Below are 44,027 nucleotides of genomic sequence, written 5' to 3' on the forward strand. Positions count from 1 at the left end.
ATCAACCGGCTCGCGGTCTCCGCGTCGATGCTCGCGGGGGTGCGTCCGGCCTCCTGCTCGGCGCGCAGCACCTGCGCGGTGCGGGTGACGAACTGCTCCAACCCCGCCGCCCAGTACTCCCGGACCACCTCGTCGTACGCGGCGACCTCGCTGACGGCTGCCAGCACCGGGGCGTATGTCCGGTATATCCGGATCACGTCGGCGAAGATCTCGGTCAGCAGCGCGAGCGGATCGCCCGGACCGCCGGGGTTCCACTCGCCGGTGCGGCCGAAGGAACTCTCCCGCATGGTGCCGGCGAGGCGCATGAGCAACTCGCTCTTGTCCCGGAAGTGGGTGTAGAAGGTCGACCGCGCCACCCCGGCCTCGGCGGCGATCCGCTGGACGCCGAGGTCGGTGAAACGAGCCCCCTGCTGGAGCAGCCGCTCGGTGGCCGTCAGCACCCGCGCTTCGACTGCGGCTCGCCCGTCGGGGTTGCTCGGGCGGCGGCGGGTGATCGAGGGCATAGCCGGATCTTAAGGCCTGGTGGCCGGGGGTCGGATCGGCGACGTACGCTCGTTGCCGGACACACTGTCCGACACTGTGACCAGGGAGTGCCCGAGGCCTCCGAACCCCGCACCACGAGGAGCGACACGTGAAGTACCGACTGCTGGGCACCACCGGGGTGTACGTCTCGGAGATCTCGCTCGGTGCGATGACCTTCGGCGGCAGCGGGCACCCGCTCTGGGGCACCCTCGGTGGGCTGGCGCTGCCCGAGGTGCAGCGGCTTGTCGACACCGCGCTCGACGCGGGCGTCAACTTCGTCGACACCGCCGACGGCTACAGCGACGGCGAGAGCGAGGAACTGCTCGGTCGGGCGCTCGGCAAGCGGCGTCGGGACGTGGTGCTGGCCACCAAGGTGCACTCGCGCACCGGCCCCGGCCCGAACGACGTCGGCACCTCCCGGCTGCACATCATGCAGAACCTGGAGGACAGCCTGCGCCGGCTGGGCACCGATCACATCGACCTGTACCAGATCCACAACTTCGACCAGGTCACCCCCATGGAGGAGATGCTGCGCGCGCTCGACGACGCGGTCCGGCAGGGCAAGGTCCGCTACATCGGCGCCGCCAACTACGCCGCCTGGCAGCTGTCCAAGGCACTTGGCATCTCCGCCCGGGAGAAGCTTGCCGGCTTCGTCTCGGTGCAGGAGTACTACTCCCTGCTCGGTCGGGACGTGGAACGCGACGTGGTGCCGATGGTGCTCGACGCGGGCATCGGGCTGACCGTGTGGAGCCCACTCGCCGGTGGTTTCCTCTCCGGCAAGGTCAGCCGGGACGGTGCCGTCGCCGACAGCGGCGCCCGCAGCGCCCAGCCCGGCTACGCCAGCTTCACGCCGTTCGACCCCGACACCGCCTTCGGCGTGGTCGACGTGCTCAAGGGCGTCGCCGAGCGGCACGAGGTCAGCCCGGCCCGGGTGGCGGTCGCCTGGCTGCTGTCCCGGCCGGCCGTGACGAGCGTGATCGTCGGGGCCCGCAAGCACGAGCAGTTGGTGGACAACATCGCCGCCTCGGATCTCACGCTCACCGAGCAGGACCTCGCCGAGCTGGACGAGGCCACCAAGCTGCCTGTCGCGTACCCGAACTGGATCCAGGAGGGGTTCTTCGCGGGGCTCCGCCACCCGCAGTGAGGCACGGCCCCGGGATCGGTTGCCCTACTTGAGGATGAGCCGGTTGGTCTGCTCGAAGACGTCCAGGTCGGCAAGGGTCTCGGTGACCGAGGTGGAGAGCGGGGCGGGGAACCGGTCGCGGGGAAAGAAGCCCGCGTCGGTGGTCTCGTCGGTGACCCGGGCGAGCTGCCCGTCCCACTCCTCCACCCGGAACGCCGTGGTGAAGACCTGGTACGTGTGCCCGTACATGTTGGTGCTCGTCCGGTCCGGGCCGGTGTAGAGGGCGAACGCGCAGACCCGCAGCGCACGCAGCCCGGTCTCCTCGCGGACCTCGCGTACCGCGCAGTCGGCGATCGACTCACCCAACTCCATCGCCCCGGCCGGCATGGCCCACTGGCCATTGTCGGAGCGTTGGATCAGCAGGATGCGTCCGGCGTTGTCGCTGACCACGGCGCGGGCACCGACGAACATCAGCGTCCGGTCCCCGGCGAGGGCGCGCAGTTGCCCCACGTACGAGTCGGCCCAGGAAATGCTCACCTGCGACAATTTACGGGGGTTCCCAACGTGTGACCGCCGACACTAGCTTGTTACCCATGCGTAGCACGATGATGGACGCCCCTCTGCAGGTCTCCCGGATCCTCGATCACGGCGCAGGAGTGCACGGCTCTGCCGAGGTGGTCACCTGGACGGGCGCCGAGCCCCGCCGGATGACGTACGCCGAGGTGGGCCGCACCGCCGCCCGGCTGGCACACGGGCTGCGCGACGAGTGCGGGGTGACCGGCGACGAGCGGGTCGCCACCTTCATGTGGAACAACAACGAGCACCTGGTCGCCTACTTCGCGGTGCCGAGCATGGGCGCGGTGCTGCACACGCTCAACATCCGGCTCTTTCCCGACCAGGTCGCCTACATCGCCAACCACGCCGAGGACCGGGTGGTGCTTGTCGACAGCACGCTCATCCCGTTGCTGGCCCGGGTGATCGGTGAGCTGACCACCGTGCGGCACGTGGTGGTGGTCGGTGGCGGCGACCCGGCGCCTCTGGTGGCGGCGGCCGGTGACCGGATCACCGTGCACCACTGGGACGCGCTGCTCGCCGACCGGCCCGAGGTGTACGACTGGCCCGAGGTGGACGAGCACGACGCCGCGGCGCTCTGCTACACCTCGGGCACCACGGGCAACCCGAAGGGCGTGGCCTACTCGCACCGGTCGATCTACCTGCACTCGTTGCAGGTCTGCATGCCGGAGGGGTTCGGTCTCGCGCCGACCGACCGGGAGCTGGCCATCGTGCCGATGTTCCACGCCATGTCGTGGGGTCTGCCGTACGCGGCCTTCCTGTCCGGCGCGTCACTGATCATGCCGGACCGGTTCCTCCAGGCCGCGCCGATCGCCGAGATGGTCGCCGCCGAGAAGCCCACCCTGGCCGGTGCGGTCCCCACCATCTGGACCGATCTGCTGGCCTACCTGGACACCCACGACGTGGACACGTCCTCGCTCACCGAGGTGATCGTCGGTGGCTCGGCCTGCCCGCCGGCGCTCATGCACGCGTTCGACGAGCGGCACGGGATCGACGTCATCCACGCCTGGGGAATGACCGAGATGTCCCCGCTGGGGTCGGTCTCGCGTCCGCCCGCCGGGACGACCGGCGAGCAGGCCTGGCGGTACCGCTACACGCAGGGGCGGGTGCCGGCGGGGGTGCAGGCGCGGATCGTCGGCCCGTCCGGCGAGCCGCTGCCCGCCGACGGCAGGGCCGTGGGCGAGCTGGAGGTCCGGGGGCCGTGGGTGACCGCCCGGTACGTCGGTGACGACGCCCCCGACGAGGAGAAGTTCCGCGACGGCTGGTTGCGTACCGGCGACGTGGGCACCCTCTCGCCGGACGGCTTCATCACCCTGACCGACCGGGCCAAGGATGTGATCAAGTCCGGCGGTGAGTGGATTTCCTCCGTCGAGCTGGAAAACGCGCTGATGGGCCACCCGGCGGTGCTGGAGGCGTGCGTGGTGGGTGTGCCGGACGAGCGGTGGGACGAGCGACCGCTGGCCACAGTGGTGGTCCGGGAGGGCGCCTCGGTGACCGCCGAGGAGCTGCGGGACTTCCTGGCCGGCTCGGTGGCGCGCTGGCAGTTGCCGGAGCGCTGGGCGTTCATCGACTCGGTGCCGAAGACAAGCGTGGGCAAGTTCGACAAGAAGGTCGTCCGTTCGCGGTACGCCGATGGTGAGCTGACTGTCCGGGAGCTGACAGCGCCGTAACGTTTGCCCCGGCACTGTCGCCGGCGGGGTGGAGTGCCGCTGGACATTCCTCGCAGGGGCGGCCCCGGCGTTCGCACCGCGCCGGGGCCGCCCGTTCCACGCGGGGTGACCCGCAGCATCATTGTTGCGAAAATTGTTCGGCTCTGTCCTGATGACGGGGAAATCAGGTGATCAGCGACCCGATCAGGCGTCGCTCGTGGCGATGAGCACCTTGCCCACCGTCGAGTCCTCCACCGCCTGGTGCGCCGCAGCCGTCTCGGCCAGGGCGTAGCGGTGCAGCGGCAGGCCAGCATCGGTGCCGACCCGGAGACCGCCCTGGCTGGCAGCCGCCGCGACGTCCTTGACGCCCTGCGCCTTGGCCGCCTTCGGCTCGGTGTAGACGAGCACGAACTGCCAGCGCGCGTTCGGCACCATCATCGCCCGGATCGGGATGCTCACCTCGTCGCCGCCGTCGTCGGCGTACATGCAGACCGCGCCACCGTGCCGCAGCACCTGTACGTCGATCGCCGCGTTCGTCGCCGGAGCGACCTCCACGATCGTGTGCACCCCGTCGGGAGCGATCTTGCGGACCTCCTCGACCACGTCCTGCTCCCGGTAGTTGATGACGTAGGAAGCGCCGGCCGCCGCCGCGAGCTGTGCCTTCTCGGCGCTGCTCACCGTGGCGACCACCGTGGCGTCGGCCCAGCGGGCGAGCTGGATCGCGGCGTTGCCGACCGCGCCCGCCCCGCCCTGCACCAGCACCGTGTGATCAGCAAGCGCACCCGCGCGCAGGGTGTCCGGCATGAACTCCCCGGCGGTCAGGCAGCGGTGCGCGGTGAGGAACGGGATGCCCAGGGCGGCCCCCAGCTCGAACGGGGCGTCACCGAGGCGCACCGCCTGCCGGACCGGCACCAGCGTGTATTCCGCTGCCGTGCCCCACGGCCGCTGCCAGGCCGCTTCCCAGATCCAGACGCGCTCACCGATCAGGTCGGGGTCGACCCCCTCGCCGACCCCCTCCACCACTCCCGCGCCGTCCTGCCCGGGAATCTGCCAGCCCTTCGGCGCAAAGGAGCGCCGGGACTTCCAGTCGGTCGGGTTGACCCCCGACACCGCCATCCGGACCAGGACCTCGCCAGCCCCCGGCTCGGGCACCGGCCGCTCGACCAGCTCCAGCACCGAAGGGTCGCCGGTCCGCTCGTACACGATCGCTCTCATTCGTGCTCTCTTCCCCGCTCGACTGTCGTCAACCCAGGCTCTCCACCAGCTCCGGCGTCAGCTCCCCGATCGCACCCAGCGACACCACGGCGAGCCCGGCGGCGTCCGGGTCGAGCGGGTACGAACCGTGCGGCACGGCCACCACGCGCATCCCCGCCGCGGCGGCCGAACGCACCCCGTTCGACGAGTCCTCCACCGCCACGCAGCGGGCCGGGTCGACGCCGAGGCGCTCGGCGACGCTCAGGTAGACGTCGGGGGCCGGCTTGCCCCGCTCGGTCTGCTCGGTGGAGAGGGTCGCGCCGAACGCGTCGGTCAGACCGGTGGCGGCCAGCGCCGCCTCGATCAGCCGGGTCGGCGACGAGCTGGCCAACCCCAGCGGCCACCGTGCGGCCAGCCGGCGGACGACCTGGTCGGCGCCGGAGATGAGGGGTACGTGGTCCCGGTAGCGGCGGGTCATCTCCTCGACCACCTCGACGGCGACCTGCTCGGCGGAGCGGCCGACACCCAGCTCGCCGCTGAGATAGTGGGCCCACTCGCCGGTGCTCATCCCCATCAGCCGACGCTGCGTGTCCGGTTGCCACGTCCCGCCGTGCGCCGCCACGTACGCCCGCCGGACCTCCTCCCACACCGGCTCGGAATCCACGATCACGCCGTCCAGGTCGAAGACCACCGCATCTGCCACGGGCCCATCCTGCCCGATCGGCGGGTGTCCGGTCAGCCGGGCAACGCGGGCAGGCCGAGCGGGCTGCCCGCCGGAACCAAGGTGTGGCCGGACCGGGCGATCGGCTCCAGCAGCTCCCGGAGCCGATCCGTGCCGTCGGGGCCGAGCGCCTGCCACGGGTGGGCAGCCGCACGGTCGGTGGCGTCCTCGATGGCCTGGAACTCGGCCCGGGAGTGGCCGGTGGTCGTGCCGTCTGCGGTCAGCCAGCCCCGCCGGGTGAGCCGCTCGCGGGCGGCGTGCCACTGCTCCTCGGACCAGCCCCGGCCCAGCAGGTACTGCGGCGACGAACCGTCCCGCGCGACCCGCCAGGTGAGCGTCTCCACCGGGTCCAGCCCGGCGGCCACCAACGCCGCCACGTGCCCGTCCCCCCGGAGCTCGCGCAGCGTGGTGGCGGCCTGCCAGAGCCGGGCCAGCGGGTACTCCCCGAGCGGCAGCGCCGCGTTTGCCGCGCCGAGCACCCGGCCGGCGGTCTGCGCCGCCGAGGCGGCCCGCTCCAGCAGGTCGGCGGCCTCCGCCAGGTGCGACTCCGGCAGCTCGTAGGTCAGCTCGGCGAGCGCCTGCACGGCACCGGTCAGTCGGGCGCGCAGCGCCTCCGGCGGGGTGGCCAACCGCCACACCGCCGGCAGTGCGCGGGCCACCATCGGCGGCGCGAAATTGAAGAAGGCGGCGATCACCGGGGCCGCCCCGGTGGCACCCAGCGGCGCGGCCCGGCCGGCGAAGTAACCGCGCCAGTAACCGCGCAGCCCGACCGCCTCGTACGCGGCGCGGGCCCGGGGGTGCAGGTAGGTGACCGCGTGCACCGGCTCGAAGTAGGCCCACATCGACCGGGCCGTCCGCCCAGGCTCGTCCAGCGCCGTCATCTGCACCTCCGCGTCGGAGTCCCGGACTTCACCCCGGACGGCGAACCGCCCGGGGTGACGCCGAACCTACTGCCGCTGGGTGACGGGCCGGAAGCCCCATGTGAACAACTCCATCGCGCCCCGGCGACAACCGGGGCGATCCGGACAGGTCACTGGGCGGCGAGCACGTCCACCACGAAGCGCAGGGGGCCGGTCGGGCGGCCACCGGCGGCTGCCGCGTCGTTGCCGTACCCCAGCTCACCCGGAATGTCGAGCTGCACCCTGCTGCCCACGGTCACGCCCACCAGGCCCTGGTCCCAACCGGGGATGACCTGCCCCACGCCGATCGGGAAGGTGGCCGGCTGCCCGCCCTGCCAGGAGGAGTCGAACTCCTTGCCGTCCTTGAAGAACACCCCCACGTAGTTGGTGGTGATCGTCTGGCCCTTCTTCACGGCCGGGCCGGTCCCCTTGATCAGCGGGGTGACCGTGAGCTTCTTGAGCTCGCCCGTGCCCGGCTTCACCGTCGGCTTGCTGCCCAGCGCCGGGTCGGCGCCGGCCGGCAACTGCGGAGCGGGGGGCGCGGCGGGCTCGTCGGGGGCCGGGGCGGACGCCGACGGGGTCGCGTCGGCCTGGTTCTTGGGCTTGTCGTCGCCCCCGCCGATCGCCACAAAGACGCCGATCAGCACCGCGGCCACGGCGACGGCGGCGAGGCTGCTGATCACCGCGTTGCGCTTACGCTTCCGGTCGGCGGCCTTCTTCGCCGCCAACTGGGCGGCCAGCCGGCGCCCCGACTTGGTTGCCGGGCTCTGGTCCGGGCCCGTCTGCTGCGTCCGCTCGCTCACGTCGTCGACTCCCTGCTGCGAAGTGTGGCCGGCACCCGGTGCCGGGGGGAAAGCCGACGCACACGGTACCCGCACCACGGCCCACCGTGCCGGCCACGGACGCCTCGGATCTCCCAGTGCGGCAGTTCCGGGGCGTTCCCGGGCGGTTATCCCGGGATGACCATGAAGTCGGTCACGAACGACGTGACCCGGCCGTCGGCGGCACGCCCGATCCAGGTGCCGTAGCAGCCGTCGCCCCAACCGGTGGCCACTGTGACGACGTTGGCGCCGCTGGCCTCGTCCAGGACGGCGGTGATCAGCCCTCGCACCGGCGACGCGGGTAGCTCGGCGGGGATGAAGACCTCCTCGACCCGGTCCTCGTCCCAGCCTTCCAGGGCGGCGAGCGCGGTCGGGTCGGCGAGGGTGCCGGCACCGGAGTCGACGCCGTATCCGAAGTAGTCGTCCGCGCCGAGCGTGGCGATGTCCTGGTCGCCCGCGACGGCCGGCTCCCAGCGGATGCTCGGCTCGGCGGAGACGACCAGCTCCAGCGCGGCCACCCGCCGGTCCACCTCGGCGTCCTCTCGGAGCACCACCGCCACCCAGGCGCGGACGGGATAGCGCCCCGGCGGCACTGTGACAGTGAACGGCTCGGCCTCCGGGCACACCAGCGGGTCGCACCCGACCACCTGGCCGGTGGGCAGCACGACGTCGTCCACCGGGTGGACCTCGATCAGATACGCGCCGTGCTGGTCGGTGAAGCGCGCGCCGGGCGTCAACAACCGGTCCAGGTCAGGGGTGTACGGCATGAGGGCTCCTCCGGTGGCCAGCGGCCGGCGGAGCGTACCCGGCCCGGCGGACAGCGCCGTCGCTGCCGTACCGGTCAGGCGCTCTTGCGGGGTGCGGTCTTACGGGCGGCCGTCTTCTTCGCCGGCTCCGCCTTCTTCGCGGCGGTCTTCTTCGCCGGCTCCGCCTTCTTCGCGGCGGTCTTCTTCTCGGCTGTCTTCTTCGCCGTGGTCTTCTTCGCGGGGGCCTTGGCTGCCTTCTTCTCCGCTGCCTTCTGCGCCGACCGGGCCGACGAGATGGGCGTCGGCTCACCCCCACCGCCACCGCCGCCACGGGCGGGTTGCTCGCCGCGGGCCGCCTTGGCCCGCTCCACCGACGCCTTCAGTGCGGCCATCAGGTCCACCGCCGCGGCCGGGGCCTCTTCGACCTCCTCCGGCTGGACGACCTCCCGACCCTCCACCTTCGCGTCGATGACCTCCTGCAACGCGGCCCGGTAGTCGTCGGTGAAGACGTCCGGCTCGAACTCCCCGGTCATCGAGTCGATCAGGGAACTGGCCATCGCCAACTCCGGCGGGCGCACCTTGAGGTCCTCGTCGAGGAAACCGAAATCCGGGGTACGGATCTCGTCCGGCCAGAGCATGGTGTTGAGCAGCAGCACACCCTCGCGGACCCGCAGGGTGGCGAGCTGCTCCCGCTGGCGCAGCGCCACCTTGACGATGGCCACCCGCTCCGAGTCGATGAGCGCGTCGCGCAGCAGCACGTACGGCTTGGTGGCAGTGCCCTCCGGCTCGAGAAAATACGCCTTGTTGTAGAGGATCGGGTCGACCTGCTCGGCCGGCACGAACTCCAACACGTCAATCGCGCGGGAGCTGGTCAACGGCAGGTCGGCGAAGTCCTCGTCGGTGAGGATCACCATCTCGCCGCCGCCGATGTCGTAGCCCTTGGCGATGTCGTCGTAGGTGACCTCCTCGCCGCAGACCGAGCAGGTGCGCTTGTAGCGGATCCGGCCACCGTCCTCCCGGTGCACCTGGTGGAACCGGATGTCCTTCTCCTCGGTCGCGGAGTAGAGCTTCACCCCGATCGAGACGAGCCCGAACGACACGGCTCCCTTCCAGATGGCACGCATCCTGCGCTCCCTTCCCCGGTATCGACCATGCTCGCATCCCGAAGAACCGGACGCGAGGTGTTCGGCCTGCTACTACAGTCGGGTCGTGCCCGGCGCGCCGCTCAAGCCGATGCTCGCGATGACCGGGCCGCTCCCGGCGGGTGACGGCTGGGCGTACGAGTTCAAGTGGGACGGGGTCCGCGCGCTCGCCGACATCTCCGGCGGCGACCAGCACCTGTACGCCCGCTCGGGCGTGGAGATCACCGCCGCGTACCCCGAGCTGGCCACGCTGCACGAGCAGGTCGGCGACGCCCTGCTCGACGGCGAGGTGGTGCTGCTCGGCGCGGGCGGGCAGCCGTCGTTCACCGCCCTGGCCGAGCGGATGCACGTGCGCGACCGCGCCCGGGCGGCCCGGTTGGCGGCGGCCATGCCGGTGACGTACATGATCTTCGACCTGCTGCGGCTGAACGGGGACGACCTGACCGGCTGGCCGTACGAGCGCCGCCGGGAGGCCCTGGACGCGCTCGCCCTCGGCGGCCTCCGCTGGGCGGTGCCCCCGACGTTCGCCGACGGTCCGGCCACCTACGAGGCGGCCGGTGAACACGGCCTGGAGGGCGTCATGGCCAAACGGGTCGGTGCCGTCTACCGCCCCGGGGTGCGCTCGCCGGACTGGGTGAAGGTCAAGCTGGAGGTGACCGGCGACTTCGTCATCGGCGGCTGGCGGCCGGGCGCGCGTCGGATCGGCGGGCTGCTGGTCGGGGTGCCGGGCCCGGACGGCCGGCTGATCTACCGGGGCCGGGTCGGCGGTGGAATCGGGGCGGCCATCGAACGGCAGCTCCTCGCCGAGCTGGAGCCGCTGCGCTCCGGCGTGTCACCGTTCGCACCGGGGATGCCCCGCGAGGATGCCCGGGGCGCCAACTGGGTAGAACCGCGGGTGGTGGTGGAGGTGAAGTACGGCCAGCGCACCCCGGACGGCCGGCTGCGCTTCCCCCGGGTGCTGCGGTTGCGCCCGGACAAGCCGCCGGAGGAGGTGGACGATGCCGGCTGAGCGGCTACGGGTGGACGTCGAGGGCCGCCCGCTTGAGCTTTCCAACCTGGACAAGGTGCTCTATCCGGCGGCCGGGTTCACCAAGGGTGAGGTGATCGACTACTACACCCGGATCTCGCCGGTGCTGCTGCCACACCTGCGGGACCGGCCGCTGACCCGGATCCGCTTTCCCAACGGGGTCGACGACAAGTCGTTTTTCGAGAAGAACACGCCGGCCGCCACCCCGGACTGGGTGCGGGTGGAGAACCTGCCCGCGCCCGGGTCGACGAAGGGCCGGGAGACCATCGACTACGTGGTCGCCGACGACCTGCCCACCCTGGTGTGGCTGGCGAACCTGGCCGCGTTGGAGCTGCACACGCCGCAGTGGAAGGTCGGCGAGCACCCGGACATGATGGTCGTCGACCTGGACCCGGGGCCGCCGGCCGGGTTGGCCGAGTGTTGCCCGGTGGCGGTGCTGATGCGCGACCGGCTCGCCGACGACGGCATCGAGTCGTACCCGAAGACGTCAGGTAAGAAGGGCATGCAGCTCTGCTGCCCGATCGCGGGCACCCAACCCGCCGATGACGTCTCCGCGTACGCCCGGCGGATCGCCCAGGAGCTGGAGAAGGCCCACCCGAAGCTGATCGTGTCGAAGATGGCGAAGAACCTGCGCCCGGGGAAGGTCTTCATCGACTGGAGTCAGAACAACGCGGCGAAGACCACAGTCGCGCCGTACTCGCTGCGGGCCCAGTCGGTGCCGTCGGTGTCGACGCCGCTGACCTGGGACGAGGTCGAGGCCGGGGCTCGCGGCCGGAAGCCGGCCGTCCGCCAGTTCACCGCCGCCGAGGTGCTGACCCGGGTCGAGGAGTGCGACGACCTGCTGGCCCCGCTGCTCGACGGCGGCCCCGAACTGCCCGACTGAGACCAGCGGGCGGTTTTGCCGCTACAGTTCATCGATGCATCAGAGCGAGCTTGTCGACGCGCTGAGTGAGCTTTCGGCGCTGCGGGTCGAGCCCGACGGCCCCGCTCTGGTCGTCACGGTGCCGGCCATCGGTGAGAGCCTGCGACTCTACGCCGAGGCCGTGGTCTGGCTGAAGCGCGGAGCGCTGCCCCAGGGGGACCCGCTCCTGCAGATCGTGGTGCAACACCACGGCCAGGAGCTGCGGATGATTCTGCTCAACGACGACATCGTGTGGCAGCCGGCCGACACCGACTCGGTGCTGGACGCGCGGATCCCCGTGCGGATCACGGACGCGCCGGACCTCGTGGCGTACACCGAGCTGGAACGGGAGTCCGCCGCGGCGCTGCGTGCCGTCGGCGGGCCGGAGGCGAACCTGGACGCTCTCGCCGCGACGCTGCTGCTGCACCGGTGCATGATCGTCGCCGCCATGCGGCTCGGCCTCCGGCCGCTGCGCGCCGTGCGGCGGTGGCATGAGCTCTGGCGCGAGGTGGGCGAGTTCCTTCCCGGCTCGTTCTGGCCCGACCCGGACTGGGACCGGCTCCTGGTGCAGGCCGGAGTGCCGCTGACCCCGTACGAGGAGGCCCGAGCCCGGGACCGGCCCGCCGAGATCGAGGCGCTGACGGTGGCCGACCTGCGGGCGACGGAACCGAAGCTGACGATCGACAGGGCTGACGAGACGACCCTCGCCGCCTGGCGGCAGTGGATGAAGCTGACGCCGCGCCAGTTCTGCGAGGTGCTGACGGCGGAGCTGCCCGAGGCGCGAGTCGAGGTCTCGCTCTACGCCGACGGCGGAGGAGCGGTCTCCCTGCGCATCGCGGCGGCCGGAGTGCTGCGGGCACTGCTGGAGCTGCGTCTCTCCTTTCCGCGCAGGATGACGTATCTCGACGAGATTCGCATCGCCGACGAGGCGACCAACACGGGGCTCTTCCAACGCCTGCTGTCAAACGTGGAGAATCTCAGTCACTCGCTGAGCATGAAGGGGATCAAGGTCTATGCCACCGGCGCGGGCAGCGTCGCGTTCGCCCGTGCCGGCTTCGACTGGGATCGCGACGCACCCGAGTGAGCTGACTCAGCGCTGTTGTGCCCGGTCGGCCAGTGTCCGCCGCAACTGGGCCGTGGCGTCCGGGCCGATGGCCTCCTGAGTCGCCCCGAGCAGTCGGGCGCACAGCTCCCGGGCGGTGACCAGCCCGGCGCGGGCCTGCCCCACCTCGCCCCGCAGAGTCGCGCGCTCGTCGTCCGCGACGGCACGGATGTCGGCCACCTCCCGCCGCCGCGCGCCGCGAACCTCGTCCGCCACCACCAGCACGAAGTCCGTCCGTTCGAGGTCGAGTGCGGTGCTCGAACCGGCCGGGGTGGCCGCCACCGCGCGGGTGACGGCCTCGGCCGGCAGGAAGAACAGCGTTGTGGTGGAGAACCGGCTCACTGCGGCCTGCTGCTGCCAGCGGGTCAGCAGCCCCGACTTGGCGTCGAGGAAGGGCGCCATCGCGAACGCGAAGTCCACGTCGACGGTGGCGAGCAGGGCACGGGAGGCGTCGAGGCCGCTCCGCAGTTGGTTGATCAGCGCGGACTGCCGACGCAGCAGCGCCGCGAACTCCGTCTGGTCGTCGGCCCGCGGCTCGGTGCCGGAGATCATGGTGTCGGCCAGGCTCAGGAGACGGTCACCGTTGAGGCACAGCTCCTGCAGCGTGAGGACCACATCCAGCAGGTGGGCGCCGACCTTCGCGTCCTTCGCGACCGCCCGCCGGTCCAGCAGTCTGGTGACGTACGAGCTGATGATCTGAACCACTGTCGACAGCAGCTCACCCACTGCGCCGCCCCCTCCGAAGTGGTGTGAGCGCGAGTGTAATCGCCAGGTCGAAGCAGTTGGCCGCTGACGTCTCCGCCTACGCGTGGTCGGCTGGCACGAGCGATTCGGCGAGCCGGGCGTAGCTGTCGCCGCCGTGGCCCGCCGCAATGGCCCGGTCGATGATCGATTGCACGGCCTGCAGCGGCGCGGTCTCGATGCCGCGCGCGGCGGCGGCGTCGACGACGTGGCTGACCGCCGAGCCCGCCGACGCGATGCTGGAAACGTCGGCGGCGAAGGTTCCGGACGTGAGGTGCTCGGCGAACCGGTCGGCCATGTCGGGCAGCAGGCCACCGATTCCTCTGGCGAAACGGGCGAACGCGGCCGGCGGGATGCCCTCGGTGCGGGCCAGGGCGAAGGCGTGCGCGAGTCCGCCGACGGACATGGTGAACAGGTCGAGCAACGCCATCTCGTACGCCGCCGCCGTGCCGGCGTCCGCACCGAGGTAGACGCTGGAGCCGCCGAAGCTCTCCAACGAGGGAAGGCTGTCGTCGAAGAGGGCCCGCGGACCGCTGTAGAGAATCGTCGCGGCCGGTGTCCCGATGGTCGGCGCGGGCGTCAGGATGGCGCCGTCCAGGTAGTTGATGCCCCGCTGCGCGGCCCAGGTCGCCATGTCCCGCGCCTCGGCGGCGTGCCCGCTGCTGAGGTTGACGAATGGTCCTCTCGGCGGGCTTTCGAGGCCCGACAGGACGGCGCGCGCTGCCCCGTAGTTGATGACGCAGGCGACGACGACCGATGCCCGACGTACGGCATCAGCCACCGTCGGAGCGAGCACCGCCCCCGCGGCCACGAGCGCGGTCGCCCGGCCGGGTGAGCGGTTCCAGACCACTGTGGGATGACCGGCGGCGAGCGACGCGGTGGCCAGCGCCCGGCCCATCGGGCCGAGCCCCAGGACGGCGACGGTGGCGGACTGGTTGTCCTCATGATTGCGGTGAGTCACAGCGACGACGCTAAACCTTGCCGTTGACGTGAAGGTCAAGCGCTGATCTGCTCTCGGTGTGCGGATCAGTGAACTGGCGCGGCAGGCCGGCACCACCCCACGCGCCCTGCGCTACTACGAGGAGCAGGGCCTGTTGCGGCCGGCCCGTCTCGCGAGCGGCTACCGCCACTACGAGCCGCAGGCGGTGGGCACGGTGCGGCACATCCAACTGTTGCTGTCCGCCGGCCTGAACACCACGGCGATCGCCGAGATCCTTCCCTGCATCCCCGACGACGTGACCGTGCTGGCCCCCACCTGCCCCGAACTCCTCGACGCTCTCGCGGTGGAGCGCAACCGGATCACCACGTCCATCGACCGGCTCGCCGCCGCTCGTGCTGTCCTGGACCGGCTCATTCAGGCCGGCTCCGGGGCCCGCGACCAGCCCTGAACACCGTCCGGCCCGCGGAGGGTGGTCGTACCCCAGACTCAACCCCGGCCGGCGGCGAAAGCCTCACAGCGCTTTACGAACGGGCGACGGCTGCTTCGGCGATCCTCGGACACGGGGGTGAAGGAACCACAGCATTGATTTTCTCGCACCGAATACTCATCGGCGCGGTCGCAGCGATCACCGCCGGAGCGAGCGGCCCTCAGGACGTGTTCCAAGCCGCGCGCCGCTTCACGCTCGCACCGGCAGGGATCTGGTCCGCCTTAGCTGAACTCCGATAGCAAGGCATCGGCGTTCGCGAGGATGAACTCCTTCAGGATCAGGCTTCAGATCCACCTCGGGAAGGCGGTCGACAGCCACTCGGTCGAGGATGTAGCCGCCCCGGCCCGGATCAGTGAACTCCGGGCCCGTACGGGCACTCTCGTCAACCCGGGTGAGCCGGCAGGAGACGAAGTGCTGTACGGATACTCCCTCGCCCGACGGTGCGCTGAACAAGAACACCTGGCTGAGCCGCTCTGCCTCCGCGCCCAACTCCTCCCGCAGCTCACGTCGCAGGGCTGCATCGAGGGATGCGTCAGTCGTTCAAGGCCGCCACCGGGCGCAGTTCAGTAAGGGGCTTGGCCGGGCTTCGTTCTCTTGATCAACACGAGCTGATCGCGTTCATCCCAGAGAATCGCCCGCACAGACCGACGCACGACTTCACGCATCTAGACCCCAATCAGCAGTTGCCCGAGGTCCGGGCGAGTCGAAGCTACCGCGACATTTTACGAGCACGACGTGTTCATTGCGGGGCTCAGGTGTGGTCGGCGGTTTGGCCTGCATCTTGTGTTCACTCCGAAGCTCGAGTACGGAAGGTTTCGGCCGTACGTCGTCGTCGAGCGGGTAGGCCGCCCGACTGCACCAGGTACGCAGGCTACAAACAACCCTCCGCAGCGGATCACCTTCGCAGCGTCGTGAGGTACTAGGCTGTACCGCGCGTTCCCCGGTCGTCGCGAGAGGTTGGGTATGTCCGACGAGTTCATGGATGTCACGCCGCACGGCAGAGTGCTGAGCGTCTTCGGGGAACTGAAGGTCCCTGCGGTGTACTGCCTCGCGGAGTTGATTGACAACGCGTTCGATGACTTCTGGAAGCGTCCGCCATCCGATCTCCGGCCAGCCGTCACGATCACTTTGCCCGGATCCACCAGCACTCTGTCCGACGCCGAGGTATGGGTGGTCGACAACGGCCTCGGGATGGACCGTCAAGCACTGAACAACGCCGTTAGGGCCGGCTGGACGTCGAACTCCCGGTACGAGGCATTGGGGCTGTTCGGCATGGGGCTTAACATCGCCACAGCGGGATTGGGCTGGTGGAGCGAGATCTGGACGACCCGCGCCGGCGACCCGTCCTGGACCGTCGTTACGTTGGACCTTTCCACCATCAGCGCGAAGGAGAACGAGAACTACCAGGTCCCGCTGCGTCACGCCCCGAAGGACGACCCGTCAGAGCACGGCACGAAGGTCATCATCAAGAAGCTGCGCCCGGACCAGTTCGAGGTGCTCAAGCGCCAAGCGCGCACCCTTAGGGACAAGCTCGGGCACATCTACAGCCACCTGTTGACCGAGCGGGCTTACCTGATCACGGTGAACCGCACACAAGTGAATCCCCGCCGCGCGTGTGTCTGGGGCGAGAACAGGTCAGTCTCCCGCGGCGGCGCGGAGATCCGCGCCGTGATCCGGATCGACGAGACGCTGCCGCCTCGGCGCACCTGCGTCAATTGCGGGCGGGCGTGCGAGGACTCCCTGTGCCCGACCTGCGGCAGCGAACGCACCGAGTACGTCGAGCGCCGTATCTGGGGGTGGTTGGGCATTCAGCGATACCTGCACAAGAGTGAGTACGGCGTCGACTTCCTGCGCAGCGGCCGGAAGATCATGATGTTCGACAAGAACGTGTTCGACTGGGTAGACCCGGACGGACTCGGTGCCCCCGAGCGCGAGTATCCGATCGACAGCCCTCGCAACGAGGGCCGGATTATCGGCGAGATCCACTGCGACCATGTACCGGTCAACTACACCAAAACGTCCTTCGAGCTCGACAGCGCCGAGTGGAAAACTGTCCTGCGGGTGCTGCGGGGCGAGAGCCCGTTGCGGCCAAACCGCGCCAGGCAGCTGGGCCTGGCGACGAACGACAGTCCACTGGGCCGGCTGTTCACCGGCTACCGCCGCGAGGACCCGGGGCTGAGGTACCTCGTGCCCGGCGACGGGAAGAACGCGCTGCGTGACAAGGCGATCGAGTGGACGAAGCTGTTCCGCGATGGCCATCCCGAGTACCAGTCGGACGAAAAGTGGTACGAGGCCGCTCGGTTGCATGACAGCGGGCCCACCCCTCCCCCCGACCCGAAGCCGGCGCCGGGTCCCGGCTCGGGAACCACGTCCCGGATGGGCCTCGATGATGATGGTCCAGACGGCGGTGATGACGGTCCAGACCGGGATGCGCCCAAGCCGGAGACGCGTGACCAGCACCTGGAGCGGTATCGGGCGAGCGCGACCGAGGTGGTCGACATGGCCGGCCGCTACGAGGCAGACGGACAAGGCGCGGTCGAGCTGAAAGTGTGGGTGGTTCCCGGCACCGCAGTCGAGGACCACGGGAACCGGCCGGTCCCGGTGTTCGTGGAGAGGACCCGGCCGCCGCGCGCGGAGGCCTTCGTGGCCGCCGATAACGCGCTGTTCACCGAGTACGGCGTTGACTTCCGGGAGTTGGTGCTCGTTGAGCTCGCCGAGTACATGCGGCAACGGGCAGCGGGTTCGTCCGGGCCTCCGCCCTTGTCGGCGGTCCTCCAGACGCTGCGGGTCCGGTCGGGCATGCCGAAGATCACCCCGGATGTGCTCGCCGTCCAAGCCCGGCGGCTGCTGGACCGCGTGAGGGAAGCCATGCAGCCGGAGGTCGCGGGTAACCCGTCGGGTTACTGGGAGCTGTTGCCCGAGGGTGAGCGCGCGCTCACTGAGCGCCGGTTTGCGCTCGAAGGCGGAGCCGACGTGTGGGACGAGGTGATCGAGAAGGGTGACTTCGTGCTGTACATCCCCGCGAGTGCGGTCGTCCGCCTGATCGAGCGGCGGCCCGGGGCGTTCCTCGACAACAGGGTATTCCGCCGCTCCTATGCCACTCTGACCGACGAGGGTACCCGGGGCCTGATCGTGTCCCGGCTCGCCGGCTACATCAGCGATCTGGCGTTGCTGGTGGACGACCACCCGCGCCTCAACGCCGAGGAGCTGGCCCGCAGCAGGATCAGCTGCCGACTGGTCGAGCGCGAGCTGGCCGACACGGACTGAGGGTGGACGGCTTCCTCGATCCGCTGCTGCTGCGCGATGGCGGTCCGCACCAGTTCGTTCGGCAGATCGAGCGGCTGCTGTGGCACCAGGGGTTCACCGACGTGACCAACGTCGATGGCTCCGGCGATGGCGGCGGCGACATCCTGGCCGGCTACCGCGGTCGCGACTGGGTGGTGCAGTGCAAGTGGAAGGCGCGCGGGGCGGTTCCGGCCCAAGCGGTGGACGAGACCGCAGCTGCCTGCGATCTCTACCGGGCCCCGCGGGCGGCGGTCGTCACCAACACCCGCTTCAGCGCCGACGCGATGCGTCGCGCGGAACGTCTTAATGCGCTCGGCTACCGGATTCACCTTTGGTCCGGTGGGGACATAGCGGCGCTGTTCAAGGAGGTCCCGTCGACCCTGGGAACTCTGACACTCCGCGAATACCAGCGCGAGGCGGTCCAAAAGGTTCTCGCCGACCTCGACGAGACCGGACGCGCCCTGTTGATCCTCGCCACCGGCCTCGGTAAAACCGTGGTCGGCGGCGAGGTGATCGCCGATCACCTCCGACATCACCCGTCGGACAAGGTCCTCGTCGTCGCACACACCAAAGACCTCGTGCAGCAACTAGAGCGGGCGATGTGGCGGCACCTACCCAAGTCGGTGCCGACCCGCCTGCTCACCGGCGACGAACGCCCCGACCACTTGCCCGGCGTCACGTGCGCGACCCTGGGCAGCGCGGTGAGGGTGTCCCGCCTCGGATACTCACCCAGCCTGGTCATGGTCGACGAGGCACACCACGTCGCCGAGGGCGGACAATACGACGAGCTTCTCCGGACTCATCACAAGGCCCTGCAGTTCGGCGTCACCGCCACACCCTGGCGCGGCGACGAGTACGACATCAGCGCCCGCTTCGGCAAGGCGAGTCACACCCTCGGCATCGAGCAGGGCATGGCACGCGGATACCTCGCCCAGGTCGACTACCGCCTCTTCGTCGATAACATCGACTGGGAGGTGGTCCGGACCGCCAGCCAGCACTCCTACAGCCTCGCCGAACTCAACGCCACCCTGTTTCTCCCACACCGCGACGAAGCCGTGCGCGACGAGTTGGCTGACGCCTGGGGGAAGGTGATCGAGCCCCGCGCCATCGTGTTCTGCCGGACCGTGGAGCACGCCGAGCGGATGGCCGACCTTCTCCGTCGCGCACCGCGCTGGTCCGGCGCCTTGGCCGTGCACGCCGCCCTCAACAAGCGTGAGCGCCTCCGCCGCCTCCTGGACTTCCGGGCGGGCAGAGTACCGATCCTCACTGCGGTCGACATCCTCAACGAGGGCGTGGACGTTCCCGACGTCAACATCCTCTGCTTCGCCAGGGTGACCCACAGTCGCCGCATCTTCGTTCAACAACTCGGCCGCGGCCTGCGGCTACGCGAGGGCAAGGACCGCGTCCTGGTGTTGGACTTCGTCTCCGACCTGCGGCGGGTGGCCGCCGCGCTGCGGATCAAGCGTGTGCTGGCCGAGGAGGTCGAGGAATTGGGCGAGCACGTCACCTCGATCATCTCCTTCACCGACCAGGCAGCGGGCAACCTTATGGAGGAGTGGATCAGGGACGCGGCGGACGTGGAGACCGCCTACGATGAGAGCCGCCTCCAATTCCCCTCCACTGAATCCCTCAGGGAGTGAGCGTGTCACCCAGCCCAGTGCCGAAGGACATCCGCGACGACGTCGTGCGTGAGCTGTACCGGCAGGTCGAGACCTTGGACTGGGAGCTGCTGAGCGCGCAGCAGAAGAACCGGCAGTACGCCCGCTGGATCGAGGAACCTGCCATCGGTGGCAGGCTCACCCAGTTTCAGAGCGCCGAGGACGCCCGGGTGTGGCTTAAGGACAGTGCGATGAAGGAGTACGCCCGTGCTCTTGACGGAGCCGGCCCCTTTCGGGACCTCGTCACCGTACGTCTGTCTGGCCTTGAGGAGTTGGTCCGTCGTGCCTTCGGTGAGGCATGGAACGTGGTTCCCGGCTCCCGGGGCGACAAGCCGTTCCACTGCACCGTCACCGACGGCGCGTCCAGCCGGTACATGTGCTGGGGCAAGCCTGGCACGTTCCGGGACCTAATGTGGGCGGCGCTGAACAAGGTCGTCGAGTCGTCCAGCCGACCGATGATCGTCGTGACGCTGCGCGACGGTCACGACGTCAACGGCGAGGAACGTCGCCGCCACGATAGGTTGGCCGCGCACTGCGGGCTGGATGTCCGTCATGTCCACCGTCGGCTGGTGACGCGCGACGACGTGTGACCCACGGCGCGGCATCGCCATCGACAGGCAATCGACAGCCCGCCATTCCGGTAGAGTCCGACCATGGTCATCACCCCGCCACCGCCCTCATCCGGCGATCAGCCGGCGGGCATCGGAACAAGTATCGAGTTGTTCACGGGCGGGGGCGGGCTCGCCCTGGCCATGCACGACGCGGGCTTCCGGCACCTACTCGCCGTCGAACTCGACAAGCGGGCCTGTGCGACTTTGCGTGCCAACAAAGCCACCGACTTCATACCGGACGCGGAAGATCCTCGGCGTTTGGACGACCGATGGCCCCTGGTTGAAGGCGATGTGGGGCAGGTCGACTTCACGAGGTGGGAGGGCAAGGTCGACGTCGTCGCTGGCGGCGTGCCTTGCCAACCCTGGAGCCTCGGCGGCGTGGGTAAAGGCTACGACGACCCCCGCAACCTGTGGCCAGAGCTGTTCCGCTGCGTCCGCGAGACGCGCCCCAAGGCGATCATCGCCGAGAACGTCAAAGGCCTCCTACGGCCATCGTTCAAGCCGTACTACGACTACATCCTGCGGGAGCTTGGCGCCCCCTTCGAACAACGTGTCGACGGCGAGGACTGGCGCGATCACGACAAGCGGCTGACCAAGACCCTCGCCAGCGGCAAGTACGACCTCACGGAGCGCTACGAGGTCAAGCACCTTTGCCTCAACGCCGCCGACTACGGGGTCCCCCAGATCCGCCACCGCGTGTTCGTGGTGGCGTTCCGCAAAGACCTCGCCATCGACTGGGACTTCCCCGACGCCACCCACTCCGCCGAGGCGCTCGCACACGCCCAAGCAGACGGCAGCTACTGGGCCGAACACCACCTGCAGCCACCGGCCGTGGCCACCCTGCCATCGATGAAAATCCCGGAGAACACGCAGCGGTGGCGGACGCTGCGGGACGCCGTCACCACCCTGCCAGAACCTCTCGGTGACAAAGTCGAACACCCGGACTGGCTGCACCACTACGGCTGGCCCGGCGCCCGCGAGTACACGGGACACACCGCCAACGTCCTCGACCGCCCAGCCAAGACCGTCAAGGCCGGCGTCCATGGCGTGCCCGGCGGAGAGACGGTCATGCGCGACGACGCCGGCCGGATCAGATACATGACCGTCCGAGAAGTCGCCCGAGTGATGACCTTTCCTGACAGCTGGAGACTCGACGGCCCTCGTGGAGAACAGATGCGCCAGCTCGGCAACGCCGTGCCGGTCGAGCTAGCCACTGTCATCGCGAAATCGGTGGTCGAGTCGCTGTTGAAGTCGCGATAGCGACCCGCGACAGTCAGTCACCGGCGCCGCGACCACAGCGCCTCGACGCGATCAGCGGCGAACATCGAGTCCTCGTGCTCCCACACGTGCACTGCCAGCCAGCCGAGATCCGTCAAACGACGGTCCTTCTCGCGGTCCCTGGAAACATTGGCCTCCAGCTTGGCCACCCACCACTCACGGTTGTTCTTGGGCAACCTCACGTGATCGGCGCACATGTGCCAGAAACAGCCGTCGACGAACACCGCCAAACGCGCCTTGGTGAAGGCCAGATCCGGTCGACCTGGAAGCTCCCGGAAATTGACCCGGAACCTCAGGCCCCGGCGGTGCAACTCCCGCCGGATCGCCAACTCCGGGCGCGTCGACGCCCGGGGCATCCGGCGCATCTGCTCCGATACCAGCGGGCTCAGAGGCGTGGGACGGGAGGCCATCAGCGTCGCCTTGGCGGACGCCGCCGACCAAACTGCAGTGTGGGCATGAATGCTTCCAAGTGGCGTAACCTGTCGAGGTGCTGTTGACGTACGTCGACGAGAGCTACAACCGCGAGGTGTACTACATCGCCGCCCTGCTCTGCCCGGATCAGGAAGCCATCTCCCTGACCCGCGCGCTGGACGCCGTCGTCTCCAGAGCGGCGAACCTGCACGGCGTCGCACCTAACGCCGAGCTGCACGGTCACGACCTCTTTCAAGCCAAGGGCGCCTGGGAACACCTGGCCAAGATGCCTCGCGTGCGCATCGGAGTCTACAACGAGGCGTTCCGGGCCATCGGCGATCATGACGTCAAGATCATTATAAGGGGTGTCAACTCCCGGCGACTCCGGGAACGCTACAACGCTACCGACGACCCCCACTCAGTCGTACTCGGCCAACTGCTCGAGCGCGTCGACGAATACGTCGCCAGACGGGGCGAATATGCCCTCGTCATCGCCGACGAGGTGGCCCAACCAGGTCTCTATCGAGCCGACCTCTCCCTTTATCAACAGCACGGACTCTGGGGTGAGAGCACGCGCAGACTGACCCGCATCGTCGACACGCTGCACTTCGCCCCATCGTCCGCGAGTCGCCTCGTCCAGGCCGCCGACCTCATCGCCTTCCTGCACCGCCGAATCGAGACCGAGACCGCGCCCGACGAGCGCGCCCGCCGCGCCAACAGCGCCATCTGGGCTCGCGTTGGACCGCGCGTCCAACACTCGACCTGCTGGACACCCTAGACGCACAAGGGCCCCACCGAAGCGGGGCCCAAGGCTCACCGGAGTCTCCTCCTGGCCGCAGTGTAACCACCTAATCGCTCGCCGCAAGGCCCCTCGACGCCAGTCGCGCTGCGACACGATCGGAGAACTCGACTCCGGGAGTGAAGGGCTCCGGACCTTCATGCACTTGAAGGGGCCCACATCGCGTTATGTGAGATTATCTCGAAGGTCTCCTACTCCGAGCCCAGCGACGATCGAGCCGACACCACCCACAGCTGCGTTGTAGAGCTGCCTTGAGCTCGACCACCGGCGATGAGCGCATGGAGCCGGGGATAGGACACCATTGCAATCTCGCGAACGCAGTTACTCGCCTGAGATGCTCGTCGCCTGGCATGCACTCCCGTCCTGCTCGTGCGAAGTGCATTCGGGTGGTACATCCAGGGCTTCGAGAAGCCGCTCGGCGTAGGTTTCGGCGGCCTGGCGCACCCACGTGGGTCGGATGAAGAAGAGCCAAGCGGCGGCGAGACCCAAGTGCAGTCCGCCGACCGTGACGAGCGGACCCGTCAGCCCGTCGCGAAAATAGATGACGGCGTCGGCCGCAACTGACGAGGTGAGCACGACGAGCGCGAGCGGTTTGACGCCAAGTAGATTGCGGGCAAAGCCGTAGCTGGCGTTCTCATGATCGATTAGGGGAAACTGGCCAGGTCTAGAACGCACATGAGTGATCAGGCGTCGGGTTGCCGCAACGTAGGCTTCGTCTGCCTTTCGGGGGTTTGCGACTTCTTGCCGACGGCTCGGTAGCGGGGCGCCAAACAGCACTTCCAAGGCTTGGCGACGCCGCTGCAACATCACGCTGTTTTGAGCCTGGCGGAATCGGAGCAGCCTGGTCGTGGGCATGCCATTCCACTTCACGATCAAGCGTTGTTGCGTGCGTTGGCCGAGTACGCGCACGATGTTGCTGGCAAGGAATAGTGTCCCTGCGCTCAACAAGATCGGGCTCAACGCTACGAGCGGTCTGTTGTTCGTGAGTAGCGCCGAGATCAGTGCGGCGGGCAGCACGGCCAGCATCGCTGGATAGATGCGAGCCCGCCGGCTGTAGGAGTCAAAGCCGCTGACCGCCTCGCTAAGCCTCATCGTCGTCCTCGACAAGCGCCGGGAGCGGCTGCAGAGTGCCCCATCCGGGCCGCGCCAACGTTCCCGAGTTGTGGCAAATGGCGATCCCCTCGGTGGCTCCCACGAAGCAACCTCGACGCTTCAGTGCGTTCACCACCTTCGGCGAGGGATGTTTCGGCGCTGCCTTGGCGGAGCTGATGAAGGCGATCGTCGAGGGCGCGTGTGGTGAGTTGGGCGTGCCGAGGATGCGGTTTAGGAGAGTTGGCCCCAGGTTGCGCTTGCTTCCGTGGTGCGGTGCTTGCATGAAGGACAGCGGTGACGCCGCAAAAGACCCGTACGTGTTCTCGTACTGATCGGTGGCGGCCGTCATCGCGGGGATGCCGGCGTCTCCGGTGAACAGCATCCGCTGTCCGTCGAGAGTCAGCAAGGTGATCACCGAGGAGTTGTTCCGCTGACTGGTCTCACCAAAGTCGCTCAACGTCTCAGCCGGCAGCCAGTCGATTGCTCGTTCGAGAAGGTTGACCCCCTGCTGCCACCAGCCTCTGTGGGCCGATGCGGCAGCGTGCTTGGCCTCGGTCAACTGCTGCGCCAGCAGCTCTTCGTAGTAGGCGGACGTCGGCCCCAGCACTGTCAACTGGCCTCCAAGTCGGGACTCTCCCGTGAAGGGCTCGCTCACCAGTACGTTGCGGGCCTTGGCCGTATCGAGAAGCTCGTCCAGGGCCTCCAAGTTGCTGAAGTCCGACACATCACGGGCGTGGGCCCGGGGCTGGTGCACCATCAGTTCCCGTACCTCGAGGGCTTCCACGACGCCAGCCAACCCGTTGAGGTGGTCCGCATCAGGGTGAGTGGAGATCATCAAGTCGACCACGTCCGTGCGGTAGTACTCCGTGATGTGGTCAATCAGCTTCTCGGTGGTATATGCCCGGCCACCGTCGATGATCACAACGGCCTGTCGCTGCTCATCGCTGAAGGTGAAGCGGCATGCGATTGCGTCGCCACTTTTGCCGCCGTCTTGATCCGGGTTCTCCACCGGCAGGAAGTCCACCTCGAACACTGGGCTACTCCGTCACATCACTTGAGTCGTACACGTGATCGAACCGGTCGGACTCTACGCCGGGATCGTGATCAACGACGGTCACTGTGAGAGATGTCGACTCACCGTCACCACTCTGGACTCCCGATCGTTGGTACTAGCCGGTTCTGATGGCTTCTATCGACTATTGACTACCGTCAAGAGCCAGAACGCCCGCGCCGCCGGTGGGCGCGCTGATCGAGCGCGGTCGCCAGGGCCGCCGACGCCGGAGCACCGCGATCGTCGGTACGACGTGCGCGCTGCTGGCGTTGGGCGTCGGCACCGCCCTGACCGTGCCGACGAACTCCCCGTCCGGCCGCCCCGCCGTCACCGCCGAGGCCGCCCGGCCGGAGTCGGTCCCGCCGGCGATGCGGCTGGTCTCGGCCGCCGCCGCCAGCGAGAACATCAGTTACCGGATGCGGCTCACCAACTCCGGCCCGGGCGGGCTGACCTACGAGGGCGCGTTCGACCCGAGGACCGCCACCGGCTACGTCCGCGCGCCGCAGGACGACTCGGTCATGACCGAGCTGCTGATCAACGGCACCCGGTACGAAGGCGGGGAACGCCCGCTGGGTGAGCTGCCGGCGGACAAGGGTCCGGGCGAGACGTACGGCCGCTACGGGCAGTACCCGGGGAAGTACGACCGGCTCTCCCTCTACGGCGACGGGAATGACGTGCTGGGTTCCGCCGAGCCCGACCCGGCCGCCCTCTTCGCGGCCCTGAAGCGACAGAACGCGACAGTCACCGAGAACCCGGACGGCTCGCTGCACTTCACCTATGCCGAGACCGGCAAGGATGGGTCGAGCAGCACGGCCGGCGACGTCACGCTGGACGGCGACGGCCGGATCGCGAAGATGGCGCTCACGTTCACCTGGCAGTCGACGCTGAAGGGCCGGCTCGACACCGGGACGGGCGGCTCGACTCTCGAACTGTTCGACTACGGCGTCGATGTGACGGTCAAGCCCCCCACCGACGTGGTGATGATCAAGGAATAGATCCGCGAGGCCCGGCGTCCACACGGGTGGACGCCGGGCCGGGGCGGGCCATCGGGCTTCGTGCCGGTGCGGGCCGACAGCCCGCACCGGCGGCACCGGATCAGCGCTGCCCGAAGACCTTACGGCTGGCGCCGAGCCGCAGGAGCACCGTCTCGCCGGTGGCGTCCTGGACCGCGTCGTTGTCGGTGATCGCGTACACCTCGCCGTTGCCGGCCACGGTCAGGCCCTCCAGCTTCTCCTGGGTCCAGCCGTTCGTGGCGCGCAGCGCGGGCAGCACGTCGACGGCGAGCGTCTTCGGCAGCACGGTCAGCGGGCCGGTCGCCGCCGCGCCCGGCAGCGGCACCGTGTAGATCCGCTTGACCGTGGCGGCCGGGCCGTTCAGCTTGTCCCGCTCGATGACCGCGAGCCGGTCGCCGACCACGGTGATCTCGGAGAGGCCCATCCAGTCACCGGGCACGGTGGTGGCGCCCAGGTGGTAGCCGAACCAGCTCCAGGTGCCCGCTGTGACGTCGTAGCGGCCCAGCCGGACGATGCCGGTCGGGTCGGTGCTCAGCTCCCGCTGCACGGCCACCCACACGATCTCCCGACCGTGCTGGTCGGTGGTCGCGGTGACCCCCTCCAGGCCCTGCTTGCCCAGGCCGGCGGCGACCTCGGTGGGCAGCGCGACGGTCTGCCGGGTCACCCCGGCGGCGTCGAGCCGGACCAGTTTGTTGTCCGCGCCCTTGGCGCCCTCGACGGCGAGCCAGAAGCCACCCTGTGGGCGGGCGAAGATGCCCTCCGCGTCGTATCCGACAGGTGCGCCGGCCGCGTCCCGCACCGGCAGCGCGTCGCTGATCAGGGCCGGTGACCGCTTCGCGTCGATGGTGAGGATCCGGGTCTGGCTGTACGCCGCGTCGGTGACGCTGTAGAGCTGGTCCCGCTTGCCCGGCACCGCGCTCAACGCGCCGAGAGCGCCCCAACCGATCGGGGTGCCGGTGCGGTCCGTGCCGGAGACGATGCTCGGGAACTCCGGGGTGCCCTTGCCGAGATGGAAGAGCGACACCGAGGCCCGCACGTTCACCGAGGCGTCGTCCTCCTCACTGGAGACCGCGAGCAACCCGCGCGACGGGATGGGCAGCAGCCCTTCCGGCCCGTTGGTGGTCGGCAGCACCTGCCGGAAGACAGGCTTCGTGGGGTCGCTCAGGTCGTAGACGGCGACGAAGTTGCTGCGCTCCGAACCGACGAACGCGTACCGCACGCCGTCGTACTCGGCGACGGCCACGCCCTCCGGCTCGGTGCCCTTCTTGCCGGCCCGGTCCTCGTTGTGCAGGCCGTAGGTGACGGCGAGCCGTTCGAAGGTGTTGCCGGCGTCCCAGGCGACGTGCCCGGTGCGGCTGTCGAAGACCGACCAGCCGCGGGTGCCACCGTGCCAGTCGCCCTCGTTGGCCGTGGCGAGGTAGCGGTCGTCGACCCAGGCCACCGCGTCCGGCTCGCGCGGCACGTCGGTGATACTGCCGGTCAGGTCGATGACACCGTCCTTCCTGGTGTCGATCCCGCTGATCGTGGCGGTGCCGGCGCTGAACACCGTGGTGATCCGGCCGGTGGGCAGGTCGACCAGGGCGACGCCGTTGTTCTCCTGGAGCGTCACGGCCAACTGGTTACGGCTGTTGATCGAGACGTACTCCGGCTCCGGGTCGGTCGGCGCGGCGAGACCGGCCTGGACCAGGGCGGGCAGTGCGCTCCCGTCCGCGCCGGTCAGCGCGACCGGACGCAGCCGCCAACCGGCCGGGGACGTCCCGGCAAGGTCGACGATCTGCACGAAACCGGCGGGCGCCTGGGGCAGGTCACCCTCCTCGCCGCCGGGCGGGGTGGCCTCCTCGTCGCGCTCGTTCTCGATGGCGATCGCGGCGTACCGCTTGTCCTTGCTGATCGCGATCGAGTCGGGCTGACCGCCGAGGTCGTAGCTGGCGACCCGCTTGCGGCCGGACAACTCGATCACGTCGAGGCGGCCGGACGGCTCGGTGAAGCTGCCGCTGGTGTTGACCACCACCAGCACGTACCGACCGACCACGGCGACCGAGGTGGGCTCGTCCTCGGCGTTGCCGAGCTGCGCCAGGGAGAGCGTGCCGAGGCCGCGCGGCCGGTCGGCACGGGAGATGTCCAGGAAGCCGATGCGTCGGGCCAGCGCGTCGGTGTGGACGAGGGTGCGGCCGTCCTCGCTGACCGCCGAGATCTCCGCGACCGTCGCGGTCGCCGGGTCCTCCCCGGCCGGACGGTTCTGGAACACCGGATACGTGGCGACCCGGTCGAAGGCGAGCGACGGGTGATGGTGGCCGCCGGCCGACGCGGGGGTGGCCCCGGTCAGGCTGGCGGCGGCGACACCGGCTGCGGTGAGCGCGGTGAATGCTCTTCTGAGAGTCAAGGACTTCCTCCGTTAGGTCGTACCCGCACGGAGGCTGACAGTTGTCGGGGAGCGTCAGCTTGCGCCGACATGAACAGTCGGCGAAGGACGGCGCAGCCGCCACCAGGCGCCGCCGACCAGGGCCACGGTGATGACGGTGACCGCGACGTCGCCGGCCAGGGCCGCCGCCGGGCTCGCCGGGGAGTACGGCGGCACCACGTACGCGAACGCGGCGGCGCTGACCACGCTGGCCGAGCCGGCGGCGAGCACGTGCCGCTGCCCCCAACCGTCGCGCGACGACACGTACCCGATCAGCCCTCCGACGGCGGCGGCGAGGGCCAGCGCGATGACCACCCCTGCCCAACCGGGCGTCAGGTCGGTCCCGAAGCGGACGAGGACGATCAGCAGAGCCACCCAGAGTGGGTGCGGCGCCCGACGGGCGCGCCGGGTCCGCCCGGCGCTCGACGGAGCGGTGGCCCGTGGCCGCGGGTTCCGCCAGAACGGCAGCAGAGCCGCGCCGACGAGGACGAGGATCACCGTGCCGGCGAAGGCGAGCTGGAGCGGGCCGGCCAGGAAGTTCTTCCGGCCCTCGGCGGAGGAGAAGACCAGCAGGCTGCCGAGCAGGTAGACCACGGCGACCACCGCCAACCCGGGCCGGCCCAGCCACGGCCGAAGCCGCCGCTTCGCCCCGAGGAACGACTCGACGAACACGATCGGCGCGCAGATGGTCAGCAGGATGTGGTTGCCCACGTAGTCGAACGCCTGCCGGAGGCTGAACCCGAGCCCCGGCACCAGCGTCGCCTCGGCGGCGGCCCGGGTGTCGGCGTACTGCGTGTCGTCGAGGTACCCGGGGTTGAACAGCGACTGGTCCACCAGGCCGGCCTGGAGCACACCGAACGCGGCGGCGAGCAGCACGATCGTCGGCCATCCCGCGCCGAGGCGCCGGGCGGTCTCCCGGATCAGGATCGCCGCTCCGCCGTACATCGGGCCCAGGAAGATCAGCACCGGGAGGAAGTCGTCGATGGCGAATCCGCCCCACGAGCACTCGGCCGCCCACGGCGCGAGCAGCAGCAACGCCAGCACCGGCAGGAGCCGTCGGCGCAGTGGCAGACGATCAGCGGTGGCGGGGCGCTCAACGGTGGCGGGGCCGTCAGCGGCGGCGGGGTCGGGTCCGGTCAGCATGGGCTCTCCTCGGCGGCGTTGCGGGGTTCACCGTCACCGTGCGCGGGCCGCCCGGCCACCCGATACGGCCATCGGCCGACGGCGGGTGCGACCAAAGTCGTTGCGTAGGGTGGTGGCGACGTCGTCACCCGGGGAGCACGCAGATGCAGCCACACGCCACGGCCGACCTCTCGGACCGGTCCACCGCCACCGAGATTCCACTGCTCAGCTACCGCGACGAGGCGACCGGCGAGCGCGTCGACCTGACCGCACAGCAGGTCGGCGTCTGGGCGGCGCGCAGCGCGAGCCTCCTGCGGGACGGCTGCGGGCTCGGCCCCGGCAGCCGCGTAGCGGTCCTGCTGCCGCCGCACTGGCGTACCGCCGCGGTGTTGTTGGGCGCCTGGGCCTGCGGCCTGGCGGTGTCGTTCCGGCCGCGCGCCACGGCGGGCCTGGCGGTGCTCGAACCGGGCGGTGACCGGCCGTTCGACGCGGTCTTCGTGACTCCCGAGCGGCAGGACGACTGGCTGGAGGACGTGCCGGACGCTCCGCACCGCTACCTTGTCGGCACCGGGCCGGGGCGGCTGGCCGACGTGCCGTTGGGCTGGCTGGACTGGTCCGTCGAGGTGCTGCGCCACTCCGACGTCACGCCCGACCACACCGCCATCCACCCGTCGGATCCCGCGACCGCGGACGGCACGACCTACGGTCAGTGGGGGGCGCTCGCCCGGGAGTTCGCCACGATGCTGGACCTGCGCGCCGGTGACCGGCTGCTGGTCGACGCCGCCGAGACCGAGCAGCCGCTGAAGTGGTTGCTCGCGCCGCTGTCGGCTGGTGCGTCAGTGGTCATCAGCGCCAACCTCGACCCGGCGCGACGGGACGCGGTCGTCGCCGCCGAGCGGGTGACCCGGGTCCTCTGACTAGGTGCCGTTCCCGGGGCCGAGCAGCGCACGCGCCGCGCCCCGCGCCTTGATCGACTCGGTTTTCGTGTACCCGGCCCCGGACACCGCGACGCGGTGCCGGTCGACCGACCGCCTCCGCTGAGGTTTCCGGCTTCCGGTGTGCGCCCGGCCCGGGATCGGATGATCCCGGGCCGGGTCCGTTGCCGATTCAGCCGAACGCGGCGGCCAACATGCCGGGCTCGTAGGAGCCGCCCTTCTGGTGCACGATCACGGCGAGCCGGTTGGCCGCATTGATCAGGGCGACCAGCGCGACCAGCGCGGCGACCTGGTCGTCGTCGTAGTGCTTGCGTACCTGAGCCCAGGTCTCGTCGGACACGCCCTGGTAGGCGTCGGCGAGTCGGGTGCCCTCCTCGGCGAGCGCGAGCGCGGCCTGCTCGGCCTCCGTGAAAACGGTGGATTCGCGCCAGGCGGCGACCAGGCTGAGTCGAACCGCACTCTCGCCGGCCGCCACGGCCTCCTTGACGTGCGCGTCGATGCACCAGCCGCAGCCGTTGATCTGGCTGGCCCGCAGCGACACCAGCTCCTGCGTGGACTTCGGCAGCGGCGACTGCTGCATCACCATGCCGACGTTCGCGAACCGCTTGAAGAACTTCATGGCGAACTCGTTGTCGAACATATTGAACCGGGCGTCCATGTTTCCGTCCTTAGCTTTGGCGTTCGATCGGACGAACATGAGATGCCGGCGAGCACAGCCCTGTGACGGCCAGGCAGGGTGACGACCGCCACAGGCCGGAAGGTGTCACAGAACGGCCGGCTCCGGCATCTGGTGGGTGACGCAGTCGAGAGCGAACAGGAGTCACCCTGGTGGGTATGCCGCAGACCGCAGCCGACGACCGTCCGGACCGGGCCACCGAGGCTTTCCTCGCCCACCGCAACCTGCTCTTCACCGTCGCGTACGAGATGCTCGGCTCGGCCGCCGACGCGGAGGACGTACTGCAGGAAACCTGGCTGCGGTGGGCAGGCGTCGATCTGGGCGCAGTCCACGACCAGCGCGCCTACCTGGTCCGCATCACCACCCGCCAGGCGCTCGCCCGGCTGCGGACGCTCGGTCGCCGCAAGGAGTCCTACGTCGGATCCTGGCTGCCCGAGCCGCTGCTCACCGCGCCCGACGTGGCCGAGGACGTCGCGCTGGCCGACAGCGTCTCGATGGCCATGCTGCTGGTGCTGGAGACGCTCGCGCCGACCGAACGGGCGGTGTTCGTGCTGCGCGAGGTGTTCGACCTCGGGTACGACGAGATCGCCGAAGCCGTCGACAAGAGCCCCGCTGCCGTCCGCCAGATCGCGCACCGGGCCCGGGCACACGTCTCGGCCCGCAGGCCCCGCCAGGTCGTCTCCGCGGCGGAGGCCCGGTGCGCGCTCGACGCGTTCCAGCGGGCGGTCGACATGGGCGATCTGCAGGGCCTGCTCGACATCCTCGCGCCCGATGTGGTGTTTCTCGGCGACGGTGGCGGGATCAAGCAGGCCGTCCCGCGGCCCATCCTCGGTGCCGACAAGGTGGCCCGCGCGCTCGCATCTGGTTGGGGCAAGGTCGCGGGCAGCACGTCGTGGCGGCCGGCGCAGGTCAACGGCTACCCGGCACTGATCGTCCACCTCGACGGCGAGCTGGACACCGTCGTGGCCGTGCGCATCGAGGGCGGCCTCATCACCGGGATCTACGCTGTCCGCAATCCGGAGAAGCTGTCCCACACGCAGCGGGAGAACGTCCTGAGCCGCTGACGTCGGGCCATAACAGCGCGCCTCGTGCCCCTGCCGTTACATCCCACATCAGGGCCGTAGGCAGGTCTTTTGCCGGTGCCGTCGACGTGGTCTCATACCGGAACACGACGTCATCGACAGCGCACCGCTCCCTCACTGAAAGGTGCACCGATGCACAGGAGATCGACCTTCCGACTGGCGGTCCTCACCGCCACCGCCGCCACGTTCCTGGCCTCCGGCGGCGCCTCCGGTGCGCTGGCCACGGCCGCCCCCGCGACCGCCTCCCCGGGTGTCGCCGCGTGCGACCCGGGCGCCGGGGCGCATGGCGCCGCCCGGGCCGCCGAGGGCGCCACCGCCCAGGAGCCGGAGCTGTACTCCAAGAACGAGGCCAACGCCTACGGCGTCATCAAGGACGCGCCACGGCTGCCCAACGGCAGCGTCACCATCCCGACGGTCTTCCACATGGTCTCCGACCACCCCCTCACCGCCGCCGAGACGACCAGGTGGAACACCCTGATCGCGGCCCAGATGACGGTGCTCAACGACTCGTACGCGGGCCGGACGGCGGCGGATGCCTCCGACACCCCGTTCCGGTTCTCGCTCGTCGACACCACGTTCACGGTGAACAGCGCCTGGTACACGGTCGAGCCGGGCAAGAACGAGCGGGACATGAAGAAGGCCCTCTACACCGGCGACTCCCGCACCCTGAACGTGTACGCGGCAAACATCGGCGGCGGCCTGCTCGGCTGGGCGTACTTCCCGAAGGGCTACAACAACGGCCGCGACTACATCGACGGCGTGGTGATGCTCGACGAGTCGATGCCGGGCGGCACCGCCGGCAAGTACGCCCTCGGTGACACGCTGACGCACGAGGTCGGGCACTGGCTGATGCTGGAGCACACCTTCGCGCACGGCTGCTCCGCGTCCGGCGACTTCGTCGCGGACACCCCGCGCGAAGCGGCCCCGCAGTTCGACTGCCCGGTGGGCGCGGACACCTGCACCGCACCCGGGCTGGACCCGATCCACAACTTCATGGACTACACGCAGGACTCCTGCATGGACATGTTCACCGCCGGTCAGGCGGACCGGATGAGCGACGCCTGGGTGGCGTTCCGCGCCGGCGGCGCCGGCTGACGCAAGCCGTGTCGGGGGCTGGCGGGCCGTGCCCCGCCAGCCCCTTTCCGTTCCTCCGCACCGTCGGTGCAGCCAGCGCACGCGCCGCGAGCAGGGCGCGGTGCTACCCGGCCCTGCCTATCGGGCGAGGTCGAGGAACTCGTCAGCGACCTTCGTCAGCGCAGCCGGCTGGACGTGAACCAGAGCCTTCAACGGTGTCGTCCAACTGCCCAGACGGAGGGCCCACGCGATGAGCATCCGTCCACGGTCGTGGTCCACTCCGTCGACCAACGCGGCCAGCGCCACTGCCTGCCGCTCCGGGATCCTGATCGAGCGGGCCAACTCTTCGGCCCCTTCGGTGTCTCCGCGAGCCATTGCTGTCCTGGCGAGCTTGGTCAGCACCGACGCCTGCTGCTCCTGGCTGCGTATCGACCGGGCCAGCTCTTTGGCCGACTCGACGTTCCCGGCTTCCATGGCCGTCCCTGCCAGCGCGGTCAGCGCGGATGCCTGCTGCTCCGGGCGGCCGATCGAGCGGACCAGCTTCTGGGCCCACCCGACCTTGCCGCCTGCCACAGCCAATTGAGCAAGCGTGAGAGTGGCCTGCGCACGGCGGGGCCGGTTGCTGATCGACCTGACCACGTCCTCGGCCTGATCGGCCAGCACATCAGCCCGCTCAGCATCGCCGGCCACCGCCACCGCCAGCCGTACCAACGCTTGAGCCCGACTGTCCGCACGCCCAATCGAGCGGACCAGATCCTCGGCCTGGTCAGCCAGCGCCCGGGCGTGCTCGGCGCGGCCTGCTCCGGCCGTTGACGTCACGATCGCGGTCACGGCCCTGGCCCGCTCCTCCGGGTTGTCGATGGCTTGGGCAAGCCTGGTGGCCCGATCGGTGTCACCGGCCGCGGCAACCGCCACAACCAGCCCGCTCATCATCCGGGCACGCCGGCCCGGATCGTTGATTGAGCGAGCCAACTCTTCCGCCCGGTCGGCCAGCGCACCGGCCCTCTCATCGTCGCCAGCTCTGGCGACCGTCGAGATCAGCGTCGCCAGTGCCGGCACCTGCCAGTCCCGGTGGTCGATCGAGTAGACCAACGCCTCCGCTCGCTGCTCGTCACCCCCTTCAGCTATCGCCTCCGCCAGAGTGCTGAGCGCTTCTGCCTGCTGTTTGGGACGCTGGATCGACCGCACCAACGCTTCTGCCTGGTCGATCTGACCAGCCGTAACCATCCGCCGGGCAAGCGCGGTCACCACCGACGCCTGCCGGTCCGGGCTCGTGATCGAGCGGACGATCGCCGCCGCCCGCGCCGTGTCGCCGCCGGCGGCCGCAGTCTCCGCCATACCTGCCGCCGCTTCCACTACCGCGGCCATCGCCGTGGCCCGCCTCTGACGGCGACCGATGGAGCGGACCAACAGCTCAGCCCGCTCCATGTCGCCTGCTGCGGCCACCACCGGCGCGAGCGCACCCAGCGTCCACTCCCTGCGATGCGGGTTGATGATCGAACGGGCCAGATCCTCAGCCCGTTCCATGTCGCCTGCTGCGGCCACCGCCGGCGCGAGCGCGCAGATTGCCTGCTCCTGACGGTCCGGGTCGCTGATCGAACGCACCAGGCTCTCGGCGCGCCTGACCTCGCCGGCCTCGGCCATCACGCGCGCCAGGGACGCCCAGGCGCTCGCCGCCAGCCGGTTGCCGCTGATCGAACGCACCAGTTCTTCTGCCCGATCGAAGTCGCCGGCCGCGGCCACCGCCGGCGCCAGGGCTACCAGTGCCCGATCCAGCCGGTCCGGGTCACTGACCGAACGAGCCAGATCCTCGGCACGGCCGGCCAGCGCACCGGCCCGCTCGGCGTCGCCGGCCTCCACGACCGCCCTCGCCAACTCACTGAGCGCCAATGCCTTCCGGTCAGGTTGAACAATCGAGTTGACGGCCTTCTCAGCCCGATCGACAAGCAGGGCGGTCCGTTCGAGGTCGTCACATTCGGCAACTGCCGCGACCATGCCAATCAACGCCTGCGCTCGCTGAGTCGGGTTCAGCGGAGAAATCAGCTCTTCAGCAGCCTCGACCAGCGCCCACGTCCGCTTGACGTCGTGGGCAACCGCCCCGGCCAGGGCGATCCATCCCTGCACCCGATGGTGTGGATCCGGAAGCGAGCGAATCAGACTCTCGGCCTGGTCAGCCTGCGCGGCAGCCCGCTCGCGATCACCCATCATGGCCACCGCCCTCGCCACGGCGGCCAGTGCGCGTGCCCTCGGCTCCGGCTGATCAATCGAGCAGGCCAGCGTGTACGCGCGAGAACTGTCGCCTGTTGCGGCCACCGCTGCCGCCAGTCCGGACAACGCCCGCGCACGTCTGTCCGCTTGGTCCATCGATCGAACCAACTCCTCGACGCGGTCAGCCAGCCCGGCAGCCCGCTCGATATCGCCTGTTGCGGCCACCGCCACGACCAGGCCAGTCAGCGCCCATGCCTGCCAGTCCGGGCGGGCGGCCACGCGAACCAGCTCCTCGACGCGGTCGGCAAGGACGCCGGTCCGCTCAACGTCGCCTGCCTGACCCACTGCCCAGGCCAGGGCGATCCACACCGGTACCCGCCGGTGTGGACTGGCGACCGGGTGAATCAGCGCCTCGGCGCGGTCGGCCAGCGCGCCAGCCCGCTCGACGTCGCCATCTCTGACGACCGCCGCCGCGACCTCAGCCAACGCCGACGCCTGGCGATCGGGATGGTTGATGGAGCCTGCCAACGCCTCGGCCCGCCCAGTCTGGCCGAGGGACGCCCAGACCGCGGGTAGCCCGGTGGGAATGGTGGCGTTGCGTCCTGCCAGGTTGTCTCGATGAATGGCGAGGCGGGTCATGTCCAGTAGGTCAGGATCGGGCCGGGCGAGGATGACGTCTTGAGTGGTGGTGATTTCCGCGAGGGCAGCAGCGTCAGCCCCGGTGATGACCAACATCCGGTCATGTCGCTGAGGGTCGGTGGCGCAGGCGATCATCCTGGCCACATCGTGGCTGGCAAGCAGCATCCGGAAATAGCCGCGCAGCAGGTATTCGGGGGTGCCGGCCGGCCACCGTTGCTCCCGATAGATGCTGGCCCAGAGGTGCAGACGCTGCCGGTATCCCTCCAGTCGCTCGGGACCAAGGCGCTCGACGGCGGCGATGTGCAGTTCTTCGTGACCGAGCACGTACAAGTCGGGTCCCGTGTGGGGCTGCCAGCGGCTCGGGCGTTGAGTGAACGAGCGACCGGCCACGGTACTGAGGTGGTCCGCAATCTGCCAGTCCGGCCAGCCGGTCAGGTCAGCAAGGTCTTTGGCGCTGAGGCCGCCCCCGGCGGCTGTGAGAAGACCTAGCAGGTCCTGCTCGGCGGGAGCGCCCGACAGCAGCCGGGACAACTCCCGCAGCATGTCTGCCCTGTTCACCTCCGCCTGCGGCGACCTGTTCAGCTGTCGAACAATCCGGGAATCACGTAGCGGATGTCCATCTGGGACGTCGGTGGGGATCGGGGGGTTCGGCCGCCCAGAAACGATGATGCGCATTCCGGCCGGCGGCGTTGCGGGCAGCAGTGCGGCGATGCTGTGCGCGTCCGATCCGACGGTCACCCCGCGATCCTCATCCAAGCCGTCGATGAGCAGGATCAGCCGCTCACCTCGTGTCTGGCAGGCCTCGGCAGCACGGTCGAGCAGATCGAGAAAACTCTGGTCGCGAGTCGCGTCCGTGTAATGAGCCGGCATGGGCTCACCCAGCAGCTCGGCCAGTTGCTCGATGACCACGTCTGTGAAGGCGACCCTGTCGCTCTGTCCGGCCCATCGGGCCGTGATGAAGAAGGAGACGAGTCGTATCCCGTTCGGCGGGTGCAGGACGAACCACGACATCAACGCCGACTTGCCAGCCCACGCGTCTGCACGCCACCACCGGTAGTCAGCGGCATCAGGCAGCGTGCAGAACGCTGCGAGCTCGGCCAGTTCCTGTTCCCGGTCCAGTAGATCCGACGGGGCGATGCGCTGCACCTGCTGTCGGTAGGCCGACCGGGCGGCAGGCCGCGAAACGATGGTGACCGAGCCCTTGATCACGCCGGTGTTGGCGAATCCGCCGCCGTGAGCTGTCGCGTTGCCGGTCTCGCGGGCCAGTGCGTCGGGCAATCGTCTCAAGCTCACCGCGAGCCCTTCCGCCGCGCCGGCCTCGATGTCAGGGGTGAAGGTTCACGCCGCTGTTGGCGCTGCCGCCACTGCTGGCCTGAGCGTCACCGGTGCGATCCGCGACTGATGGCCCCGCGATCGTGGATGAGCCCGTCACCCAGGCACGTCACCAGGATTGCTACCCGCCGCGCAGTCACCCCCACATTATGCGCTCTGCGACATCAAATGGACAGGCTCTGACCGGGCCCCAGGGCGTGCACGGGACCTGTCCACCGTCGCGGAGCGGCCGGGCAGCTCATGGCGCGCTGGAGAACGCAGTTGATCAACTAACTGTTCATCCCCGCTGCGCTCGTTTCTCATCAAGCTCGCCTGGCGAGTTCGCCAACGGCCGGCAGGGTCACTGAACGGCCGCGCCCACCGGCGTGCCACAGCACCTGTAGACCGGAGCGCTGGCATGCCCTCAACCGCACGGTGGCCCCGCCGCGTAGCGGCAAGCCTCCCCGCGTCGGTGGCGTTGGTCCCGACGCCGTTCACCGCCGCCGTTCCAGCGTTCTGAGACCGGCCACCCGCTCTGGCCCCCGTGCCCGCCGCGGTCGGCATTCCGGTGCCCGGCGTCGGCGGTTCTTCGCACCCAACAAAGGAGAAACCCCGCCATGACGCACGCACCACGTGCGCGTAGGAAGCGAACACGCGGACTCCTGTCCGCAGTGGCGCTCCTTCTCATCGCCGGACCGGCGACGACCCTCAGCCCCACCCTGGCAGGAGCAGAGACGGTCCCGACCGGCGGTAACACGCCGCTGATCAACCTGACCGACGGGCAGAACCTCGAAGGTAAGGTCCCCGTCGTCGTCGAACCGGTCACCGAGAACGACTCCGTGACGACCCTCGCTCTCGACGGCGACAAGATCGCCGCCGAGAGGACAGCCGGCACCGCCCACTTCGCGTTCGAGATGGGTGGCAACGGCACCGAGGCCCGCTACCGCAACTACGTCACGGTCAACGCCCACACCGCCGTTGCGGACCGGGTCTACCTCCCGGACATCCCGGGCGGGCAGGTCGGCACCCTCGACTTTCCGGGTGACTGGTTGCAGCCGGGGGCCAACACCGTCACCGTCCATACCGGAGCCAACTGGGTCGATTCGACCACCAAGACCGCGGTCGGCTACGAGGAGTTGCCGAACGGTGAGGGTGGCCGCTGCCCCAACTACGACGACTACGCGCTGAGCAGCATCAGCCTCAGCCTGCTCGGCGTGGTCGCCGACGGCGAGCAGAACCTGTTCAGCTACAGCTTCGGCGACGGCACCTGCGGCAGTTCGGCGAAGCTGCTCAACCAGGACCTGACCTTCGTCATCTCCGGCGAGCCGGGCAGCACGTCCGGCCTGCGTACCGACCTCGACACCACCAAACTCAGCACGGGTACGCACACCGTCAGCGCGACCACCCTGTCGGGCGCGAAGACGTCCGTCACTGTCGACGTCAACAACGCCCCGGCCGGCGCGGCGGCAGTGACCCCCGGCGACGGTGCCCGCGTACGCGGCACCCGACCGGTGATCGCCGCGCTGCCCAGCGGCGGCAAGGAGCACGTCGAGTCCCTCGCCATCGACGACAAGCCCGCCGAGAACGCGGAGACGCTTGCCACCGGCACCGCCACCCTCGGCCTCACCGTCGCGGCCGGCAACTCCGTGGAGGCCCGCTACCAGAACTACGCGCTCGTCAACGGGCACCGGGTCGACCTCGGTGGGGACTACGGCGCCACCGGCGCGGAGGACGTCAAGCTGGCGTTCCCGACCCGGTTCCTGCACCTCGGCGACAACGTCGTCGAGATCCGGACCGGTGACTACAACGGCACCCTCAACGGGGCGACCTGCGCCAACCACGACGACTTCACGCTCACCCGGGAGGCGACGAGCCTCGCGCTGAGCACGGCGGGCACGGTGACGGCCGGCCCCACGTACCTCGTCACCACAAGCGGCACGACGGTGACGAAGGCGGAGACGACCGACGCGTCGTTGGCGTTGGGCGACGGGAACTGCGCGGCCAACAGGGACGCCGAGTTCCACTTCACCGTCGACGGCGCGCCGACGACGCGCACCGTCGACACCCTCGGCAGCGGGGGCGACGCGCACCTGAAGGTGTTCGTCGGCGGCAACGGCAGTGACAACGGGTACGACAACAAGGCGCTGATCAACGGCATCCCGCTGGAGATCGGCATGTGGGAGAAGGAGGTCGCCGACCTCGCCTTCCCGAACGAGTGGCTGGTGCCCGGCGTCAACGCCGTCGAGTTCGTCGCCGGCAACGACCACGGCAGCGCCAAGCCGGGCGGCTGCGACAACTACGACGACTTCACCCTGCGGGACTTCCAACTCCTGCCGACCGGTGCGAAGGCGACCCAGCTCACCCGCTCCGTCGCGCAGACGACCGTCACCATCGGCTCGGGAAGCTACCCGCCCGGGTCGCAGGTGACCACGTACCTCGGTGACGGCACCTGTGGCAGCAGCTACAACGCGGTGCTGACCAAGACGGTCCTGTTCGACGTCACCGCCGAGGACGGCTCGGCGCTGCCGGCGCTCGGCAAGCGCGCGGACGTGGACACGACGACGATTCCGGACGGTGCCCACACCATCCGGGCGGTCGTCGGGGACAAGACCTCCACGCGGCGCTTCACCACCGACAACACCGCACCGGAGATCGAGAGCAGTGTCCCGGCGGCCGGGCAGCGGCTGACCTCGACCGTCGCGCTCAACGTCAAGGTCAAGGACGCCACCGGCGTCGCCGGTACGCCCGTCATCACGCTTGACGGGACGCCGGTCAAGCAGGGTGACCAGATCGGCCACGGCCTGCCGGCCGGGGAGCACACCATCGCGCTGACGGCGACCGACGCGCTCGGCAACACCGCCACCCGCGAGGTGCGGTTCAGCAGCGCCAGCATCCCGGACGTCCCGACCGAGCTGAACTCGACAGTCAAGGGCACCGACCCGCTCTCGGCAGAGCTGTCCGCCCGGATCCCCGGTGCGGAGGGTGTCGGGCTGACCGCCACCTTCACCAAGGCGGACGTGGTCCTGCCGACCGGCGGCTACCAGGGCGAGGCCGCCGACGTGCCGACCACGCTCGACGTCCAGCACGACAAGAGCGTGGACGTCACCTCGCTGCGTCCGCTCGACGGCGCGACCATCGACACCGCGTCCAGCCGCGCGGTGGTCTTCCAGCGGTACGACCTGCCGCTGGGGGCGACCAAGCAGGAGCCGACGCTGCGCTGGTCGGGCACCATCGACCCGGCCCGGATCGTGGCGCTGCGGGCATGGAACCCGGCCACCAGAAAGTGGGTGGCGCTTACCAGTTCGCGGGGGCAGACCGGGCAGGACACCGTCCTGACCGCGCAGGTGGAGGCCGGCTACCGCGACGGCGGGATCGTCCACGTCCTGGTCACCGGCGAAGACCCGTTCGCGGACGACCTGTCCCCGCACGACGCGTCGGCGCAGAACGACAAGGACCGCTTCGAGGACCCGAACTCGTACGACTTCTCGTTGGCGCACTTCACCGACACCCAGTACGTCACCGAGGGCGCGGCCGGCGGCACGTACGACGACTTCGACGGAAACGCCGAGCCCTCCGACGTCGAGACGGTCGAGGAGCAGGCCATCTGGTCGGCCGCGTACCGCGACCAGATGCAGTGGATCGCCGACAACTCGGCCAGCCGCAAGATCGCGTACGCCGCGCACACCGGCGACGTCATCGAGAACGACTACTACGACCCGCTGGCGAAGAACCCGGACGGCTCGCTGAAGCGGCCCGGTCTGCACGAGCAGGTGGAGAAGGAACTGGCGACCGCCTCCGGTTTCCAGAAGATCCTCGACGACAACGGCGTCGTCAACCAGGTGATCGCGGGTAACCACGACGACCAGTTGGGCGCGGAGACGGGCCCCACGTCCCGGTTCAGCCGGACCTTCAGCGCCGACCGGTACTACGGGACGGCGAAGTCCTGGCCGACGGGCACCGAATACCACGCGTGGGACGAGGTGACCAAGGCCGACGGATCCGTCACGCCGGGCAAGGACAACCAGAACAACTACCTGCTCTTCTCCGCAGGTGGCCTGGACTTCGTGGCGGTCGGCCTGTCGTACGGGGTGACACCGGCCGAGGCCAAGTGGGCGGACTCGATCTTCAAGCGGTACAAGGACCGCAACGGGATCCTGCTCTCCCACGACTACCTGAAGCCGTCGGCCAACCCCGACGGTCGTGGGGCGGACTTCTCCGCGCCGGACGGCTCGCCGCTCTTCAAGCAGGTAGTCGAGACCAACGCGAACGTCTTCCTGGTCCTCGCCGGTCACGAGCACGGCGTCGGCACGAACCTGAAGTCGAAGATCGGCGTCACGGTCAGCCACGACGTCGTCGAGCTGCTCGCCGACTACCAGTTCTACACGGTCACTGCCGGTGAGCTGTGGCCGAAGCAGGTCGCCGCCGACGGCACCATCGACGTCAACGGTGACGGCAAGCCGGACCACAAGGCCACCGACCGGTTGCAGTTCGGCGCGAGCTTCCTGCGTCTGCTTCAGTTCGACGTGGACCGGGCCGAGATGCACATCGACACGTACTCGCCGTTCCTGAAGAACTTCGGGGCGACCGAGTACGACATCCGCCAGGACGGCAGCCAGCCCAAGCCGCGGTACAACGGCTCGGAGGACAACCTCACGCTGCCGGTGGACCTCAGCACCCGCAAGACGTCGTTCAGCACCGACTCGCTCGCCGCGTACGTGCCGTCCGGCACGATCGGCACCGACGAGGTGACCTCGAACGGCGTGGCCACGACGACCTGGGACAAGCTCCTGCCGGGCACCTCGTACGGCTGGATCGTCTCCGCCAGGAGCGCCGACGGCGGCGAGGCGGTGGCCCAGCCGGCCGTGTTCCGTACCGTCAAGCAGGTTCCGACGATGACCGTCACCGCCGCCCCGGCCAACTGGGGCACCGCGGCGACGGTGACCGTGCAGGTCACGGCCGGCAGCACGCCGGTCACCGGTGCGGTGGAGTTGCGCGAGGGTACGACCGTCCGCGGCTCGACCACGGTGACCAACGGCACCGCGACGTTCACCCTCCCGGTGGGCCTCGCGGGTGGACAGCACACGCTGACGGCTTCGTACGCCGGCGACGACCACCTCACTCCGGTGGAGGCCACCGCCACCCTGACGGTGAACGTGCCGGCGCAGTGGAGTTCGTCGACCGTCTACAACGACGGGGACCGGGTCAGCTACCAGGGTCGGGTCTTCCGGGCCTCCTGGTACACGAAGAACCAGAAGCCGGGCGCCGACGCCAACGGCGCGTGGCAGGAAATCGCCATGACCGAGGACGGTACGGCGATCTGGACCGCGTCGCGGATCTTCAACGCGGGCGACTTCGCGATGTACGACGGCAGGAAGTGGCGGGCCCAGTGGTACACCCGCAACCAGAAGCCGGGTGACCGCAACGGGTCGTGGGAGGAGATCGCCCCGACCCCGCCGGACAACAGCCCGGCGGCCTGGACGCTCACGAAGGTCTACAACGCCGGTGACCGGGTGACTTTCAAGGGGCACGTCTACGAGGCGAAGTGGTGGACGCGCGGCCAGGAACCGGGTGACAAGTCCGGGCCCTGGAAGCTGATCAGGTAGTCAGGCTCGCGCAACGCCGGCCCGGGACCGCTGCTGGTCCCGGGCCGGTGCGCACTCCGGCCCCGTGCCTTGCCCGGCCGCGTGCCTTGCCCGACCGCGTGCCTTGCCCGACCGCGTGCCTTGCCGACCGCGTGCCTTGATCAACTCGGTCTTCAGGAAGACGGGGTATCAACCTGCCTCGGATACCGCGACTTTCAGCAAACGGAGTCGATCAGGCCGCATGGGTGCGTCACCCGTCCGGTGGAGGCCATCCGTTCTGCCGGCTCTCACGTTTTTCCTGCCCCTACGCTTCGCCGAAGAAACGCGCGGTCGGGCACCGGCCACTTTCGAACACCGGCGGAGGGCAGATGGCGTTGCGGCGTACCCGTCGGACCGTGGTTTCGGCTGTGGCCGGCGGCCTGTTCGCCCTCAGCATGGTCGCGCCGGGTCCGGCGGTGGCGCCGGTGCCTCGCGCGGCCCAGGCCGACGGTGGCACAGCCCCCGATCCGCGCGACCCGCGCCCTCCGTTGCTGCCGGCGGACTTCCAGGGCACCGGCCGGTACGTCGTGCGGGACCTCGGCATCGACGTGCCGTTCACCTGGCAGGGCCGCGACGGCAACAGCCAGATGATCGCCGGTGGCCCGGAGCACCCCATCTGGTTCACGAACCTGATCTACGAGAACACTCTCTACACGCTCACCTACAAGTGGCCGAACATCCCACTGTTCCCGCCACGCGCCTGTAGCAAGATCCCGGGGTTCTTCAACCGGCAGATCTTCAACGACAAGCTGAAGACCGCGCGGTACGTGGGGCCCGAAGTCCTGCAAGGGGACCAGGACCGGCACGTCGACCACTGGCGGGTCGGTGTCGTCGGCGGCTCCACGGTGCCGGGGGAGTTCTTCCGGTTCCCGCTCGCGCTCGGCGACATCTACGTCGACCAGCGGGACTCGACCCGGTGGTGGCAGGTGTTGCAGTTCGGCCTGCAGAACCTCTTCGACCCGGAACTCGACGAGTGGTTCACGATGGACACCTTCGACCTGCGCCCCGGCGAGGTCCAACTCCCCGACCGCTGCCCACCCCCCACATCCTGACCCCGGCCCCGCCCTGGCCCCCGGCCTCGGCCCCTCGGCTCCGGCCCTGGTGATCAAGAGGTTTGCGTCACCGATCGTGGTCACCGCGATCGAGATGTTCCGGAAGACCCTGGACGACGC

General features: G+C 69.6%; 34 protein-coding genes and 1 pseudogene (1 of these 35 only partly in view). 17 read left to right on the top strand and 18 right to left on the bottom strand.

Going from position 1 to position 44,027, the window contains the following annotated elements; translation table 11 throughout:
- Positions 1-503 carry the 5' portion of a TetR/AcrR family transcriptional regulator gene (locus AB0F61_RS21000; protein WP_357812101.1) on the bottom strand. The gene continues 130 nt to the left of window position 1, outside the view, so only the first 503 of its 633 coding nucleotides appear in the window; it begins with the start codon at positions 501-503; its stop codon lies off the left edge, out of view.
- A 128-nt stretch (positions 504-631) separates the two neighbouring features.
- Between AB0F61_RS21000 and AB0F61_RS21005 the strand changes: the two genes are divergently transcribed.
- Complete coding sequence (locus AB0F61_RS21005; protein ID WP_357812103.1) at positions 632-1,666, top strand: aldo/keto reductase; 1,035 nt, start codon at positions 632-634, stop codon at positions 1,664-1,666.
- A gap of 24 nt (positions 1,667-1,690) precedes the next feature.
- On the opposite strand, the gene AB0F61_RS21010 is transcribed toward AB0F61_RS21005, so the two are convergent.
- Positions 1,691-2,182: an NUDIX domain-containing protein gene (locus tag AB0F61_RS21010; protein WP_357812105.1), complete on the bottom strand. Its 492-nt coding sequence runs from the start codon at positions 2,180-2,182 to the stop codon at positions 1,691-1,693.
- 71 nt (positions 2,183-2,253) lie between these two features.
- Here AB0F61_RS21010 and AB0F61_RS21015 point away from each other — a divergent pair, with 71 nt between their 5' ends.
- On the top strand, positions 2,254-3,888 hold the full coding sequence (locus tag AB0F61_RS21015) for a fatty acid--CoA ligase (protein ID WP_357812173.1): 1,635 nt from the start codon (positions 2,254-2,256) through the stop codon (positions 3,886-3,888).
- Between the two features lie 183 nt (positions 3,889-4,071).
- Here the strand turns inward: AB0F61_RS21015 and AB0F61_RS21020 are convergent, their stop codons facing one another.
- The 6 genes from AB0F61_RS21020 to AB0F61_RS21045 form a co-directional block, all read right to left on the bottom strand.
- On the bottom strand, positions 4,072-5,082 hold the full coding sequence (locus tag AB0F61_RS21020; protein WP_357812107.1) for an NADPH:quinone reductase: 1,011 nt from the start codon (positions 5,080-5,082) through the stop codon (positions 4,072-4,074).
- A 28-nt stretch (positions 5,083-5,110) separates the two neighbouring features.
- Positions 5,111-5,764, bottom strand: coding sequence for an HAD family phosphatase (locus tag AB0F61_RS21025; protein WP_357812109.1), 654 nt, complete (start codon positions 5,762-5,764; stop codon positions 5,111-5,113).
- Positions 5,765-5,796: 32 nt separating this feature from the next.
- On the bottom strand, positions 5,797-6,624 hold the full coding sequence (locus tag AB0F61_RS21030; RefSeq protein ID WP_357812175.1) for a hypothetical protein: 828 nt from the start codon (positions 6,622-6,624) through the stop codon (positions 5,797-5,799).
- A gap of 188 nt (positions 6,625-6,812) precedes the next feature.
- Positions 6,813-7,484 (bottom strand): FKBP-type peptidyl-prolyl cis-trans isomerase, encoded by a 672-nt coding sequence (locus tag AB0F61_RS21035; RefSeq protein ID WP_357812111.1) that lies wholly within the window; start codon positions 7,482-7,484, stop codon positions 6,813-6,815.
- A 146-nt stretch (positions 7,485-7,630) separates the two neighbouring features.
- Positions 7,631-8,269 (bottom strand): DUF4241 domain-containing protein, encoded by a 639-nt coding sequence (locus AB0F61_RS21040; protein WP_357812113.1) that lies wholly within the window; start codon positions 8,267-8,269, stop codon positions 7,631-7,633.
- Between the two features lie 74 nt (positions 8,270-8,343).
- Positions 8,344-9,372 (bottom strand): Ku protein, encoded by a 1,029-nt coding sequence (locus tag AB0F61_RS21045; RefSeq protein WP_357812115.1) that lies wholly within the window; start codon positions 9,370-9,372, stop codon positions 8,344-8,346.
- An 85-nt stretch (positions 9,373-9,457) separates the two neighbouring features.
- On the opposite strand from AB0F61_RS21045, the gene ligD (AB0F61_RS21050) reads away from it, so the two are divergent.
- Genes ligD (AB0F61_RS21050) through AB0F61_RS21060 form a run of 3 tightly spaced genes read left to right on the top strand, consistent with a single transcriptional unit; the run spans position 9,458 to position 12,402 of the window.
- On the top strand, positions 9,458-10,399 hold the full coding sequence (gene ligD, locus AB0F61_RS21050; protein WP_357812118.1) for a non-homologous end-joining DNA ligase: 942 nt from the start codon (positions 9,458-9,460) through the stop codon (positions 10,397-10,399).
- Positions 10,389-11,300 carry a non-homologous end-joining DNA ligase gene (ligD, locus tag AB0F61_RS21055; protein ID WP_357812120.1) on the top strand — a complete coding sequence of 304 codons (912 nt, stop codon included), beginning with the start codon at positions 10,389-10,391 and terminating at the stop codon, positions 11,298-11,300. Before ligD (AB0F61_RS21050) ends, ligD (AB0F61_RS21055) begins: the two co-directional genes overlap by 11 nt.
- 34 nt (positions 11,301-11,334) lie before the next feature.
- Positions 11,335-12,402 carry a hypothetical protein gene (locus AB0F61_RS21060; protein WP_357812122.1) on the top strand — a complete coding sequence of 356 codons (1,068 nt, stop codon included), beginning with the start codon at positions 11,335-11,337 and terminating at the stop codon, positions 12,400-12,402.
- A 6-nt stretch (positions 12,403-12,408) separates the two neighbouring features.
- On the opposite strand, the gene AB0F61_RS21065 is transcribed toward AB0F61_RS21060, so the two are convergent.
- Both AB0F61_RS21065 and AB0F61_RS21070 read right to left on the bottom strand, forming a co-directional pair.
- Positions 12,409-13,146: a hypothetical protein gene (locus AB0F61_RS21065; protein ID WP_357812124.1), complete on the bottom strand. Its 738-nt coding sequence runs from the start codon at positions 13,144-13,146 to the stop codon at positions 12,409-12,411.
- 76 nt (positions 13,147-13,222) lie between these two features.
- A complete protein-coding gene (locus AB0F61_RS21070; RefSeq protein ID WP_357812126.1) occupies positions 13,223-14,122 on the bottom strand; it encodes an NAD(P)-binding domain-containing protein in 900 nt (299 codons plus the stop codon).
- A 58-nt stretch (positions 14,123-14,180) separates the two neighbouring features.
- On the opposite strand from AB0F61_RS21070, the gene AB0F61_RS21075 reads away from it, so the two are divergent.
- A complete protein-coding gene (locus AB0F61_RS21075; RefSeq protein WP_112585860.1) occupies positions 14,181-14,549 on the top strand; it encodes a MerR family transcriptional regulator in 369 nt (122 codons plus the stop codon).
- Positions 14,550-14,809: 260 nt separating this feature from the next.
- On the opposite strand, the pseudogene AB0F61_RS21080 reads toward AB0F61_RS21075, so the two are convergent.
- Positions 14,810-15,253 (bottom strand): annotated as a pseudogene (locus AB0F61_RS21080) (NUDIX domain-containing protein).
- Between the two features lie 298 nt (positions 15,254-15,551).
- Between AB0F61_RS21080 and AB0F61_RS21085 the strand changes: the two are divergent.
- The 4 genes from AB0F61_RS21085 to AB0F61_RS21100 all read left to right on the top strand — a co-directional run bounded on the left by AB0F61_RS21085 (position 15,552) and on the right by AB0F61_RS21100 (position 21,402).
- The gene (locus tag AB0F61_RS21085) at positions 15,552-17,855 is read left to right on the top strand and encodes an ATP-binding protein (RefSeq protein WP_357812129.1); all 2,304 of its coding nucleotides are present in this window, start codon (positions 15,552-15,554) and stop codon (positions 17,853-17,855) included.
- A gap of 2 nt (positions 17,856-17,857) precedes the next feature.
- A complete protein-coding gene (locus AB0F61_RS21090) occupies positions 17,858-19,513 on the top strand; it encodes a DEAD/DEAH box helicase family protein (RefSeq protein ID WP_357812131.1) in 1,656 nt (551 codons plus the stop codon).
- Between the two features lie 2 nt (positions 19,514-19,515).
- Entirely contained in the window at positions 19,516-20,121 is a 606-nt protein-coding gene (locus AB0F61_RS21095; protein ID WP_357812133.1) for a hypothetical protein, read from the top strand.
- Between the two features lie 63 nt (positions 20,122-20,184).
- Entirely contained in the window at positions 20,185-21,402 is a 1,218-nt protein-coding gene (locus tag AB0F61_RS21100; protein ID WP_357812135.1) for a DNA cytosine methyltransferase, read from the top strand.
- Positions 21,403-21,419: 17 nt separating this feature from the next.
- Here the strand turns inward: AB0F61_RS21100 and AB0F61_RS21105 are convergent, their stop codons facing one another.
- Positions 21,420-21,830, bottom strand: coding sequence for a very short patch repair endonuclease (locus AB0F61_RS21105; protein ID WP_357812137.1), 411 nt, complete (start codon positions 21,828-21,830; stop codon positions 21,420-21,422).
- Positions 21,831-21,907: 77 nt separating this feature from the next.
- Between AB0F61_RS21105 and AB0F61_RS21110 the strand changes: the two genes are divergently transcribed.
- A complete protein-coding gene (locus AB0F61_RS21110) occupies positions 21,908-22,609 on the top strand; it encodes a DUF3800 domain-containing protein (RefSeq protein ID WP_357812139.1) in 702 nt (233 codons plus the stop codon).
- Positions 22,610-22,951: 342 nt separating this feature from the next.
- Here AB0F61_RS21110 and AB0F61_RS21115 read toward each other — a convergent pair whose 3' ends face one another.
- Both AB0F61_RS21115 and AB0F61_RS21120 read right to left on the bottom strand, forming a co-directional pair.
- The gene (locus AB0F61_RS21115) at positions 22,952-23,656 is read right to left on the bottom strand and encodes a hypothetical protein (RefSeq protein WP_357812141.1); all 705 of its coding nucleotides are present in this window, start codon (positions 23,654-23,656) and stop codon (positions 22,952-22,954) included.
- 55 nt (positions 23,657-23,711) lie between these two features.
- Entirely contained in the window at positions 23,712-24,755 is a 1,044-nt protein-coding gene (locus AB0F61_RS21120; RefSeq protein ID WP_357812143.1) for a hypothetical protein, read from the bottom strand.
- Positions 24,756-24,958: 203 nt separating this feature from the next.
- On the opposite strand from AB0F61_RS21120, the gene AB0F61_RS21125 reads away from it, so the two are divergent.
- Positions 24,959-25,768, top strand: a complete 810-nt coding sequence (locus AB0F61_RS21125; protein ID WP_357812145.1) for a hypothetical protein — start codon at positions 24,959-24,961, stop codon at positions 25,766-25,768.
- A 100-nt stretch (positions 25,769-25,868) separates the two neighbouring features.
- On the opposite strand, the gene AB0F61_RS21130 is transcribed toward AB0F61_RS21125, so the two are convergent.
- Positions 25,869-28,169, bottom strand: coding sequence for an esterase-like activity of phytase family protein (locus AB0F61_RS21130; RefSeq protein WP_357812147.1), 2,301 nt, complete (start codon positions 28,167-28,169; stop codon positions 25,869-25,871).
- 54 nt (positions 28,170-28,223) lie between these two features.
- Positions 28,224-29,330, bottom strand: coding sequence for a hypothetical protein (locus AB0F61_RS21135; RefSeq protein WP_357812149.1), 1,107 nt, complete (start codon positions 29,328-29,330; stop codon positions 28,224-28,226).
- 143 nt (positions 29,331-29,473) lie between these two features.
- Here AB0F61_RS21135 and AB0F61_RS21140 point away from each other — a divergent pair, with 143 nt between their 5' ends.
- Positions 29,474-30,226 (top strand): TIGR03089 family protein, encoded by a 753-nt coding sequence (locus AB0F61_RS21140; protein ID WP_357812151.1) that lies wholly within the window; start codon positions 29,474-29,476, stop codon positions 30,224-30,226.
- Positions 30,227-30,416: 190 nt separating this feature from the next.
- Here the strand turns inward: AB0F61_RS21140 and AB0F61_RS21145 are convergent, their stop codons facing one another.
- Entirely contained in the window at positions 30,417-30,902 is a 486-nt protein-coding gene (locus tag AB0F61_RS21145) for a carboxymuconolactone decarboxylase family protein (RefSeq protein ID WP_357812153.1), read from the bottom strand.
- Positions 30,903-31,078: 176 nt separating this feature from the next.
- On the opposite strand from AB0F61_RS21145, the gene AB0F61_RS21150 reads away from it, so the two are divergent.
- Positions 31,079-31,984 carry an RNA polymerase sigma-70 factor gene (locus AB0F61_RS21150; protein WP_357812155.1) on the top strand — a complete coding sequence of 302 codons (906 nt, stop codon included), beginning with the start codon at positions 31,079-31,081 and terminating at the stop codon, positions 31,982-31,984.
- Between the two features lie 150 nt (positions 31,985-32,134).
- Positions 32,135-33,097: a zinc metalloprotease gene (locus tag AB0F61_RS21155; RefSeq protein ID WP_357812157.1), complete on the top strand. Its 963-nt coding sequence runs from the start codon at positions 32,135-32,137 to the stop codon at positions 33,095-33,097.
- 117 nt (positions 33,098-33,214) lie between these two features.
- Here AB0F61_RS21155 and AB0F61_RS21160 read toward each other — a convergent pair whose 3' ends face one another.
- Complete coding sequence (locus AB0F61_RS21160) at positions 33,215-37,201, bottom strand: hypothetical protein (protein WP_357812159.1); 3,987 nt, start codon at positions 37,199-37,201, stop codon at positions 33,215-33,217.
- Between the two features lie 704 nt (positions 37,202-37,905).
- Here AB0F61_RS21160 and AB0F61_RS21165 point away from each other — a divergent pair.
- Both AB0F61_RS21165 and AB0F61_RS21170 read left to right on the top strand, forming a co-directional pair.
- A complete protein-coding gene (locus tag AB0F61_RS21165) occupies positions 37,906-42,837 on the top strand; it encodes a carbohydrate-binding protein (protein WP_357812161.1) in 4,932 nt (1,643 codons plus the stop codon).
- 374 nt (positions 42,838-43,211) lie between these two features.
- Entirely contained in the window at positions 43,212-43,907 is a 696-nt protein-coding gene (locus tag AB0F61_RS21170; RefSeq protein WP_357812163.1) for a hypothetical protein, read from the top strand.
- The last annotated feature ends 120 nt before the right edge of the window (positions 43,908-44,027 follow it).

The organism is Micromonospora sp. NPDC023888 (assembly GCF_040639415.1).
Taxonomy (GTDB): domain Bacteria; phylum Actinomycetota; class Actinomycetes; order Mycobacteriales; family Micromonosporaceae; genus Micromonospora.

Coding starts and splice junctions, on each gene's coding strand:
- AB0F61_RS21030 (WP_357812175.1), bottom strand. CDS start 6,624: ATGTGGGCCTACTTCGAGCCGGTGCACGCGGTCACCTACCTGCACCCC.
- AB0F61_RS21045 (WP_357812115.1), bottom strand. CDS start 9,372: ATGCGTGCCATCTGGAAGGGAGCCGTGTCGTTCGGGCTCGTCTCGATC.
- AB0F61_RS21015 (WP_357812173.1), top strand. CDS start 2,254: ATGGACGCCCCTCTGCAGGTCTCCCGGATCCTCGATCACGGCGCAGGA.
- AB0F61_RS21155 (WP_357812157.1), top strand. CDS start 32,135: ATGCACAGGAGATCGACCTTCCGACTGGCGGTCCTCACCGCCACCGCC.
- AB0F61_RS21145 (WP_357812153.1), bottom strand. CDS start 30,902: ATGGACGCCCGGTTCAATATGTTCGACAACGAGTTCGCCATGAAGTTC.
- AB0F61_RS21115 (WP_357812141.1), bottom strand. CDS start 23,656: ATGCTGGCCGTGCTGCCCGCCGCACTGATCTCGGCGCTACTCACGAAC.
- ligD (WP_357812120.1), top strand. CDS start 10,389: ATGCCGGCTGAGCGGCTACGGGTGGACGTCGAGGGCCGCCCGCTTGAG.
- AB0F61_RS21140 (WP_357812151.1), top strand. CDS start 29,474: ATGCAGCCACACGCCACGGCCGACCTCTCGGACCGGTCCACCGCCACC.
- AB0F61_RS21105 (WP_357812137.1), bottom strand. CDS start 21,830: ATGGCCTCCCGTCCCACGCCTCTGAGCCCGCTGGTATCGGAGCAGATG.
- AB0F61_RS21040 (WP_357812113.1), bottom strand. CDS start 8,269: ATGCCGTACACCCCTGACCTGGACCGGTTGTTGACGCCCGGCGCGCGC.
- AB0F61_RS21020 (WP_357812107.1), bottom strand. CDS start 5,082: ATGAGAGCGATCGTGTACGAGCGGACCGGCGACCCTTCGGTGCTGGAG.
- AB0F61_RS21135 (WP_357812149.1), bottom strand. CDS start 29,330: ATGCTGACCGGACCCGACCCCGCCGCCGCTGACGGCCCCGCCACCGTT.
- AB0F61_RS21085 (WP_357812129.1), top strand. CDS start 15,552: ATGTCCGACGAGTTCATGGATGTCACGCCGCACGGCAGAGTGCTGAGC.
- AB0F61_RS21100 (WP_357812135.1), top strand. CDS start 20,185: ATGGTCATCACCCCGCCACCGCCCTCATCCGGCGATCAGCCGGCGGGC.
- AB0F61_RS21150 (WP_357812155.1), top strand. CDS start 31,079: ATGCCGCAGACCGCAGCCGACGACCGTCCGGACCGGGCCACCGAGGCT.
- AB0F61_RS21060 (WP_357812122.1), top strand. CDS start 11,335: ATGCATCAGAGCGAGCTTGTCGACGCGCTGAGTGAGCTTTCGGCGCTG.